Genomic DNA, 56,313 nt, shown 5'->3' with positions numbered 1-56,313 from the left:
AGGTCGAAGAACGCGCCGATGCGGGTGAAAAGGTGTCGCTTGGCCTGGTGCAGACCATTGCCGGACAGCGCGCGGCTGGGCCCATGCTGCTTCTTCCGGCCCTGATTGTGATCTCACCACTCAGCATCATTCCCGGCGTTCCGACACTGGTCGGGCTCAATACCATTCTGGTGGCAGGGCAGATCGTGCTGGGGCGCGAGGAGGTATGGCTGCCCAAATGGCTGACCGAGCGCTGCATCTCGGCCGATCATGCGCAAAAGCTGCTCAAGTTCCTTCGCCCGGTCAGCCGGGTCGCCGACGGTGTGGTCAAGCGGCGCGCCCGCTTTATGACAGGCGCGCTGATGCGACGGGTAGGGGCCATGGTCTGCGTCCTTGTCGGGTGCATCATGCCGCTGCTCGAGTTCATTCCCTTCACCTCCACTTGGGCGGCCAGCATCGTTGCGGTCTATGCCTTGTCGATCACGGCCCGCGATGGCCTGCTTGCCATCGCCTGGGCTGGTCTTGTGGGCGTTGTCTTCACGCTGGGGTGGATGATTTTGAAGATGTCCCTCCTCGGCTAGGCGGAAAGCGCCTGGGCGAGATAGGGCAGGGAAACGTCCATGCGGTAATCCACCCCGGAATGGGTGTCGGGAAATTCCTCGTAACGGTGGCTTATGCCACGCTGGTTGAGGGTTTTGTGGATGCGACGGGTGCCGTAGAGGATATTGTACTGATCCTCGGTGCCGCATTCGAGATAGAAGGCCTTGAGCTTTCCAATGGCGTCCGCCTTGGTTTGCACCATGCGGGCCGGGTCCCAGCGAAGCCAGTTTTGCCAGCGCTCCTCGATCAGCTCGCACGTATCCAGCGTCACCGGCAGACGCAGGCCCAAAAAGGCGTTCGGGTCGGGATCTGGATCGAAACTTGCGGCCTGCGCCAGGATCATCAGCACAAGCGTGTCCTTGCCATCGAGCTTGGGTTTGGCTTCGAAGCCGGTCAGCCATTTTTCGATCGAGTTGCCGGATTTGGCCAGGGCGCGGAGCGTGGCGGGAAATTCGGGCAGATAGAGATTTTCAAAGCCTGCATCACCTGAATGGCCGGCGGCGGCAGACCAGATATCGGGGTGGCGCATGGCATGGACCAGAGCGCCAAAACCACCCGACGACTTCCCGAAGACGCCGCGCTTTCCTGCTCCCCCGCAGCCGAAACGCGTTTCGACTTCGGGCAGCATTTCGGCGATGAGGAAATCCTCGTAATTGCCGATAATGGGTGAGTTTACATATTGATTGCCGCCCAGGCGCGAATAGCAATCGGGAAAGGCGACTGCGACCGGGGCCATCTTGCCGTCGCCGATCAGCCGGTCGAGGCGTTCTGGCACGTTTTCGGTGAAGCTCTTCCAGGCTGTATGGGCCGGGCCGCCGGCTGTGTAGCCGACTAGATCGACAAGCAGCGGCAAGTCTTTTCCGTCATGGCCATGGGGAACATAGACATCGACGATGCGGGTGGCGGGATCGCCCAGGCGATTGCCGACAAGCGCCTTGCTGTCGATGGACAGGCGATGGACAGTGCCGGCGGGATGAGTGGTCTTGCGCATGTCGGTCTCCTTGGTTCGAAGGTGTTTTAGAAGATGTTGCGGGAATAAATCCACTCACCCGACCTAGGTTTGCCCACCCAGCTGCTCGCCGTGATTGTGGGGTGATGCGCGAAAGAGGGGACTGAACCGGAGGTCTGCGATAAACGTTGATGATGCCATGAGCCAGCCCATTCTCACTCGCGATCTTTATGTGCCTGCCATCGATGCCTGGATCGATCCGGACACGCCCAAGCCGCGGGCGATCATCACCCATGGCCATGCCGACCACGCGCGAAGCGGCCATGGGGCCGTGCTGGCCACGCCCGAGACCATCGCCATCATGAAGACGCGATACGGCGAGGACTGCGCCGGGCAGTTCGATGCCCTGCGCTTCGGTGAACGGCTCAAGATCGATCAGGCGGTCGTCAGCCTGCATCCGGCGGGACACATTCTGGGCTCGGCGCAGGTCCTGGTGGAGGTCGAGGGCAAGCGAGCCGTGGTTACCGGCGATTACAAGCGCCTGCCCGACCGTACGGCCGAGGCCTTCGAGCCGGTGGAATGCGACCTGCTGGTGACCGAGGCCACATTCGGGCTGCCGGTTTTCCAGCATCCCAAGCCGCAGGCGGAGATTGCCCGTCTGCTGAAGTCGGTTGCCGACCAGCCGGATCGCTGCCATCTGGTGGGATCCTACGCCTTGGGCAAGGCGCAGCGGGTCATCGCGCTGCTGCGCGACGCCGGGTGGGACAGGCCAATCTATCTCCATGGTGCGATGATCCGGTTGTGCGCTCTCTATCAGGAGCTTGGCGTTGACCTAGGCGAACTCATCCCGGCAACCGGCATGCCCAAGGCGGCGATGGCCGGGCAGATCGTGATCGCACCGGCTTCAGCCATTCGCGACCGGTGGAGCCGTCGCTTTCCCGATCCGGTGGTCTGTCAGGCCTCCGGCTGGATGAGTATCAAGCAAAGGGCGCGGCAGGCGCTGGTGGAATTGCCGCTGGTGATCTCCGATCATTGCGACTGGGGCGAACTCAATACGTCCATTCTCGAAAGCGGCGCTTCGACCATCTGGGTGACGCATGGACGGGAGGACGCGCTCGTCTACTGGTGCCGCCAGCAAGGGCTCGAGGCAGAACCCCTGGCCCTGCCTGGCCTCGACGACGATGGCGGGGAGGGGGGAGAGTGAAACGGTTTGCCGACCTGCTTGAACTCTTGGCGCTCACTCCATCGCGGACCCGCAAGATCGCTGCACTGGCGCACTATTTCGCCGAGGTTCCCGATCCCGATCGTGGGCTGGCCCTGGCTGTTCTGACCGGCGAACTCGACATCCGCAACGTCAAGCCGGCTTTGCTCAAAGAGACGGTGTTAGCGGAAGTGGACCCGACGCTCTTTGCTCTCTCCTATGATTACGTGGGCGATCTTGGCGAGACCATCGCGCTGATCTGGCCGCATCATGGCGAAGGAGAATTGCCTCGGCTCAGCACGCTCGTCGATCTTCTCAACCGAACTCCCAAGGCGGAACTGCCAAAGGTAATCGGGGGGCTGTTGAGCCAGGCGGCCATCCACGAGCGCTGGGCGCTCATCAAACTGGCGACCGGGGCCTTGCGCATCGGGGTTTCGGCGCGTCTGGCCAAGACGGCGCTCGCCGAAATGAGCGGGGTCGAATTGCAGGCGATCGAGGAAGTCTGGCACGGGCTCAAGCCGCCCTACGAAGACCTGTTCGCCTGGCTCGAGGGCAGGACCGGACGGCCGGACATCGACCATAATGCGCGCTTTCATCCGTTGATGCTCTCGACGCCGATCGAAGAAAGCGACTTCGAAAAGCTCGATCCGCGAAATTTTTCGGCTGAATGGAAATGGGACGGCATCCGCGTGCAATTGGTCATGGGCAAAGATGGCGTCTCGCTGTTCTCGCGCACCGGTGACGATATTGCGCCCAGCTTTCCGGACGTGGTGGAGGCTGCCATGGGGCGGGCGGTCCTCGATGGCGAATTGCTGGTCGGAGCGGATTTCGACGCCAGGAGCTTCAATGACCTGCAGCAGCGGCTCAACCGCAAGCAGGCGCAGGGCAAACAGATGGCCGAGCTGCCTGCCTTCGTGCGGGTCTATGACATGCTGTTCGACGGCGACGAGGACATTCGCGCGCTGAGTTGGCAGGAACGACGGGCGCGGCTCGAAGCCTGGTTCGCGGCCAATCCGCAGACACGGCTCGATCTATCGGAAATCCTGCCCTATGCGGACTGGGACGATCTGGGGCGATTGCGTCGGCAGGGTGCGGATGAGCATGGCCATGAAGGGGTCATGATCAAGCTGCGCAGTTCGCCCTATGTGCCGGGTCGGCCCAAGGGCTTCTGGTTCAAGTGGAAACGCGATCCCAACGTCGTCGATGCCGTCCTGATGTATGCGCAGCGCGGCCACGGCAAGCGTTCGTCGTTCTATTCGGATTACACGTTCGGGGTGTGGAAGGGGAACGAGATCGTGCCGATCGGCAAAGCCTATTTCGGCTTTACCGACGAAGAACTCAAACAGCTCGATCGCTGGATCCGTGCCCATACCATTGCTGCCTTCGGACCGGTGCGGGAGGTCAAGAAGGAACTGGTTTTCGAAGTCGCGTTTGACAGTGCTCAGAAGAGCGGGCGGCACAAATCCGGCGTGGCCCTGCGTTTCCCGCGCATCAATCGCATCCGCTGGGACAAGCCCGCAAACGAGGCGGCCCGGCTTGAGGACATGGATGCCTTTGTCGGGTGACGCTATCTAGCTCAGCTGGACCGCCATCACGAGGTCTGCATCAACAGGAGAGAGCCAATGTCATCGCGAAGCAACCAAGCGCGACTGGTGGCGCTGGAAAAGCAGATGGACGAAGCGGCGGCAAATTTCGATTTCGAGAGGGCCGCTGCCCTGCGTGACGAAATCGCCCGCTGGAAGGGCGAGGATGCCGAAGCCACCACGATCTTGGACGATCAGGGTAATCCGGTCGAGGTGTCGGTGGGTCAGGCGCCCCCGGGTCAGATGGGGCTGGGCTCCAATGTGCCGGTGCGCCAGCCGCCGAAGGGATGGAAGAAGCCGAAAAAACCCGATTTCATGACCAAGCCCATCAGGGGGCGGGGCGAGACATAGGTGGCTAGGCGGTTTCAGCCAATTTGCGGATTTCGCGCAATTCTCCAATCGTCGTGTCGAGGTCATCCCGCTGGCGCTCGAGCAGCGCGATACGCTCGTCCACCTTTTCTGCCAGCAGGTTGACCTGCTGAGAGCGATCGGCATCGTAAAGGCTCAAATAATCGGAAATGTCGCGCAGCGAAAAACCGAGGCGCTTGCCGCGCAGGATCAGGATCAGACGGGCCCTGTCGCGGCGTCGGAAGATGCGCGTGGCGCCTACCCTTTCGGGCGAAAGCAGGCCTTTGGATTCATAGAAGCGGATGGCGCGGGTGGAGATGCCGAATTCCTTGGCAAGATCGGCAATGGCGAAAAGATCCCGGCTTTCGGCGTCTGCGGTCTTCACTTCTTTTGTGCTTTCCCTTGGGCATATTCCTCGCGCAGCTCCTTCTTGGAGAGCTTGCCGATCAGCGTCTTGGGCAAGGCGTCCTTGAAGATGATTTCGCGCGGCATCTCGATCTTGTTGAGCTTGTCGCGCAGGAATGCCTTGAGAGTGTCTTCGGTGGCAGTCTGGCCCGCCTTGAGCTTGATATAGGCCACAGGTGCCTCGCCACGATATTCGTCGGGCACGCCGATGACATTGACCTCCTCGACCGCCTCGTGGGTCATCAGTGCTTCCTCGATGGTGCGCGGATAGACGTTGAAGCCGGAACAGATGATGAGGTCCTTGATGCGATCGACCAGGAACACATAGCCATCCTCGTCCATGTGCCCGACATCGCCGGTGCGCAGCCAGCCATCCATGAAGGCGTCCTTGCTGGCTTCGGGATTTTCGAAATAGCCGGACATGACCTGTGGACCCTTGACCTGCAATTCCCCGTCCTGGCCGATGCCGACCACGGCTCCAGTGTCGACGTCGACGAAACGGATGTCGGTGCCGGGGAGCGGCAGGCCGATCGACATGGGCTTGCTGGGTTTGCGCAGGGCCGCGCAGCAGACGACGGGGGAGGCTTCGGTAAGGCCATAGCCTTCAGCGAGAATGGCCTTTGAGGATTTCTTGGCAAAGGCGTTGCGCACTTCGTCGGGAAGGGCTGCGCCGCCGGAAATCGCAACCTCCAGCGAGGCCAGCTGATCGGGGGTGACGCTGTCAGCGCGGGCAACGGCGTTGAGCAGGGTGGGCACGGAGGGCAGCACATTGGCCTTGGTGCGGGCAAAAATGCCCAGGAGCGCCTTGAGTTCAAAGCGGGGCAGCATGATGACGGGGATGCCATTGCCCAGCGGCACGTTCATGCACACGGTCATTGCAAAGATATGGAAGAAGGGCAGGACCGCGACGACCTTGGACGGTTCGTAGAAGAGCCCGTCGCCCCATTTGTCGATCTGGCTGACATTGGCGGCGATATTGGCGTGGCTGAGCAGCGCCCCCTTGGGAATGCCGGTAGTGCCGCCGGTATATTGCTGGACGGCGATATCACGTCGCGCGTCGATTTTCACGGGCCCGGGTTTGTCGCCGCGCGCTATCAGCTTTTCGAAGGAGACGATCGTGCTGGCATAGGTGGGTCGCGCCAAGTCCTTGCGCTTGGCCACAGAGAAGAGGATTTTCTTGACCAGTGGCAGGGCATTGGGGAAATGGGCGACGATCAGCGTCCTGACGTGGCCGGCCTTCTGCAGCGCCTCGCCCTTTTCGTAGATCTGCTGGAGGTCGAGCGTCACCATGATGTCGGCGCCGGCATTGGCCGTGATGTGGCTGAGCTCGGGGACCGTATAGAGCGGATTGCAATTCACGACGGTGCCGCCGGCCCGTAGCACGCCGTAATAGGCGACGGGGTAAAAGGGTGTGTTGGGCAGCATCAGCGCAACGCGACTGCCCTTGGTGACACCGAATTGCGATTGCAGCGCTCCGGCGAAGGCATTGATCTGCTCGCCCAACTCGCCGAAGGTCGTTGTGCCTCCGAGAAAATCCAGCGCCAGAGCGCCAGGGTTCCTGGCGCAGGCGGCCAGGACTTGTTCGTGCACGGGCGTTTCATCAACCGGGGCATCCCACAAAATGCCTTCGGGATAGCTGGCGATCCAGGGACGCAGGCTGTCTGGCGCGTTGGCAGTCGTGTCCATTTCGTTTCCTCCTCTGCGCTCGGCCTTTGCGAGCTCGTGGGATTTTCCCGTTGTTTCCGATGGGCCGGAACCCGCAAACTATTCCATGGGTTAACGTTAGCGTCAATTCGATGCCATTGCGGCTTCTACTGGCGCGGACAAGTGCGTCCGGCGATATGGACGTAAAGGGCTGGTAGTTGACGTATAGGTAAACTTGGGTAAAGTGCCGTTATGTGATGTCATGCGGCCGCGCTATGCTGCGCAGCGCGTGCGGACGATGTCAGCCAAGCCCAAAGGGTTCGGCAGCATTGAGAAATGGTGGGCAGCGGCCCCTTTCAGGAGCGGGCCCTGCCATCCGAGGAGGATGAGGGCATGACCCTATTGCTGGTTGCGATCAGTCTTATTGTCTTTGCAACGCTGGCCATGCGGGAAAGCCCGCTCTGGCAATGGGGCGCAGCTTTTGCCGCGATTGGCTTGCTCTCGGGCCTCGATTTCACCCAGGATGGCGCCGTCTATGCCCTGGGCGGGTTCGGCTGGTTCCTGATCGTCTTTGGCGTGATCCTGCTGGTATTGTCCGTCAAGCCCATCCGCATGGCGCTGCTGGTCCCGCCGATCTACGGGGCGGTGCGCTCCATCCTGCCGAAAGTCAGCCGCACCGAGCAGGAAGCGCTCGATGCGGGGACCGTTGGGTGGGATGCGGAGCTGTTTTCCGGGCGCCCCGACTGGGACAAGCTCACGACCATCCGTCCGCTGACGCTGACAGCGGAGGAACAGGCTTTTCTGGACGGTCCGACGGAAGTCGCCTGCAAGATGATCGATGACTGGGACATCCGGCACAACCGGGCCGATCTCAGCCCTGAACTCTGGCAGTTTCTCAAGGACAATGGCTTTCTGGGCATGCTCATCTCCAAGGAGCATGGCGGGCATGGTTTTTCCGCGCAGGCGCAATCGATGATCGTTTCCAAGATTGCCAGCCGCTCGGTTGCCGCGGGCATCACGGTCATGGTGCCCAATTCTCTTGGGCCCGGCGAATTGCTGGAAAAGTATGGCTTGCCGGAACAGAAGGAAAAGTATCTCCACCGGCTGGCCAAGGGCGAGGACGTCCCCTGTTTCGCGCTGACGGGCGTGCATTCGGGGTCCGATGCGGGTGGGATGCGCGATATCGGCATCGTCACCAAGGGCATGCATGAGGGCAGGGAAGTGCTTGGCGTTCGTCTCAGCTTCGACAAGCGCTACATTACCCTTGCGCCCATCGCCACGCTGGTCGGTCTCGCCTTTATCCTCAAGGATCCCGACAATCACCTGGGGCGCGGTGACAATATCGGCATCACCTTGGCGCTGATCCCGCACGATCATCCGGGGCTCGATATCGGCCGCCGGCATTTCCCGGCTCGCCAGGCGTTCATGAACGGCCCGGTGCGCGGCACAGACATGTTCATTCCCATGGATTTTCTCATCGGCGGCACCCAATATGCCGGCCAGGGATGGCGGATGCTGATGGAATGCCTGTCAACAGGGCGTGCCATTTCCCTACCGGCCATCGGCACGACCTCGATAAAAGCGACCTTGCGGGCGACGTCGGCCTATGCGCGGGTGCGTCGACAGTTCGGCATTCCCGTGGGCCTCATGGAAGGCGTGGCCGAACCGCTCGGAGAGATGGTCAAGCGCGCCTATATGTATGAGGCGGCCCGCCGCCTGACGGCCTCGATGGTGGACGAGGGCCAGCGCCCGGCCGTGATTGCGGGCCTGCTCAAATACACCACGACCGAAGCGATGCGCGACAGCATGGATGACGCGTTCGACATCCAGGGTGGTCGTGCCATCCAGGACGGACCGGGCAATTATCTGTTCGGCGCCTATCAGGCGCTGCCGGTGGCCATCACCGTGGAGGGGGCCAATATCCTCACCCGCACGCTCATGACCTTCGCCCAGGGCGTGTTGCGGGCGCATCCCTATCTGCTGCGCGAAGTGCAGGCAGCGCAGAACAAGGACAAGCGTGCAGGTATCGATGCTTTCGATTCCGCCTTTGGCGGGCATACCAAGTTCATGCTGCGCAATATCGTTGCGAGCTTTCTGCACGGCATGAGCAATGGCGCCTTTGCCTCCTCGCCCAATGAAGGGCCGATGGCGCGCTGGTATCGTCGGCTGCATCGCTATGCCCAGGATTTCGCGCTGGTTGCCGACTGGACGACTGTCGTCCTTGGTGGTGCTCTCAAGCGCAAGCAGAAGCTGTCCGGCCGCATGGCGGACCTTCTGGGTGAACTCTATCTGATGTCGGCCACGCTCAAGCGTTTCGACGAAGAGGGGCGCATCGGTGACGATCGCGATCTGGTCGATGCCATCATGGAGGACCGCGTCGCCAATATCGAACGCATCTTCGGGGAGGTGTTCGCCAATTTCCCCAATCCGGTCTTCGCCAATGCCATGCGCTTCCTGTGCTTTCCGCTCGGCCGGCACGCCAAGCGCGCCAGCGACCGGGTTAATTATCGTTTCGTGCGGTCCATCCTGCGTCCGGGCGCCTTCCGCGACCGCCTGACGACGGGCATCTTCGTGTCCATGGACCCCAATGACGTTACGGGCGTTCTGGAAGATGCGTTTATCAAGGTGACCGAAGCCGAGGAGATCGAGTCCCGCTTTACCAAGGCGGCGCGCAAGGGCGTGTTCGAACGCCGGCTGGATCGGGATGCGGTTGCCGATGCCGTGGCGGCCGGTGTCCTTAACGACAACGAGGCGGGAATCATGCGGGCCGCCGACGAGGCCACCAATCGGGCCGTGCATGTCGATGATTTCGAGATGGATGTGCTCAAGCCGACGACGCAGCAGGCTGCCGAGTAGGGGCAGGCACGAACGCGGAGGTATTCCGGCGAAAGCTGAATTCTCCGCCAGAATGTAAACAGGGGTTCCCGTTGTCGCGGGAATGACCCGGCGGTGGATAAGTGTTCACCGCGACGGACGAAGATCCGCATCGAGGAAAAACCATGATCGCCCCACAGGCAACCGAGACGAAACACTGGAGCTTTCACACCGATCTCGAAAAGATCGGCTGGCTGACCATTCACTCGCCCGAAGGATCGGTGAACGTACTCAGCCGTGAAGCGATCATGGAGCTCGAAACGCTGGTGGCACGGTTCGAGGACCTGGCCAGTTCGGACCAATTGGTCGGCGTCGTGCTGCTCTCGGGCAAGGAATCCGGCTTCATCGCCGGTGCCGATGTCAGTGAGTTCGACGCGATGAGCGATTTTTCCGTCCTGCCCGAGGCGCTGAAGCGTACGCATGCATTGTTTGCCCGCATCGAAGAGCTCAAAATTCCGGTTGTTGCCGGCATTCACGGGTTTTGCCTCGGCGGTGGACTGGAGCTTGCGCTGGCGTGCCATTACCGGATCGCGGTCAATGACGAAAAGACCCGCATCGGGTTCCCCGAGGTCAATCTGGGGATCTTCCCCGGCTTCGGCGGCACGGGACGCTCGGTCCGGCAGGCCGGCCCGGTCGATGCCATGCAGATCATGCTGACCGGCAAGATGCTGCGGGCCGGCGCGGCGCGGGGCCTCAACCTCGTCGACAAACTGGTGCGCCATCGCGACATGCTGCGCTGGGAGGGTCGCAAGGCCGTGTTGCAGCGCCGCAAGTCCCAGCCGGCGTCCCTCGCCAAGCGCGCCATGGCCTGGCCATTGCTACGCGACTACCTCGCCAACAAAATGCGCGCCGAAGTGGGCAAGAAAGCCAATCGCGTCAATTATCCGGCGCCCTATGCGCTCATCGAATTGTTCGAGCAGCATGGCCATGACTGGCAGGCCATGATCCGGCATGAGATCGACGCCTTTGTGCCGCTGATGGGATCGCTGACCGCCACCAATCTGCGGCGCGTCTTCTTCTTGTCCGAGAGCCTCAAGAAGCAGGGGCTCAAGGGGGCGAAGTTCTCGCGCGTCCATGTCATCGGGGCGGGCGTGATGGGGGGCGATATTGCGGCGTGGTGCGCCTATCGCGGCATGATCGTGACCCTTCAGGACCTCGACATGGCACGAATCCAGCCCGCGCTCGACCGCGCCAAGAAGCTGTTCCAGAAGCGCTACAAGAAAAAGCGCGAGGTCGATGCCGCCATGCTGCGGCTCACCGCCGATCCGCAGGGCAAGGGTGCCAGCCGTGCCGATGTCATCATCGAGGCGGTGGTGGAAAAACTCGAGGTCAAGCAATCCATTTTCAAGGGGGTGGAAGGCCAGCTCAAGCCCGGTGCAATCCTGGCCACCAACACGTCCTCGATCGAACTCGAGCGGATCGCGGAGGCATTGCAGGATCCTGCACGCCTGATCGGTTTGCATTTCTTCAATCCGGTTGCGCAACTGCCGCTGGTGGAAGTCATTCGCTCCCGGTTCAATTCCGACGAGGCCATCGGCAAGGGCGCCAGCTTTGCCCAGGCCATTGGCAAATCACCGGTCGTGGTCAAGTCGGCGCCCGGCTTTCTCGTCAATCGTGTGCTCATGCCCTATATGCTGGGCGCAGTGGAGCGGGTCGAGCGTGGCGAAAGCAAGGAATTGCTGGATGCGGCTGCGGTGGCTTTCGGCATGCCGATGGGCCCCATCGAGCTGATGGACACAGTCGGGCTCGACGTGGGTAAGTCCGTGGCGACGGAACTGGGCCATGCCGTTCCCGAAAACAGCCGCTTTGCCCAACTGATTGCCGAAGGCAAGCTCGGCCGCAAGACCGGCGAAGGTTTCTACAAGTGGGAGAAAGGCAAGGCCATCAAAGGCGAGGCACCTGCTCATGCCGATCTGGCCGGGTTGGGCCGGGAATTGGTGCGGCCGCTGGTCGACATGACGGAGATCGTCGTTTCCGAAGGCGTGGTGTCGTCTCCCGAGATGGCCGATATCGGCGTCATAATGGGCACCGGATTTGCCCCGTTCCTGGGCGGTCCGATGAAGGCCCGCGCCGATGGCCGCGCGTAAGAGGAGATAAGCAAAATGACCGAACTCAAGCGCGTCGCCATTGTCGGCTCGGCTCGTATTCCCTTCGCCCGCGGCGGCACCGCCTATACGGATGAAACCAATCTCTCCATGCTGGGCGCCACTATTGCGGGATTGGCGGACAAGTATGGTCTCAAGGGCCAAAAGGTCGACGAAGTGATTGCGGGCGCCGTAATCAACCATTCGCGCGACTTCAACATAGCCCGCGAGGCGCTGCTCGATGCCGGGCTTGACCCGCGCACGCCAGGCACGACCATGCAGATCGCTTGCGGCACGAGCCTGCAAGCCGCGCTTGTGCTGGCGGGCAAGATTGCCTCCGGACAGATCGAAAGCGGCATCGCTGCGGGCTCCGATACAGTATCGGACAGCCCCATCGTCTTCGGCTCCAAGTTCCAGCACAGGCTTCTGGCCGCCAATGCGGCCAAGACCACCGGGCAAAAGGCCAAGGCCTTTACCAAAGGCTTTTCCTTTGGTGAGCTGACGCCGGTCGCGCCGTCTGTCAACGAGCCGCGCACGGGCTTGTCCATGGGTCAGCATTGCGAATTGATGGCACAGGAATGGCGCATTTCCCGGCAGGAGCAGGATGCACTGGCGGTAGCCAGCCATCGCAATGCCGCCAAAGCCTATGAAGAGGGCTTTCACGACGATCTGCTGGTGCAATGTGCTGGCCTCGTGCGCGACAATAATGTGCGCGCCGACGCCAATCTCGACAAGATGGCGACCCTGAAACCTGCCTTTGACAAGAAGAGTGGCAATGGCACGTTGACGGCGGGTAATTCCACCCCGCTGACCGATGGCGCTGCCGCAGTGCTCTTGGCTTCCGAAGAATGGGCGCGGGCCCGCGGCCTGCCCATTCTGGCCTATCTCACCACGGGTCGCGTTGCGGGAAATGATTTCGCCCACGGCGAAGGCCTGCTGATGGCGCCGACAATCGCTGTATCCGAAATGCTTTCCCGGGCGGGCCTGGGCTTTGACGACATCGACTATTTTGAGCTTCATGAGGCCTTTGCGGCCCAGGTGCTGTGTACGCTCAAGGCGTGGAAGGACCCGACTTATTGCCGCGATGTGCTGGGACGCGACACGGTATTGGGTGACATCGACCCCGCCAAGATCAACGTCAAGGGCTCAAGCCTTGCCTATGGGCATCCTTTTGCCGCGACAGGCGCGCGCATTCTTGGCCTCACCGCCAAGCTCCTGGCCGGGCAAACGGGCAAACGCGCCCTGATCTCGGTTTGCACGGCCGGTGGCATGGGTGTCGCCGCTCTGGTGGAAAGCGCGGCATGAGCGACAATGTCCTGAAATTCCGGCGGCCCGAAAAGCAGCCCGAGCCGCCGGTGAAGAAACCGCGCGGCCCGCTGCCGGCCTGGTTGCCCTTTGCCGTTCTGCTCGCTGTCGCGCTGGTCATCTATCTCGTCCAGCACAGCGGCGGCCTGACGCTTTAACAATCGGCTCAACCTGCATTTTCCCCGGCCTTATCAAAGGACAGTGAGGGCATGATTTTGCCTAAAATACGCAATTGCCGCAAAGCTGTGCGTTAGCAAACGATGCACAAGACGTGTTCACAATCGGCGCGAGGCTGACGCTTAGGTCAATCTTTTGCTTGTCAGTGGACGGAAATGCGGGATACCGTCCAGCCCGTCGCAAGGGGCCAGTACTGGCTCTTCACCGATTTTGCCCGCGCCCAGGAATGCGCGGCGACATAAAATATTCAAGGAATTCCACAAGGAGATGGGACGATAATGAAGCTCACCACAACCTTTAAGGCGGTAACGGCCGCGGGCGTATTTGCCCTGATGATGAGCACGGCGGCCTCTGCCGTGACGCTGCAGCTGCATAATGGTGGCGATCCGCGTACCCTTGACCCGCACAAGGCATCGGGCAATTGGGAAGATCGCCCGATCAGCGACTACATCGAAGGCCTGATGACGCTTGACGCGGCTGGTGAGCCGATCCTGGGCCAAGCTGCCTCCTACGAGGTTTCCGAAGACGGCCTCGTCTATACTTTCACCCTGCGCGACGATGCCGTGTGGTCCGATGGGACGCCCGTCACTGCACAGGATTTCGTGCTCGGCGCGCAGCGCCTGCAGGACCCGGCAACAGCTTCGAGCTATGCCTACCTCAACCATTTCATCCTCAACGCCGAAGCCATCAACTCGAGCGAAATCACCGATTTCGACGAGCTCGGCGTCAAGGCGCTCGACGACAAGACCGTCGAGATCACTCTCAATGCGCCTACGCCGTATCTGCTGGCGGCGCTGACCCATTATACCGCCTATCCGGTTCCGTCCCATGTCGTGGAGGAGGTTGGTGAAGAGTGGAGCCAGGTCGGCAATCTCGTCGCCAATGGCCCTTATATTCCGGTCGAGTGGGTCCCCGGCTCGTTCATCCGTTCTGAAAAGAACGAAAGCTATTACGACGCCGCCAATGTCGCGATCGATGAAGTGGTCTACCACATCACCGAAGACGACAATGCCGCGCTCAACCGCTACCGTGCGGGTGAATTCGATATCCTGTCGAGCTTCCCTGCCGACCAGTATCAGCTGCTGCAGGACCAGTATCCAGGCGAAGCCCACGTGGCCCCGTTCCTGGGCGTCTATTACTACGTGATGAACCAGTCGCTGCCTGAACTTCAGGACGTCAATGTCCGCAAGGCGCTCTCGATCGCGATCAACCGCGAAGTGATCGGTCCGGACGTGCTGGGCACCGGCGAACTGCCGGCCTATGGCTGGGTCCCGCCGGGCACTGCAAACTTTCCTTCCGAAGCCTACATGCCCGAATGGGCCAGCGAGGACTACGGCGCACGCGTCGAGGAAGCCACTGCGCTGATGGAAGCAGCGGGCTATTCTGCGGACAATCCGCTCAGCCTGCAGCTGCGCTATAACACCAACGAAAACCACCGCCGTATCGCCGTGGCGATCGCCTCCATGTGGGAGCCGATCCATGTCCGCGTCGAGCTGTTCAACGCCGAAGTGGGTCCCCATTACGATGCCCTGCAGGAAGGTGACTTCCAGATCGGCCGCGCCGGCTGGCTGATGGACTATAACGATGCGTCCAATATGCTTGACCTGCTCAAGTCCGGCACCGAACAGGCCGGCGGCACCGTGGCATGGGGCAACAATTATGGCCGCTATTCCAATGCGGAATACGACGACCTGCTGACCCAGGCCATGAGCGAACTGGATCTGGAAGCCCGCGGCGAGCTGCTGGCCCAGGCCGAAAAGATCGCCATGGATGAGTTCGGCGTGCTGCCGATCTACTACTACGTTTCCAAGTGGGTGGTTTCGCCCCGGATTTCCGGCTTCGAGGACAATCCGGTCGACCGTCACCTGACCCGTTATCTCTCCAAGTCCGAGTAACGTGATCCCCGGGATCGCCGCCCACCGGCGGCGGTCCCTCTTTTGATTTTTTCCGTTCTGCCCGAGCGCCAGAGGCCCCTTTGAGCCCGCGCCGGTTCTGCGGACGAGGAACGCCAAAATGCTCGCATATGCGTTGCGACGGGTGCTTTCAGCCATCCCGGTCGCCCTGATCGCCGTTACGGCGTGTTTCTTCATTCTCCGGCTTGCCCCCGGCGGCCCGTTCGACGCCGAACGCGCCTTGCCGGCCAATATCCTGCGCAATCTGCGGGCAGCCTATGACCTCGATCAGCCTCTGATCGTGCAATATTTCCTGTATCTGGGGCGGTTGCTTCAGGGCGATCTGGGCCCGTCCATGGTGGTGCAGGACTTCACCGTGTCGCAATTGCTGGCGCTGGGCCTGCCCTTTTCGATCATGCTGGGGCTTACCGCCTTCGTTATTGCCACTGCCATTGGCCTTTTGGCCGGCATGGTGGCGGCCGTGACGCAGAACAAGTGGCCCGATTATGTGCTCGTCCTCGTGGTGATGATCGGCGTTATCGTGCCGAACTTCCTCATGGGCAGCCTGTTGCAGCTGGTGTTCGGCGTCTATCTCAAATGGTTGCCGGCCGGTGGCTGGCGAGCCGGCTCGATCGCTCATCTCATCCTGCCGATCACGGTTCTGGCCTGGCCGCATGCGGCGCGCATCTCGCGCCTGATGCGCGGCTCGATGATCGAAGTTCTGGGCAGCAATTACGTGCGCACGGCACGGGCCAAAGGCCTTGGCCAGCGGCTGGTCCTGGCCCGGCATGCCATCAAGCCGGCGCTCATCCCCGTCGTGTCCTATCTCGGGCCGGGCCTGTCATACCTGCTCACCGGATCGCTGATCGTTGAACAGATCTTCGGCCTTCCCGGTATCGGCAAGTACTTCATCAACGCCGCGCTCAACCGGGATTACGGTCTCGTTCTGGGCACGGTGGTGCTCTACATGGCGCTCATTCTCGTTCTCAATCTGCTCGTCGATCTCGCCTATGCCTGGCTCGATCCCAAGGTGAGGTACCGCTGATGCCCGGCATTACACGCAAGGACGAAACGCTGACGGCTTATGCCGAAAAGCTGGCAAAGCTGGATGCGCCCAAGGGCCGTTCGCTCACCGACGACGCGATCCGGCGCCTCCTGGCCAACAAGGCAGCGATGGTATCGCTGTTCGTGCTGGCAGCCATCGTGCTGATTGCCATCATCGGCCCCTATTTCCTGCCCTGGGGCTATTCACAAGTGGATTGGTCTTCGATCCGCAAGCCGCCCAATTTCGAGGCCGGACATTTCCTGGGCACGGACCAGAACGGCCGGGATCTGCTGGCGCGCCTGCTTCAGGGTACCCAGATGAGCCTGATCGTCGCGCTCGTCGCCACCCTCGTCTCGGTGGTGATCGGGATCATCTATGGCGCGGTATCGGGCTATTTCGGCGGTCGGGTCGACGCGGTCATGATGCGCTTCGTCGATATCATGTATGCGCTGCCCTATATCCTGTTCGTCATCATTCTCGTGGTGATCTTCGGGCGCAGCCCCATCCTTCTCTTCATCGGCATCGGGGCGCTGGAATGGCTGACCATGGCGCGTATCGTGCGCGGTCAGACGCTCTCGCTCAAGGAACGCGAATTCATCGAGGCGGCACGAGCCGGCGGCGCCAAGCCCTGGACCATAATTACCCGCCATATTGTGCCTAATCTCACCGGACCGGTCGTGATCTACGCGACCCTGACCATTCCCGAAATCATCATCGTGGAAAGCTTCCTGTCCTATCTCGGGCTCGGTATCCAGGAGCCGCAGACCTCTCTGGGGACCCTGATCTCGGAGGGTGCACAGGTCACCGAAGTCATGCCTTGGCTGCTGATCGGCCCGGCTGCCGTGCTGGTTACCCTGTTGTTGTGCCTCACCTATGTGGGCGACGGGTTGCGCGACGCGCTCGATCCCAAGGACCGCTGAGGAAATCGTCATGAGTAAAGTACTGGACGTACAGGACCTCGGTGTCACTTTCGCACTGCATGAAAGCGAAGTGCGGGCGGTCAACAATTTGAGCTTCTCGCTCGAGGCCGGCGAAACACTGGCTGTGGTTGGCGAGAGCGGATCGGGCAAAAGCCAGGCCTTCCTGTCGATCATGGGCCTTCTGGCCAAGAATGGTCGCACCTCGGGCAAGGCCATGATGGGCGACATCAATCTCGTGGGCATGCGCACCGGGCAGCTGGATCATATCCGGGGCAAGGACATCGCCATGATCTTCCAGGATCCGATGACCTCGCTCAATCCCAGCCTCAAGGTGAAAACGCAGCTCTCCGAAGTGCTGGTCAAGCACAGGGGTTTTGACAAGACCAAAGCCACCAAAGCTGCGGTGGAAATGCTGGAGCGCGTGGGTATTCCCGAGCCGGCCAAGCGCGCCAACGCCTATCCCCATGAAATGAGCGGTGGCATGCGGCAGCGCGTGATGATCGCCATGGCGCTGTTGTGCCAGCCCAAGATCCTGATTGCCGACGAGCCGACGACGGCGCTGGACGTCACCGTTCAGGCGCAGATGCTGGATCTCTTCAAGTCGCTGACCGAAGATTTCGGCACCTCGCTCGTGCTGATCACGCACGATCTGGGCGTCGTGGCCGGCGTGGCGGACCGCATGATGGTGATGTATGGCGGCCGTGCAGTGGAAAAGGGCACCGTGAACGACCTGTTCTATGACCCGCGCCATCCCTATACGCTGGGTTTGCTGCACTCCACACCGCATATCGCGCACCGATCGGCCCGATTGGAGCCGATCAAGGGCCTGCCGCCAAGCCTAGAACATCTGCCCAAGGGTTGTTCGTTCAATCCGCGGTGCGATTTCTGTTTCGACAGGTGCCTTGAGGAGCGGCCGCCGCTGATGCCGACCGAAGGTGGGCGGGAAAAGGCCTGTTTCTATGAAGGGCCGCTCAAGGACAGGAAGGTCGCGTGATGATCGGGACACAAGAAAACCTGCTGGAAATCCGCGATCTGAAGAAGACTTTCTCGATCGCCACCGGCCTTTTTTCCAAGAAATTGACGCTGACCGCGTTGTCGGACATCAACTTCAATGTCCGCAAAGGCGAAACGCTGGGCATCGTGGGGGAGAGCGGCTGCGGAAAGTCGACCCTGGGGCGCTGCATCCTGCAATTGATCAGCCCCGACGAGGGGCAGGTGCTCTGGCTGGGCCAGGACCTGACGCGCGTTCCGGCCGAGGAGATGCGCAAGCGCCGGGCCGACCTGCAGATCATTTTCCAGGACCCCCTGGCCTCGCTCAATCCCCGCATGACTGTGGGGGAGATCATCGAAGATCCTCTGCGGGCGCTCAAGCCTGATCTCAGCAAGACCGAGCGGCGGGCTCGCGTGGTGCGGGTTATGGAGGCCGTTGGCCTGTTGCCGGAAATGATCAATCGCTATCCGCACGAATTCTCGGGCGGGCAGGCGCAACGCATCGGCATTGCCCGGGCGCTGATCACGGAGCCCAAGCTTATCGTCTGCGACGAGCCTGTTTCGGCCCTCGACGTGTCGATCCAGGCGCAGATTCTGAACCTGCTGGCTGAGCTCAAGGACGAGTTCGGGCTGACGCTGATCTTCATCTCGCACAACCTCTCGGTGGTGCGGCACGTATCCGACCGCATCCTCGTGCTCTATCTGGGCCGCATCGTGGAACTGGCGAGCGGGGACCAGATCTATGACGATCCGCTGCATCCCTATACACGCGCGCTGCTGACCGCCGTGCCCATACCCGACCCGAAGCTTGCCCGGCAGCGCAATATCGACGCGCTAAGAGGGGAAATTCCGTCGCCGATCAATCCGCCCTCGGGATGCGCCTTCCGCACCCGGTGCCGGTTTGCCAAGCCGGAATGTGCCCAGACCCGCCCACCGCTTGAAACGGTGGAGGGGGAACGGCTCGTGGCCTGCATTCGCTGGCAGGAAATTCAGGGCGAGCGGGTCATCGAGGGCACGGCAAGCCTTTAGGGCCTAGTCGCCGGTGCGACGATCCTGGTCGCCGACGTCCACCTGACGCCGGCGACGGTCGGGGCCGGTATAGGTTTCGGCTTCAATGAAGGCGCGCGGCTTGCTGGCAATGGTTTCGAGCCTGGACTGCAGGTGCGCTACGGCAAAGGGCTTGCGCAGGAACTCGGTGACCCCGGCGTCACGGGCAGCGGTGATGCTTGCCGCGTCCGGCGCTGCCGACATCATGATGACAGGCGCCAGCCTGTTGATGCCGGTTGGGTTGGCGCGCAGGCGTCGCACCAGGTCGACGGCGTCGGGCTCGGCGACGGCATCGTCGATGACGATGACATCATAGGCACGCCGATCGAGCTCGGTCAGGGCCTGGCTGGACGTATTGACCTCGCGGATGTCCCGCCTTCCCAGCGTGCGAAACATGCTGGCCACGAGGGATGCCATATGGGGTTGAGGATCGATGATCAGGACGCCGTGCTTGGTGATGGTTTCTTTGGCCATGGTCGTTGCTTTGGCTGGTTTTGCGCGATCATACGTATTGGCCGTCACTTGGCCGTTAACATGTGGCAAAACAATAAAAAGGGTGAGCGTCGCGCGTTGACAGGGCGCGGCATATCCCCTAAGACGAGGCCAGTTTTCGGGCGCCTTGGCGCCCCTTTTGTTTGACCGAGGATTAAGAAGATGAAGATCCGCAACTCGCTGAAGGCGTTGATGACTCGCCACCGCGCGAACAAGCTCGTCCGCCGTCGCGGCCGCGTTTACATCATCAATAAGGTGGACAAGCGCTTCAAGGCCCGTCAGGGCTAATCAAGGCGTTCTGCATTCGAAGGGCCCGTACCAGATTGGTGCGGGCCCTTCGCTTTTGTGACCTCGCTTGTGTCGTTAACCACACAACAAGCTTAGCGATTTCAACGCGTTGCCCGATGCTACCAAGCTGCTAAGACTGCTCCGCCGGTCGAAGCCGGCTGCGTCATCTCTGCCAAAGGGCCAGGATAGTCCGACGGCACCTGCCTGCGATATTTCCATGTTTCCCAGCCGGACGATCAGCCTGGTCATCGAAAGACCATGTGCGGAAGTCTATGCCTTCCTGGCCGATCCGCGAACGCTCGCCCAGTGGACCGAAGGGCTGCTGCACGAGCCGCTGATCGCGCTGGATACCTGGACATGGACCACCGCTCATGACGGCCAGCCGGTAGTCATCCATTTCACGCCACCCAATCAGCATGGCGTGCTCGATATCCGGCTCGACCTCGTCGACCTGATCGAGCGGCACTATCGCGTGCGGGTGTTTACCAATGGCACGGCGACCGAATTGTGCTGCACAGTCTTGCAAAGTGCAGGTGAGGACGACGCCCATTTCGCCTCCGAGTGCGAATGGCTGCGCACCGATCTCAAGCTGCTCAAGACCTTTCTCGAAGCGCGTTCGGTATAATGAAAAACGCCACCCTTGCGGGTGGCGTTGTGATTTCTCCATATGGGCGTCGGCTGCGCGATCAGCTCGAGCCGGCGCCGTCCTGGCGGACAAAGGCGATGCGCAACATGTTAGTGGCACCGGGTGTGCCCAGCGGCACACCGGCCGTAATGGCAATGCGGTCGCCCGGCCGGGCGAAGCCCTCCTGGTAGGCGATGACGCAGGCGCGATCCACCATATCTTCCAGGTTTACCGCGTCTTCCGTCTGCACGCAGTGGATACCCCACACGACCGACAGGCGGCGAATGGTGCGCAGATTGGGGGACAGGGCAATAATGGGCTTGGAGGGCCGCTCACGGGCCGCACGGATACCCGTGGAGCCCGAGGCCGTATAGGTGACGATGGCGGCCAGGTCGAGCGTTTCGGCGACCTGTCGGGTGGCCGCCGAAATGGCGTCGGCAGCAGTAGCCTCCGGCTCGGTCTGGGCAGCCCGAATAATGCCGCGATAATTGGCGTCGCTCTCGACGGCGATGGCAACCTTGGCCATCGTGCTCACCGCTTCGATCGGATACTGGCCCGAGGCGCTTTCGGCCGACAGCATTACGGCATCGGCACCTTCAAACACGGCGATCGAGACGTCCGACACTTCGGCGCGGGTCGGGACCGGTGCGGTGATCATGGATTCGAGCATCTGGGTCGCGACCACGACAGGCTTGCCGTAGCGGCGACACATGCGGATCATGCGCTTTTGCAGGCCCGGCACGGTTTCAAGCGGCAGTTCGACGCCCAGATCGCCGCGGGCGACCATGATGGCGTCCGAGAGCTTGACGATCTCCTCGAGCCGCTCGATGGCCTGCGGCTTTTCGATCTTGGCCATGACGCCGGCGCGACCCTGGACGATCTTGCGCACGTCGATGATGTCTTCGGGGCGCTGCACGAAGGACAGCGCGATCCAGTCGACTTCCGCCTTGAGCGCTTCGAGCAGGTCCGCATGGTCCTTTTCGGTCAGGGCGCCGGTGGGCAGGAGCGTATCAGGGAGGGAAACGCCCTTTTTATCCGAGAGCTTGCCGCCGTAGACCACTTCGGTCTCGATCGCGCCATTACCAACTTTAGTCGCCTTGAGCTGCAGCTTGCCATCATCGAGAAGCAGACGGTCGCCGACGGATACCGATTCGATGATTTCCGGATGCGGCAGGTAGACGCGCTCGGCATTGCCCTGGTCGTCCTGATGGCTGTCGAGCGTAAAGGTCTGCCCGGCAACCAGGTTCACGGCGCCTTCGGCGAATTTCCAGACGCGGAGCTTGGGGCCCTGCAGATCGGCGAGAATACCGATGGGATGCTTGAGGCGCTCCTCGACGCGACGAATGCGGGCCACGGTCTGGTGGAGCAGCTCATGGCTGGCATGGCTCATATTGATGCGGAACACGTCCGCGCCGGCTTTTGCCAGTTCCTCGATCATGTTTTCCTCGTGGCTGGCGGGCCCGAGGGTTGCGAGGATCTTCGCGCGTCTGATCCGTCTCATTGCGTATCCATATCGTCTGGCGTTGGGATGGCGTCTGGGTCGACCAGGAATGCCGGGTCTTCAAGATCTTCTTCCAGATCCGGTCCGACTACGCTCGGCACGCCCGCATTTTCGGTCAGCTGGAGCGTCCAGTCAGTCCGGTTCTGTGTATCGATTTCAAAGAACCCAGTGCGCTCATAGCCCCGGGCGAGGCAATCCTCAACCCCGAATATCGTGAAGGTCTCGTCCCGGGTGCACATGAAGATTTCGCCGGTCCAGGCGCCGCCGCCGATGTCGTCGACCGCGTGCAGGTAATAGAAGCGGCTTTGCAGGTCGCCCTGGTAGAGAACACGGCAATCGCCGGGCGGGGTCTGCCACCATCCCTCACTCATCCATCCGCGTTCGGCGCGGTAGCCGAGCGCCACCGAGATCAGGTTCGCCGTCTGGTTGCAGATGCGCAATTCGGCATGTGCTGGAATGGTCGTGGCCAGAAGCCCGGAAAGGGCGGAGACCAGCAGGGTCGGAACAAGACGGATGCTGCGCACGAACAATCCGGAAATCATTGCGGGAAGTGCCCCTGTTTGAGCCGATGGACGAGACGAGGTCAATGGCTAATGGGGTTTCGTGACGGAAATGGGAACATCGGAGCCTCCGGCATACGCCAGCATGTGGATTGACCCATAAAGGGGTTGAACCGGGCAGGGGCTTGAGGTTCATGGGGCCCGAGGGTTTCCAGGTCCAGACCACTTACGGTGCGGACCCGAGCGTTATGAGGTTTGCCATGGCCGTTGAGGACAGCGTCGCGCAGGATCAGCTCCGCGCTTTCATCGAGCGCATCGAGCGGATGGAAGAAGAAAAGGCTGCGATTGCCGCCGATATCAAGGAGATCTATGCCGAGGCAAAGGGCACGGGCTTCGACACCAAGGTGTTGCGCAAGATCGTGTCTATCCGCAAGCAGGATGCCAACGAGCGCATGGAGCAGGAAGCGCTGCTCGAGCTCTACATGTCGGCGCTGGGCATGGTCGAGGCGCCGCCCGAACGTTAAGGCTTTGGGATCCAGAATGCTGAAGCTCCCGCCTATGCGGGAGCTTTTTTACGTCTAGGCAAGAATGTCGAGGAGAGCCTTCGACATATCTCGTGACGCCTCGATCGCCTTGGCATTGGCCTTGAAGTCAGTCCGTGCGTTGAGCACGTTGACCATTTCGCTGGATACGTCCACGTCCTGGGCGCCGACACGCGCGATGCGGCCGGCGCTGACTTCAAGCTGGTGACTGGCGCGCTGCACGCCGCCCGCCGCGATGGAAATGCTGGAAATGGCCATCTTCGGCTCTCCGTGACGCTGCCCAAAAGCAAACGCCCGTTTTCTCAACAAAGCATGAAGACGTTCCAGCAGAAACGCTTAAACCTTGGCCAAGGCGGCCTTCATGGCGGCCTGGTCATATCCAAGCGCCGTCAACGCTGCCTGCACAATGCCCACACGATCAAGACCGGCGCGTTCATACATGTCGGCCTGGCTGGAATGTTCCACGAAAGTGTCGGGGATCATCAGTGGCCGGAAGCGCAACTTGCCATCCAGCAGGCCATTGCTGGCGAGGAAAGTGGCGACGTGGCTGCCAAATCCGCCCAAACCGCCTTCTTCGGTGGAGATCATCACATCGTGGCTCTGGGCCAGGCGCGCGATCAGTTCCTCATCGAGCGGCTTGAGGAAGCGGGCGTCGACGACGGTGGGATTGAGCCCCAGCGCCGCCAGTTTGTCGGCAGCGGCCAGCACCTCGCCAAGCCTTGCCCCATAGGACAACAGCGCGATCGTTGCGCCCTCGCGCAGGATACGGCCCTTGCCGATGGTGAGGATTTCGCCTCGCGCCGGCATGTCGACGCCCATGCCGTCGCCGCGCGGGTAGCGCAATGAGATCGGTCCTTCATCATAGGCCGCGGCCGTGGCCACCATATGGCGCAGCTCTGCCTCGTCGGCGGCGGCCATCTGGACGATCCCGGGCACGGCGCCGAGATAGGCATTGTCGTAATTGCCCGCATGGGTGGGGCCATCGGCGCCGACATAGCCTGCCCTGTCGATGGCGAAGCGCACCGGCAGGCCCTGGATGGCGACGTCGTGGATGACCTGGTCGTAGGCGCGTTGCAGGAAGGTGGAATAGATGGCGCAGAACGGCCTCATGCCCTCGCTGGCCATGCCGGCCGCGAAGGTTACCGCATGCTGCTCGGCAATGCCGACATCGTAGATGCGGGTAGGAAAGAGTTCGGCGAACTTATCAAGGCCCGTGCCCGATGGCATGGCGGCGGTAATCGCGACAATGCGCGGATCGGCCTCGGCTTCCTGAATCAGGGACGAGGCGAAGACCGAGGTATAAGACGGCGCATTGGACGGGGCCTTGGACTGGGCGCCGGTGATGACGTTGAACTTGGAGACGCCGTGATACTTGTCGGCGGAATTCTCGGCGGGCGCATAGCCCTTGCCCTTCTTGGTCACCGCATGAACCAGGATGGGGCCGTTGCCGAAATCGCGGACATTTTCCAGAATGGAGATCAGGTCGTCTAGGTTATGCCCATCGATAGGGCCCACATAATAGAAGCCCAGCTCCTCAAACAGCGTGCCGCCGGTAAAGAACGAGCGGGCAAATTCCTCGGTCTTGCGGGCCGGCTCGTGCAGGAAGGGGGGCAATTTATGCACGAGGTTCTTGGCGGCCTCGCGGGTGCCCCGATAGACCGGACCAGATACCAATTGCGCCAGATAGGTCCGCAATGCTCCGGTGGGCGGGGCAATGGACATATCATTGTCGTTGAGAATGACGATCAGCCGCGCATCCATGGCGCCGGCATTGTTCATCGCTTCATAAGCCATGCCGGCGGACATCGAGCCGTCCCCGATCACGGCAATCACATTGCGGGGCGTATCCAGGTGCTGGCTGGCGACAGCCATGCCCAGACCCGCGGAAATCGAGGTCGAGGAATGGCCCGCACCGAACGGGTCGTATTCGCTCTCGGCGCGCCGGGTAAAGCCTGAAAGGCCATCCTTCTGGCGCAAGGTGCGAATGCGATCACGGCGACCGGTGAGGATCTTGTGCGGATAGGCCTGGTGTCCGACGTCCCAGATGATGCGGTCATGCGGGGTATCGAAGACCGCATGCAGTGCGACGGTCAATTCCACGACGCCCAGACCTGCGCCCAGATGCCCGCCCGTCACGGACACGGCATCGATCATTTCGGTGCGCAATTCATCGGCGATCTGCGGCAGGTCCTCGCGCGGCAGGGCGCGCAGGTCGGCCGGACTGGCAATGGTATCGAGCAGCGGCGTATGCGGTCTTTCGGCCAAGTCGGCCCTCATCATCATGGGTCTGCGCCCTGTTTAGGCTTCGGGTCCCTGCTTGGCAATGGCTACGAACTCCGCAGTCAGGCTGCGGAGTTCAAGCGCACCATTCTGGCTTTTGCGCGGCGACCGGACGTCGCTGGCTCAGTTCGCGGAAAGGGGGAAGGGGGACATCATGAGGCCCGGACCGCCATTGTCGCGGTTCTTGACCAAGACAAACCGGCCCATTTCCGGAGTCGGATCAAAGTCAGCTTCGTCATGGTCGAACAATACGGCGAAGTGGCTCGAATTCATCGATGCAGGGGCGGTGAAAATGTCCGCCACGTGGTCGAGGTCCGGGGCGATCAGGTTGGGCTGACGCCCATCACCGGCTTGGCTACGGCCAGCAACATGCTGGGCCAGGGCGGCGGCCAGATCGTCCGCATCACCCTGTCCTGCAGCGCCAAAGGTCTGGGCGAACAGGGCAGAGACGGGCGCTCCAGACGTGCCGCCGATCGAGGCGGTCTGCACGGAGTCCTCGCTGCGCGGGGTCGGCAGGATCGGCATGCGCAGCCCGGCCGTGACCGGTGTGCCGATCGCACCGGCGACGTCGGCCTGCTGCGCGGTCTGTGTATTCGGCACATTGGCCGGAAGATAGGCTGTCATTACCTCGGCCGGCGGTTCGGTCATGATGACGCGCGGCGTGGGCATGGTGGGCGCGGTAAGCGCTGCAAGAGCGGTGACGGCGTCGCCGGAAGGCAGGGCGGCAGCACGCTGGCTGCGCAGGTCATCGGGAAGCGGCACGGGGAACGACACGACCGCTACCTGCGTGCGACCCAGCTCGTCCTCGGTCAGCGGGGCGCTGCCGGTGGTGGAGAAAGGCAAGACGGGTTCGATTGGCAGAGACGCTGCAGTTGCCACCGGGGAAGCACCACCAAGGTCTGCCGGACGGGCGACGGGTAGAACGGGTGCCACGCCTTGTGCCTGGGGCGTCAGGGCTGCGGTCTGGACCTGGGGCGCAGGTGCCGGGGCTGGCGCAGCTGCGACGGCCGGTGCCGGGGCAGGCGCGGCAGCATTGTTGCTGCTGTTACCGCCGAACAGCACATCCATCAGGGTGCGGCCCGATCCACCCGAATTGGCGACCTGGGTTCCAGAACTGGAGCCGTTGCAGGGATAGGCATGGCAGCGTTTCCACTCGGCCATGGCGATCTGGTAGCCTTCCTGCGACAGCGGCTTGCCGTCGTTGGGCAGGTGCATCGTGCGCCCGTCCGGAAAGAGTTCCTTGAGCTGGGCGCGGGTCATGCGAGGCCAAGCGCGGACGGAGCCGGTGTCCAAGTGGACGAAGGGGCTGCCGGACGTGGGGTAATAACCGACGCCACCCACCTGCTTCTTCATGGCTGCAGCGCGCAGGCGATTGAGCGGAACGCCAGGAATGAAGAAATCCATCGCGGTGCCGCGCATGTGCTGGGAATTGTCGGCAACGCCGGAAGAATTCTTGGCCAGCATGGCATTGGTCTGGGGCGAGCGATAGGCCGAAACGACATTGATGGGCTGGCTGGCGCCCACTTCCTGGTAGACTTCCCAGACCAGGTCGAACAGGCGCGGATCCATATTGGCCGGCTCATTGCGACGCCAGTCGCGCAGAAATACGTTGAGCTCGTTCAGGCCCGACTGGACATATTGCCCATTGCGCTTGAAGACAATCCGGGCCGTTTCCTTGGTGTGGGTGTAGTAGAGATAAAGCGCACGCTCGTTGGCAGCGCTTGCAGGAGCAGAGACGAGCAAGGTGGATAGCACCACAAGCCCGGCGACCAACAGCCGCGCCACGTTCCGCCGAATTTCATATGCCAATACCGTCACGCCAAACTCTGCCCGGTTTACTTGCAAGATATGGTCGGACGTTAGCGCTAAAATCGATCGATTTTCTTAACGCTAACCAGTCGTGAACGAGGCAATTCCCCGCTCACGGCTTCGTGTTTAAGCGCAAAAACCGGCACAACCAAGGCGAAAGTGTGAACGCGGGGTTAACTGCGATCAGGGGGAAAGGTCATCCGCGACGGGGTTGGCGTCAGCGATAATTTCCGGAACCGGGCTTGCGGACAGGCCCATCGCGGCGATCAGCGCTTCATTGTGACCGTAGACGTCACCGTAATTGCGGATCGTACCGTCGGCATCTACGCGAAGCGTGAAATAGGCCAGGTGCACGGGAATTTGCGTCTTCGGGTTCACCCATTTTTCATTGGGACCGAACATGGCCTCAAGCGAGGTGCGCGAAATGTTGGGCTCGTTGGCCATCAGTGCGTCGGCGAAGGCAAATGGGTCCTCGACACGGATACAGCCATGGCTGAACGCGCGATATGAGCGAGCAAAGAGCGATTTGGACGGCGTATCGTGCAGATAGACGTCATGCTTGTTGGGAAAGAGAAATTTGATCTGCCCCAGGGAATTGCCCGGTCCGGGGCGCTGGCGGACGCGGAAAGGGAAATTGTTGGCGGAAACCTGGTTCCAGTCCACCTGCCAAGGGCTGACCGGCGTGCCGTTATAAAGCAGATCCATGTTCTTGGCGTCGGTATAGCCGGGATTGCGCATCACGGCCGGTGCGATCTCGCCCCGGATGATCGAACTGGGGACGTTCCAATACGGGTTCACCACCAGGTGCCGGATATTGTCCGAGAAGATCGGGGTCTGGTTCTTGGTGGTGCCGACCACGACGCGCGTAGAATATTCCGGCTGGCCGGCACGATTGATCGTCAGGCGGAATTCGGGAATGTTGACGAAGACGTTGAACTGGCCGAGGTCGGACGGCATCCAGCGCCAGCGTTCCATATTGGCAATGATGTCTTCGCGGCGTGTGGCAGCACCGCCATTGAGCGCAGCAATGGTGGCCGGGCCGATGATTCCGTCCACTTCCAGGCCTTGGCTTTGCTGGAAATCCTTGACGGCACTGACGGTCAGATCGTCATAGGCGGGCGAGGTGGAACCGGTCAGCTTGAGGCGGGCGCGAATGGCTGGAACGCGCGGGTCCGAGCCACCCGGACGCAAGACCGGTCCCTCGGAAATAGGCGTCGGGCGGTCGGCCTGGCTGGTTTTGAATGTCGCAAGCGTGGCCTTGAGCGCCAGGAATTCGGGATGGCGCGGCTCGAGCTCGGCAAGAATGGCTGCCGGGTCGCTGCTCGATGCCAATCGCTCCAAAAGAGCGGCTTCATCGATCGGCTTGGCCGCGATGTCGAAGTTCTCGCTCACCGATTGGGGGCGGATGCGGCCATTGTGAATGTGGTAGGCGTAGCGCATGACCGCGCCGGAAAAAGCGGTCTCGAGGCCCGCCAGAGCAGCCTCATCGCCATTGACCCGCTGGAGGTCGATGGCGGCGGTCAAATAGTCTTCGGGACGCAAACCCTCTTCGGCTGCGTTCTTGAACAATGCGATGATGCTGTCGGCAGCAGGAGAAAAACGCACCCTGCCACTGGCGTCTTCTTGAAGCCAGATCGGCTCGAAATGGCGCTCGCCGTAGAGAAAATAGAGCCTTTGGGCATCGCTTTCGGACGCACTGCCGGAACGGGCACCGTAATAATCGCTCGAAAGGCCCGCCTTGATGACGCGGGCGATCTCCGTCCGGGGCGGTGCGATGACCACACGACTGGCTTCGAGGCTGGCCACGGCCTGTTGCGCCAAACTGGGCTGCACCAGAAGGGTGGACGCGAGAAGGGCGATCGCCACGAGCTTGTTCATTGCTGCTCCTTGTTGCACGGAGACCTAGGCGACTGGCTTTCGGGCCCTTCTGCTGGCCGCGCAACATCTGTGCTCAATAAACTGCAAACCTTAACGGGAGCAATTGCTCGCAGTTTTGTGAAACCGGTGTGTGGCGCGGCTGCAACGCCGCGCCACACCTCAACTAGAACTTGTAGTTCACGCCAGCGCGGATGACGCCGAAGCGCTGGCCGACTTCGCGGGCGCCGCTGGGCAGCAGATTGTAGTTCTGGTTGCCCAGGTCGACATAGAGATATTCGGCCTTGAGCGAGAGATTGGCCGTTGCCTGTGCCTCAAGGCCTACGCCAGCGGTCCAGCCGAAATGGTTGGCGACCTGAGTGGAGGAAATACCGGTATCTTCGGTGACCGACCCGCGGCCATAGGCGACGCCGACGGTGCCGTAAGGCATGACCTGACCGATCGGGACACCGGCGCGGGCGCGCAATGTGCCGAACATGTCGGTGCGGGCCGTGAAGGTGCCGCCGGCCAGGGGCTCGGAATAGCCGATATTGGCCCATTGCAGGTCGGCTTCACCGCCCAGGACGAAACCGCCCATATCCATGTTGTAGCCGGCCTGGGCGCCCAAGCTCCAGCCGTTGGAATTGTTCGAATTGCTCACAATGGCCGGGCTGGTCGTCGTGGTGCCCCAGCCGTGCCCGCCCGAGACACCGGCGTAAAAGCCTGTCCACTGCGCCGCGGCCACCGGCGAATAGAGATTGGACGAGTTGTTGCCGGCGTTCCAGTTGAGATCGGCAGCTTGGGCGAAGGAAGTGAAGGTGAGTGCGGCTAGGAGCGCAATGCCTGTACGCAGCATGATGGCCTCGCGGTTAATAATCTCGCTCAAAATCGAAGCAAGAGATTAAGACTGCGGTAACGAACAAGGTTAACGGCGCATATGCCGATCACAATTGCGCTTACGCCGCGTCGTTAATCAGTCCTTCGGCCAGTCCATATTCGTGCAGCTTGCGGTAAAGCGTCGACCGGCCGATGCCAAGCGCCCGGGCTACCCGCGACATGCGTCCGCCATGATGGGCGATGGCGAACTCGATGGCCGCCCGTTCGATCGCTGCAAGCGCCTGCAATTGTCCGCTATCGTCGAGAAAGCGGTCGGGCCGACCGGGGACAACGGGCTCCAGACGCGTGCGGGGCGGGGATGCGTCGATATGGATCGGTGCCGGAGGAACGGGCAGTTCCTCGATGCTGCGCAAGACTTCCTCGCGGCCGGCAGCCTGAGCTGCGATCTGGGGGAAGTCCTGCACTTCAAGGAAGGCGCCATCGGTGAGAACAATTGCACGATAGACAGCGTTCTCGAGCTGACGCACATTGCCCGGCCAGTCATAGGCCTGCAGCAGGTCCATGGCGGCCATCGATATTCCAAGTACGCGCTTGCCGGCCTCGGCCGAGAAGCGGGCAACGAAATGGTCGGTCAGCGCCTTGAGGTCCTCCTTGCGCTCGCGCAGGGGCGGCACATAGATGGGAAAGACGTTGAGCCGATAGAACAGGTCCTCTCGAAACTCGCCACTCTTGGCCAGGTTCAACAGGCGGCGATTGGTCGCCGAAACGACCCGCACATTGACCTTCTCCGGACGCGCGGCGCCGACCGGCTCGATTTCTCCATCCTGAAGCGCCCGCAGGAGTTTCACCTGCACCTCGGGGGGCAATTCGCCCACTTCATCGAGAAAAAGCGTGCCGCCATGAGCCTCGGTAAACTTGCCGGCCTGGTCGGCATGCGCACCGGTAAATGCCCCCTTCTTGTGACCGAACAGTACAGATTCCACGAGGTTGGGCGGGATGGCGCCGCAATTGACGGCGACAAAAGGCTTTCCAGCGCGGTCGCCGGTGCCCTGGATGATCCGGGCGACCAATTCCTTGCCGGTGCCGGTTTCGCCTTCGATCAGTACCGGGATCGTGCTGCGCGCCGCCTTGGTGCATAGTGTCAGGACACGGGCCATGGCCGGCGCTGCAGCGATCATGTCGGCGCGGGTAAAGGTGCCCGAGCGCCGCGCATGCTCAGCACGAATGGCGGTTTCCAGCGCCTCGAGCTTCATGGCATTGCGCAGGGAAATGATCAGACGTTCGGGTGCAACCGGTTTGACGAAGTAATCCGCGGCGCCCTGGCGCATGGCTGAGATTACCGTCTCGAGCGAGGCATTGGCCGTCTGGATGATGACCGGTGTGGTCAGCCCCTCCTTGCGCATCACCTCCATAACGCCCATCCCGTCGAGATCGGGCATTACGAGATCGAGGATCATCGCGCCGATGGTGGGGTCGTCGCGCAGGATCGAGAGGGCCTGTTCCCCGCCGGTGGCCGTCAGCGGCTTGAAGCCTGCGCGGTTAGCGACTTCGGCAGTGAGCCGCAATTGCACCGGATCGTCATCCACCACCAGAACGCGCGTCATAAATACCCCAAGTCCCACTAGGCCGGCCACGAATCGTGTGTGCCGTTTTGGGAAGACGATGCCGGGAGCGCCTTAAGAGGGTGTTAATATTGATGAATTGTTCGCGGCGGTGCCGGGCCCGGCCTGCAGGCAAACCTTAACGCCAGGCATGAAAAAAGGGTCGCGGCTCGCGCCGTGACCCTCCAGAACGTGGATGAATTGTTGTCGCGGCGTCTATTGCCGCGTCTCGCTCTGGAGCTTGTAGAGTTCGTCCTTCACTTCGAGTTTCCGGCGCTTGAGCGCGGAAACCATCAGGTCGTCGGCGAGGCGATTCTGGGTTTCTGCCTGAATCTGCCGGTCCAGTTCCATATGGCGCCGTTCGAGCGCTGCGATGTGGCCTTCAGTCGTCATTAAAAACTCCTTTCAGGGTGTTGGACGGGGGTATCGTCACAAATCTTTCACGCTTTGTCGACGGCGTTCGGATGGCGATTGAAAATCAGATGCAAAACAGTCCGTGATCGGTTAACCAAGGGTATGATTGTCACGTGACCATCCCCGGTACCCGATGCTGCCGCTCGACAAGGAACAGGAAGCCCAATTGGGCCTGGAACTGGCCACAAAACGCCAGGAACACGCGGATCTCGACGCGGCAATCCATACTTTGGGTCAGTCGCAATTGGCGGACCGGATGCTTATCCAGCGGCTCAAGAAGCGCAAGCTGACGCTCAAGGACCGCATCGTCCAGCTGGAAAATATTCTGCTGCCGGACATCATCGCCTAGCTGCCTTGCGCCTTGTTTTGTGGCCGGAATTAGGCTAGTTGCGCGCTTTGCGGAGCGCGACGGGGGAATCGCCATGCTCAAGCCAGCTGTTGCCATCGTCATGGGCAGTCAATCGGACTGGCCGACCATGCGATTGGCCGCCGAAACCCTGGAAAGCCTGGAAATCGAATACGAAGCGCGCATTGTCTCGGCGCATCGGACGCCCGAGCGCATGGTCGATTTTGCCACCAATGCCAAGACCGAAGGCGTCCAGGTGATCATCGCCGGAGCGGGCGGTGCCGCCCACTTGCCGGGCATGATCGCTGCCATGACCACCCTTCCGGTGTTTGGCGTGCCGGTGCGCTCGAAGGCTCTCAATGGGATGGATAGCCTTTATTCCATCGTGCAGATGCCTGGGGGCATTCCCGTCGGCACGCTGGCTATCGGCGAGCCGGGGGCCATCAACGCGGCCCTTCTGGCTGCGGCCGTGCTGGCGCTCAGCGATGAGGATCTCGCCGACCGCCTCGAGGCCCATCGCGCGCGCCAGACCCAATCCGTACCCCAGTTTCCGTCCGATCTCGAGTAGTCCCTTGACCGAACCAACCGCACCCCTTGCTCCCGGCTCCACCATCGGCATCCTGGGCGGGGGGCAGCTTGGGCGCATGTTGGCGCTTGCCGCAGCCAGGCTCGGCCTCAAAAGCCATATCTATTGCCCGGATGCGCAAAGCCCGGCCTTCGACGTCACCCCGCTCAAGACCATTGCGGCCTATGACGATGCCGAGGCATTGAGAGTCTTTGCCGGCCAAGTGGACGTCGTCACCTACGAATTCGAGAATGTCCCCGCCGCCACGGCTGAAATCCTGGCGGGCCTCAAGCCGCTGCGTCCGGGCGCCAATGCGCTCGCCATCTCGCAGGACAGGCTGGCCGAGAAGACCTTCCTGGCCTCCAAGAACATTCCCGTAGCGCCTTATCGGGCCGTGCAGAGCCTTGAGGACCTGCATGCGGCCGTCGCCGCGCTTGGCCTGCCTGCGGTGCTCAAGACCACGCGGCTCGGCTATGACGGAAAGGGGCAGCGGGTGCTGCGCGCGCCGGAGGACGTCGAAGCAGCCTTCGCTCAATTGCAGCCTCATCCGTTGGTTCTTGAAGGTTTCGTGCCCTTCGAAAAGGAAATCTCGGTGGTGGTGGCGCGGGGACTGGACGGTACCGTGCGTGCCTTCGACGCCGCCGAGAACGTCCACCGGTACCACATCCTGCATACCAGCACAGTGCCCGCGGCGATCCCCCCCGGCGTCGAAAAGCACGCCGCCATGCTGGCCAAGGTCATTGTGGTGGCGCTCGATTATGTCGGCGTTTTGGGCGTGGAATTCTTCGTCCTGGGCGGGGACCGGCCGACGCTGATGGTCAATGAGATCGCGCCGCGCGTGCACAATTCAGGGCACTGGACCGAGGCCGTGTGCCTCACCGACCAGTTCGAGCAGCATATCCGCGCCATTGCAGGCTGGCCGCTAGGCGATCCGCAGCGCATGGCCGATGTGGTGATGCAAAACCTGATCGGCGATGACGTCGACGTTGTGCCCGGCGGCATCGATGGCGATACCCAGCCGCACCTCTATGGCAAGGCGGAGGCACGACCCGGCCGCAAGATGGGCCATATCAACCGCATCGTGCGAAGCTAGCAGCGTTCAGCGCGCCAGCCAGTCGCGCATCGCGGCGATCACCGGAGCCGGATTTTCCATCGTCGGGAGATGCGCCGCATCCGGGAAGGTGACCAGCTCCGCCTGCGGGATGAGGCGCGCCATTTCCTCGGCCAGCTCGGGGGGCGTCATCTTGTCGAGCGCGCCTACCCCCACCAAGGTCGGCACAGCAATGTCCTCGAGATAGGGAAGGGAATCGATCCTGCCAATAATCGCCCTCTGCTGGCGGATATAGACATTGCCGCCGACGCGTTCGGACATGGCCTGCACCTCTTCGGCAAGGGCTGTGCCCAGATGGTGGGAGGCCACAAGGCTGCCCAGAAGGCCGCGCGACACGCCGATGAACTTGCCCTGTCCGATCATCTCGATGCCCTTGCGCCGGGTTTCCCGCCGCTCTTCGGTGTCGGCCCGAGCCGAGGTGTCGAGCAAGGCAAGGTGGGTGACCCGCTCGGGCGCCTGCCGCATGATTTCGAGCGCCACATAGCCGCCCATGGAAAGTCCTGCCAGTGCGAAGCGTGGAGGCGCAGCGGCAAGGGTCCGTGCGGCCATCTCGGCGATGGTCTCGTCGAGCCTGAGGTCTGCGACCATTGGGGCAATCGTGTCAGCCAACCCGTCGATAACATCGCGCCAGAGGCGGGCGTCGCAGATGAGACCGGGAAGAAAGACGAGGGGCGTATGCATGGCCAACTCCGCTTGGGCTTGCAGAACTGGTAAAACGACACGGCCAAACCGGCAAGACAGGCACTTTTCCACCGGGCAAGTGTGGACAGGCAGGGATTCTTGGGCTATAGACCCCGCCACGGTGACCGGCTCGGCTGGTCGGCGGAGTGGCTTTTTTGGTTGCTTCGCTTTCATCCAAACAATTTGCCAAGCTTTGAAAGGGCGGTTGACCTTTGCAAGTAGTCGTTCGCGATAACAATGTTGACCAGGCGCTGCGCGCACTGAAGAAGAAGCTGCAGCGCGAAGGCGTCTTCCGCGAGATGAAGCTGCGCAATTATTACGAGAAGCCTTCTGAGAAGAAGGCTCGCCAGAAGGCCGAGGCCGTTCGTCGCGCCCGCAAGCTGGCTCGCAAGCGCGCACAGCGCGAAGGCGGCATCGCTGCTGCACCGAGCCGTCCGGCTCCGGGTCGCGCCGCTGCAGGCGCCCGCAGCTAAGGCTGTCGATTGCTATTTTGAAGAACGCCGTCCTTCGGGGCGGCGTTTTTTATTGCCTGCTCTTGCGCCAGCGATCCAGCATCGCCACGGCAATCGTCAGCATGGCGACGAAGGGTAATTGCAGCACAAGGGCCGTACGGGCATCGGCAAAGAGCGTTCCGGCGGCCAGCGAGCCCAGAAAGCCCCCACCGACCTGGAAGAAGCCGCTCATTGCCCCCGCCGCCCCGGCAATGGCGCCGAAGCCAGCCATGGCTGCCGTCGTGGCGCTGGGGCTGATGAAGGCCAGGCCCAGCATCCAGATGCCGACCGGCGCCATGATGGCAAGAATGGAGAGCGGATACAGGCGCGGCAGGATGCCGAAGGCCAGCCCGCTGAGGGCCAGAAGGACGAGTGCGATAGTGACCAGTCTGTCGCCAGCTATACGGGTCGAGAGATAGCCCGTGACCAGATTGCCCAGAATAAACGCAGCGGTCTGTACCAGCATGGCCATGGCGAACTGAAATGGTGTGAGGCCCAGTTCGTCGATGAGAATGAATGGCAGTAGTGCGGTAAAGCCGTGAAAGCCCGAAAAGGTCAGACAGAGCAGCAGAGCTGGAAAGACGAAGTCGGGCGCCATCAGCAGGCGTCGGTAATTGCCCAGAATGACGCGCAGATTGATGGGCTGTCGGTTTTCCGGGGGAAGCGTCTCGCGCGCGCTGGTGCCGAGAAGCGCAAGGATGGCGAGGCCGAACCCGGCCATGACCACGAACATCAGATGCCATGACCCGAACAACAGGATGACGCTGCCCAGGGTCGGCGCCACGGCTGGCGTCACGGTCAGGATCAGATTGACCATTGTCAGAATGCGAATGGCCTGGCTGCCAACGAACTGGTCGCGAACCATCGCCCGCGACAGCGCGACCCCTGCCGACACACCGAAGCCCTGCACGAACCGGCCGAGGAACAGAACTTCGAGGCTGGGTGCGATGGCAGCGATAAGGCTGCCCAGCACATAGATGGCGAAAAACGCCATGCCCACGCCGCGCCGCCCGAACCGATCGGACAGGGGGCCGCAAATCAACTGGGCCAGCGCGAAAGCGGCGAAATAAACGGTGAGGCTCAGCTTGCCGGCGGCATCGTTGGTGGCAAAGTCAGCAACGATCGTGGGCAAGGCGGGGGTGTAAAGCGTCAGGCTCAGCGGCCCCGTGGCCACCATGAGCCCGCCGATCAGCGCCGTGCGGCGCGCCGACATGCCGACCGGTGCGGAAGATGTCACCGGGACAGGGCCCTCTCGAAAAAGGGCTTGGCTTGATCCCATATGCCGGCGGCCCAGAGATCGGAATGCCCGGCGCCAGGCACGATCCACACTGTGTCCGGATTGGGAGCGAGCGCATAGAGGCGTTCGCCATTGGTCACTTCGATCGTCGTGTCGGCGGTGCCATGCGCTACCAATACCGGCTCTTCGACGCTGCGGATCCAGTCATTGTTGGGAAACTGATCCTGCATCACCAGCGTCACAGGCAGGTAGGGATAGCGTTCGCCGGCCACAGTCACGGCCGAAAGGAACGGCGTTTCCAACAGCAGCGCCTGCGCATCGCGCTGGCTACCAACGAAGGTCGCCGGGCCCGATCCGAGCGAGCGCCCCCAGATGAGCAGCGGAGCACCCTGTTCGGCGGCCCAGTCGAATGCGGTCAAGGAATCGGTGAGGATGTTGTCCTGGCTGATCGTTCCGGGCGAAGCCGGAAAGCCGCGATAGTCGAAGGCGAGGAAGCCATAGCCTTCGGCTACGAAGGTCTCGTAGCGTTCGTGCTCCTCGCTGAAGCTCTTCGAATTGCCCTTGTAGTAGATGATGACGGGCATGCCGGAGCGCGGCTCCTGATACCAGCCATTGATGGTGCCATCGCCAGACGGCAAGGCGATATCTTTCGCCGCGGTCAGCCGGGTTTCTGCCAGCGGAATAACAGGGCCGGTGGCCGCATATTGGAGCGCGCGCTGGTTGAAATACATGTAGCCGACGACCCCGCCATAACCCAGCGCGACAAGGACCAGAACGGCAATCAGGATACGGCGCAGCAACGTCACGGCAAACCTCGAAATTCGTCGCGCCGACCATATACGCTCGTCAGAGTTCGGAAAGGGTCTTTTCCAGCGCCTGCCTGAACACCTCGTCAGGCTGCGCGCCCGAAAGCGCGTATTTTTCTGCGAACACGAAGAATGGTACGCCGCGGATGCCTTGTTCAGCAGCGCTGGTCGCCAGTTGCGCAGTAATGGCCAATTCGGTTTCGTCGTTTATGGCGTCGAGGGCATCGCCGCGGTCCCAGCCGAAGGCGACGGCAATGTCGGCCAGGACATTGTCGTCATTGATCTGGCGATGATCGAGGAAGTAGGCGTCGGCGATGGCATTGGCCAGCTCATGCTGGTTGCCATTGGGCTTGGACAGCCGGGTGATCGTATGCGCCTTTGCGGTGTTGAACATGCGTGGCTGCTTGCTGAGATCGAGCACGATGCCAGATTTCTGCGCCTCACCCTCGACCCGCGCCCACATTTCGGCTGGATCGCGCCCATATTTCTGGCGCAGCATTTCGTCCACATCGACGCCTTCGGTGGGAACAGAGGGGTCAAGATAAAACGGATGGTTTTCGATAACCACCTCGACATCGTCAGGAAGAGCGGCGATCGCCTGATCCAGCCGCGCAGATCCGACAAGACACCATGGACAAACCACATCGGTGAACACATCGATCTTGAGCATCTTGGTCATGGCGGGCTCTCACAAAAAACACGTCCCGCCCAGATGGCGCTCCGGGCGGGACGTGGCAAGAGGGCACGTTCAGGTAACTGCCTTAAGCTGAAGCGGGGGCCGGTGTCTGCCCCTGTACCAAGGCAAAAGGCGGAGTGTAGGCAGCGGTCAACACCAGGCCCATGGCAGCGCTGAAGCCGACAATGGCCAGCATCGGCGTCATTAGCCAACCGGCCAGCGGCGATACCGAACCGACACGATAGGCGGTAGCGAGGCCAAGGAGAAACAACCCAGTACATACAAGGCTCAATTGCAGAGAATCGAGCGGCGGGGTGACGAAGGGAAGGGCGATATAGGCTAAGATCGACACGGCCAGCCAGATCGTTGCACGGGTAGCGCCGGCGAGCATCATCAGGCCAAATGCGGCGCCCAGGAAACTCAGTTGCACCAGGTGCATCGCACCGCCGGCCCAGCCTGGCAAGCCAAAGGGGGCAAAGAAAAACGGAAACAGGTCAACTGCTTCAGCGCCAATATTCACCACTCCGAACAAGCCTGGCACGAAGGCGGCCGCGCCCAGAACGGTGAATATGGACGACGCGCTGGCACGGATGCCCGAACGGGTCTCGGCGGCGGTATGAAACAGTGCTGTGGTGGCCATTTTACGGCTTCCCCTTGGCGATTCGTACAAGGGGAATGGCCGTCGCACGCACAAAGTTCCGTAAGCGTCAACACGGCTGCGTTAACAGATTGGCTTGAGCGGGCCCGGTTTGCGGCCTATCTGAGCGACAAATCTTTACGAATTGAAAGGTCGGCGCCTTGGAACACAGCGAACGGATCGAAGCGCTGGAGACGCGCATTGCCTATCAGGATCAGACGATCGAGGACCTCAATGCGGCGATTACCGAGCAATGGAAGGTCATCGACCTGCTGACCAAAAAAGTGGTGACGCTGGAGGAGCAGGTGCGCTCGGGCGCCTATATCGCCGATCCGGCAAACGACAAGCCGCCACCCCATTATTGAAAAAGCGCGGCACTGAAGGCCGCGCTTCACATTAGGGTTTGGTGCCAGCCTCAGTGTCCCAAGGCCTTGACGATGTCTTCGGTCACCTTCTTGGCATCGCCGAACAGCATCATGGTATTGTCGCGGAAGAACAATTCGTTCTGGACGCCCGCATAGCCGGCGGCCATGCCGCGCTTGATGAAGAGCACCGTGCCGGCATCCTCGACGTTGAGCACGGGCATGCCGTAGATGGGCGAGGTCTTGTCAGTCTTGGCGGCAGGATTGGTCACGTCATTGGCGCCGATGACGAAGGCAACATCCGATTGGGCGAATTCGGAATTGATGTCTTCGAGCTCGAAGACTTCGTCATAGGGCACATTGGCTTCGGCCAGAAGCACGTTCATATGCCCCGGCATGCGGCCTGCCACAGGGTGAATGGCATATTTCACCTCGACCCCTGACGCCTTGAGCATATCGGCCATCTCGCGCAGCGCATGCTGGGCCTGAGCCACAGCCATGCCGTATCCTGGCACCATGATGACCTTGCCGGCATTCTTCATGAGGAAGGCCGCGTCGTCCGCTGCCCCCTGCTTGACCGGGCGATCATCCTCGCCGGCTGCCGCTGCCGAAGCGGTATCGCCACCAAAGCCACCCAGGATCACCGAGATGAAGCTGCGATTCATCGCCTTGCACATGATGTAGGACAGGATCGCGCCCGACGATCCCACCAGTGCCCCGGTGATGATGAGCGCGGTATTGCCCAGGGTAAAGCCGATGCCTGCCGCCGCCCAGCCGGAATAGGAATTGAGCATGGAAACCACCACCGGCATGTCGGCGCCGCCGATCGGGATGATCATCAGGCCGCCCAGGATCAGGGCGAGCAGCGTGATCACCCAGAAGAGCCAGGGGTCTCCGGCGATCGTAAAGGCCCAGACCAGGGCGATGATGGCGGCACCGATGCCGATATGGATGAGGTGCCGTGCCGGCAGGATGATGGGGCGGCCGCTCATATTGCCGTTGAGCTTGGCGAAAGCGATGACCGAACCGGTAAAGGTAAAGGCACCGATGGCCGTGCCGATGGACATTTCGATCAGCGCCTGGGCATGGATATGGCCCATTTCGCCAATGTTGAAGGCCTCCGGCGCATAAAGCGCGGCGGCAGCCACGAAGACGGCCGCGAGGCCGACCAGCGAGTGGAAAGCCGCGACCAGCTGGGGCATGTCGGTCATCTTCACCGAGCGGGCGATATAAGCGCCGATGCCGCCACCCAGGCCGAGCCCGCCGATGATCAGGAGCCAGCTGAGAATGTCGGAAGGCGCCGCCACAGCAAGAGTGGTGAGGATGGCGATGCCCATGCCCACCATGCCAAACGTATTGCCCTGGCGGGCGGAGCGCGGGCTGGACAGGCCCCGCAGCGCAAGGATGAAGAGCACGCCGGCGACCAGATAGAGCAGGGCGGCGATATTTGCGTCGATCATGACGATCAGCCCTTCTTCTTGTACATGGCCAGCATGCGCTGGGTCACGAGGAAGCCGCCGAAGATATTTACCGAAGCAAAGACAAGGGCGATGAAGCCGAAGAGCTTGCTGACCCAGCTGGCGTCATGAACCATGTTGACGCCGACCGCGAGAAGGGCCCCGACCACGATGACCGAGGAAATCGCATTGGTGACACTCATCAGAGGGGTATGGAGTGCCGGGGTCACGCTCCAGACCACGAAATAGCCCACAAAGATCGCCAGCACAAAAATGGCGAGGCGGAAGGTGAACGGGTCGATTGCAGACATATCCATTCTATTTGCCTTCCTTCGGTGTGGTGGCCTTTCGGGCAGTCGACTTCTTAGGTGTTGCCGCAGCCGCTTTTACGACATCGGCCGGTTTCGTCTTCGCGCCGACTTTCCTGGGAGCGGGCGACTTGCCGGTTGCGCCCGTCTTGGCCGGGGAATCCTTGGCTTCGAGGACGGCAGCTGGTTTACGAGGCGCAGCCTTGGGGACCGGGAGCGGCGTCACCGGGTCTGCGGCTACCGCACCGGCAAAGGCGGGGTGAACCACGGCGCCATCCCGGGTGAGCACGGTGGCCTTGACCAGCTCGTCGTCCCAGTCGATAGCGAGCTTTTTTTCCTGTCTGTCGATCAGCGTCTCGACGAAGGCCAGCAGGTTGCGCGCGTAGAGCTGGCTGGCCGTGGTCGGGATATGTCCCGCCAGGTTGGAATGGCCCAGTATGGTCACACCGTTATGGCTGACGACCTGGTCCTTCTGCGTCAATTCCACATTGCCGCCCCGCTCTGCCGCGAGATCAACGATGACCGAACCGGGAGCCATGCTTTCCACCATCGCCCGGGTCACGAGTTTGGGCGCTGGTCGCCCCGGGATGAGGGCGGTGGTGATGACGATGTCCTGCTTGGATATATGGCCGGCGACGAGCTCGGCCTGGGCGTCCTGCTCGTCCACAGTCAGTTCGCGGGCATAGCCCCCCGCGCCGGAGGCATCCTTGAGGGCCTCGGTCATGATGAACTTGGCACCAAGCGATTCCACCTGTTCGCCGGCGGCGGCACGCACGTCGGTGGCCGAAACCACCGCGCCCAGTCGCTTGGCCGTGGCGATGGCCTGCAGGCCCGCCACGCCGGCGCCCATCACGAAAGCCTTGGCGGGCCTGACGGTGCCCGCTGCCGTCATCATCATCGGCATGGCCCGCTCGAAGATCGCGGCAGCCTCGATCACTGCCTGGTAGCCGGCAAGATTGGCCTGGGAGGAAAGGATATCCATGACCTGGGCGCGGGTGATGCGCGGCATGAATTCCATGGAGATCGCGACAATGCCGGCCTGGGCCAAGCCAGCAATCTCGCGCTCGTTGCCGTAAGGATCGAGCGCGCCAATCAGCAGGGCGCCTGGACTGGCCCCCTTGATGGCAAGGGCGCTGGGGCGGCGAACGGAGAGGATGATGTCGGCCTCGCCGACCGTTTCGGCGACGGAGCCAATGATATTGGCGCCGGCCGCCCGGTATTGGTCATCGGCTATGCGGGAGCCGATGCCGGCACCTTGTTCAATGCTGACCTGGGCGCCCAGGCCAATGAGTTTGGCGACAATCTCGGGGGTCGCCGCTACGCGGCTTTCCCCCTCGAAACGTTCGCGCAAGACGGCAATCTTCACGGAAACCTCCTCCCGCCTGCCGGCGGGCAGGCTGTTTCTAAAAGGCCTGCTTGCTGGATGTCAGATCAATGGATGATCAGGAAGTAGAGGACGATCAGTAGGGCCGCCGTGCCGTAGATCGACCACTTCACCGCCTGCACGAAGCCGAAATAGGTCTTTTCATGCTCGGCGTAGTCCATGCCGGATTCCAGTACTGGAGCGGGGTGGGGTTCGGCAGTCTTTTTGGCCATCAGGTCCTCGAATGTGTCTGGTCTAAAGGTGGTCGTCCAAAAGCGAGGCTCAGGGCGAGGTCGCTTCGAGCTCGTCGATCAGTCCCTCGATCATCGAGAGGCCAAGCGACCAGAACTGGGGGTCCTTCGCGTCAAGCCCGAAAGGCGCGAGCAGTTCGGAATGATGCTTGCTTCCCCCGGCCTTGAGCAGCTCGAAATAGCGCTCGGCAAAGCCTTCATTGGCTTTCTCATACTGCGCATAAAGCGAGTTCACAAGGCAGTCGCCGAAAGCGTAGGCATAGACGTAGAAGGGCGAATGGATGAAGTGCGGGATATAGGTCCAGAAGACTTCATAGCCTTCATTTGGAATGATGGCGTCACCCAGCGATTCCGCCTGGACCTCAAGCCACATGGCGTTGATTTCCTCGGCCCGCAATTCGCCGTTGCGCCGGGCGGTGTGGACCTTGCGCTCGAAGGTGTAAAAGGCGATCTGCCGCACCACGGTGTTCAGCATGTCCTCGACCTTTGACGACAGCAGGGCAAAGCGCTGCTTTGGGTCGGTGGTCTTGTCGAGCAGCGCCCGGAAGGTCAGCATCTCCCCGAAGACGGAGGCGGTTTCCGCCAGGGTCAAGGGCGTGTTCGAGAGGATGGGCCCCTGATCGGCGGCGAGACGCTGGTGCACACCATGGCCCAGCTCATGGGCCAGGGTCATGATGTCCCGGGTGCGTCCCAGGTAGTTGAGCATCAGATAGGGATGGGCGCTGGGCACGGTGGGATGCGCGAAGGCGCCGGAACGCTTGCCCTTGCCAGCAGGCGCATCGATCCAGCCCGAATTGAAGAAGGGGCGGGCCACTTCCGCCAGTTCGGGTGAAAAGCGGCCATAGGCGTCCATCACGGTCGAGACGGCGCTGTCCCAGTCCCAGACGCGCTCGTCACTGGTGGGCAGGGGCGCATTGCGGTCCCAGGCATTGAGCTTATCCTTGCCGAACCAGCGGGCCTTGAGCTTGTAGTAGCGATGGCTGAGCCGCGGATAGGCGGCCTGCACCGCACTCTGCAGCGCATCGACGACCTCGCGCTCGATCGCATTGGCCATGTGGCGGCTGTCTGCGATATCCTCGTAGCCACGCCAGCGGTCGGAGATTTCCTTGTCCTTGGCCAGCACATTGGTGATGTGCGTAAAGAGCCGGACATTGTCCTTGAAGGTCTTCGCCAGTGCGTGAAAGGCTGCCTCGCGCTTGGCCTCATCCTTCTCTGACAAAAGGTGCAGCGTCGCCTCGATGTCGAGGTCTTCGCCGGCGACATCGAACTTGAGGCTGGAAAGGGTCTCGTCATAAAGCCGGTTCCAGGCCGAATAGGCCGTCACCGACTTGTCCTGGAACAATTCCTCAAGCTTGTCGTCGAGCTGGTGCGGCTTGGCCTTGCGCAGGTCGGCGAACCAAACGCGGTAGCGCGCCAGTTCCGGATCGGCGGCGAAGGCGGCTTCGAGATCGGCATCCTCGATGCGGTTGAGCTCGAGCGTAAAGAACAGGGTGCGGGTCGAGAGTGCCGTCATGGCCTCATTGATATCGCCCATGAACTTTGTCCGATCCGGATCGGTGGTGTTCTGGGCATATTGCAGGAAGGCGTAGGAACCAATGCGGCCGGCAATGTCGTCGAGCTGTTCGCTGTCGCGAATGGCTTCGATCAGCTTGCCTGACTGGGTGAGGGCGACCAGCTTGCCTTTGTAGTCGGCTTCCAGCTTGGCGGCGCGGGCCTTGGCGTCCTCGAGCGCAGCCTTGAACTGGGGGCTGTCCTTGCCGGGAAAGAGGTCGTCGAGATCCCAGACCGGCAGATTTCCGAACTGGTTGTGACCCGGTTGAGCGGCTGCAGACATGGAACGCGACTCCGAAAATGGTTTCGGGCAGGACCTTACCCAGCCGGAGTCGTGCTGTGAAGGCGGTGCGGTGACGCGGTGTGACCAAACATGCGCCGGCTCCCGCCAGGCCTTACCCGGCCAGCAAGCGGCTCGATCCGTCCCAGATCAGCTGCAGCGCCAGCAGGAAGACCAGCCAGTAGGCGATGCGATAAAAGAGCCGGGCGTCGATGCGGCGCACCAGATAGACGCCAAGAAAGACGCCGGCGACCCCGACCGGCGCCAGCGCTGCGGACAGGGTCAGGTTCTGCACATTGAGCTGGCCCAGGAAGTAATAGGGAACGAGCTTGGCCGTATTGACGATGGCAAAGAAGAAGGCGGTCGTGCCCGCATAGACTGCCGGCGGCAGGCGGCGCGGCAGCACGTAAATCTGGAAGGGTGGGCCACCGGTATGCGAGATGAAGCTGGTAAAGCCGGCGATGCTGCCCCAGAAGCTTCCCCAAGGCTTCGAGGGCGGCAGACCCTCGAGTTTCTTGCGCAACGGGAATACCGCGTCGAGCACGAACAGCAGGGTGACGATCCCCACCATCAATAGCACGACCGCGTCGCTGACCACGGCCCAGAGCGCCCAGCCGACCAAAGTGCCGATCGCAGCGCCGGGAAGCATGATCTTGATCAAGCTCCAGTCGCATTCCTTGCGGTACATCCAGATGGCAACTGCATCCATGCAGAGCAGCACGGGCAGCATCATGCCGGCGGCATCCCGGGGCGCCATCACCAGGGCCAGGAGGGGCACCCCGACCACGCCAAGGCCCCCGAGCAGACCGGCCTTGCTAAGGCCGACGATCAGCACCGCGGCAACAGCCACGCTTATGAAGACTGGATCGAACATGAAGAGGCGGGTCCGGAAGGAAGATGGGTTAGATCGACGTTGTGGGGTCGGGTTTGTCAACCGGTCGCAGGGCGTTGGTCAGCCGAAGACCGCTCGCTTGCTGGCAGGACATCTACAAAAATCCCCGCTGACGCGGGGATTTTCAAAGTCATAGGCGCAGACCGAAAGGCTCTTATTCCTCGTCGGCATTATCCGACTTGAGCGACTTGAGCTTGGCAAAGACCGAATCGGCATCGATGTCGTCGTTGGACTGCTGGGACGCGCCACGATCCTCGCCCTCGAAACCGTCCTCGGTTTCGTAGGATGCGCGGCCACCGGCACGGGCAAGCGCTTCTTCGGCGGTGAGCAGGGTCGTGCCTTCGCTGAGCTCGTTTTGGGCCGGGGCGTCCTTGCTGGCGCGCTTGACCTCGAGATCGAGATCGATCTGACTGCACAGGCCCAGGGTGACCGGGTCCATCGCCGTCAGGTTGGCCGCATTCCAGTGGGTGTTTTCGCGCACCGATTCAATGGTCGACTTGGTGGTGCCGACGAGACGCATGATCTGCGCGTCCTTGAGCTCGGGATGGTTGCGCACCAGCCATTTTATGGCATTGGGACGCTCGTTACGGCGCGAAATCGGGGTGTAGCGTGGGCCCTTGCGCTTGACGGCGGCGACCCGAACCTTGGGCTCGCTGACCTTCATGCGATAATTGGGATCGCCCTCGGCCTTCTCGATTTCCTCGCGGGTCAATTGCCCGTTCTGGATCGGGTTGACGCCCATGATGCCGCCGGCCACGTCGCCATCGGCAATGCCCTGTACTTCCAACGGATGCAGCGTGCAGAAGGCGGCGATCTGCTCGAAGGACAGCGCGGTGTTGTCCACCAGCCAGACGGCGGTCGCCTTGGGCATCAGAAGGGACTGGGACATGGTTAAATTTCTCCTGCTGGCGCGGCCGGTTTTCCTCCGGACCGCTCCGCCTCTTGGCCAAATGCTGAGGGGGAACTGACCTGCAATATAGGCAAAATGCCGCCTTTCCGCAACGATTAAGTGGGCTTGTCCCCGGCCCCGAATGCGGTCGTCAGGATCAGTTTGCCGTAATGGCTGCGCCCTTCCATCAGGGCATGGGCCTTTGCTGCGTCCTCGAGCGAAAAGGTGGTGATGGCGGGCCGGGGCCAGTCCCTGGCGGCAAGGGCGGGCAACAGGTTATCCTGCATATGCCGGGCGATCGCCGCCTTGGTTTGCGCGTCCTGCGGACGAAGGGTCGAGCCGGACAGGGTGAGCCCCTTGGCCATCATCTGGCGCAGCGGCAGTTCGGCCGTGCCGCCGCCCAGCGTCGAGACCTGCACGATATGGCCGTTGCGCGCCGCTGCCTCGACGTTGAGCCGGGCAATGTCACCGCCAATGAGATCGACGATCCGGTCGGCGCCATGACCATCGGTTATGGACATGACGCGATCAACGATCTGTTCCCGGGTGCGATCGATGATCGCTTCGGCACCGAGCGACAGGCAATAGGCGCCCTTGGCCGTGTCGGAGACGACGGCGATGGCCCTTGCCCCCAGAATGCCAGCGATCTGGATGGCCGCGCCGCCAATCCCGCCCGAGGCGCCGTGCACGAGGACGAACATGCCCTTGCGCAGCCCCGCCCGCATGACCAGGGTCTGCGTGATGGTGAACCAGGTTTCGGGCAACGCCGCCGCTTCCACCAGGCTCCACCCCACTGGGACAGGCAGGACCTGGCCGGCCGGAACGGCAGCGTATTCGGCATATCCGCCGCCATTGGTCAGCGCCATCACCTTCTGGCCTGGTTTGAGATCAGCGACATCACCGCCCAAGGCGGCAATCTCGCCGGCCACTTCCAGCCCAGGCAGGGGCGACGCGCCGGGCGGTGGGTCATATAACCCGCGACGCTGGGCGAGGTCAGGGCCGTTCACGCCGGCCGCCGCGACGCGGATCAGCACGTCGTTCGCACCATAATTAGGCAGGGCCATGCGATGGGGCACCAGCATGTCGGGTCCGCCCGGCGCATCAATGGCGATGGCGAGCATGTCTGGGGGAAGGCTTTGCGGCAAAGTCATGCACGGATGCTGGCGCAAGCCGGCTTGCCCCGCAAGGGCATACCGCTACACTTGGATTGCAAAGGAAACAACGGAGAATGAAATGGACGAGATCGAGCGCAAGCGACCGACAAGCCATGATATCGGCATGGTGCTCGACAGCCTGTCAGTGGAAGAGTTGCAGGAGAGAATTGCGCTTCTCGATACGGAAATCGTCCGACTGCGCGCCGCCATCGATGCAAAGGGCAATTCACGAAAAGCTGCAGAAGCTGCGTTCAAGTTCTAAGGCTGCTCTCGGTTCCGTGAAGAGACAGAGTTAAGAAATCGAGTCCTGTTAAGGCGCAATTAATCATTGGGCGGTAATCTCTTCTTATTCAGATTGTTCTGGATTTTTCAGAGTGGTTTCTCCCTCTGTTTGACGCCTCCCTGTTAACTTCGAGAGCTGCACGTTGCGGCTCTTTTTCTTTTTTGACGCAGGGTTTGGTCGCCACCTTTAAACCGGATTTTTAGGATAGGCGGAACCGAAGGGTGACGCTGGGCACTTGTATGCCTAGCATAGGCCAACTGGAGGACTGCCCGTGGCCGAAACCGGCGAAACCAATTCTGCGATAGCCATCGGTCCCCGTATCGTTGCCTCGGGCGGTTTTGACGTGCTGTATCGCGAGGGTATGGGCCTGATCGAGACCGTCGCCGCCTATCTCGATGATCAGGGACGACTTGAAAGCCGTGTCCTGCCACGGGAAGCAGGCTTCCTCTATGCAACCGAGTCCATGCGCCTGACCACCAGGCTCATGCAGCTGGCCTCCTGGCTCTTGCTGCAGCGGGCGGTCAACGAGGGTGAGATTTCGCGGGAAAATGCCCGGGCTGAAAAGGAGAAGGTCAAGTTCTCCGCTACTCCTTCAGAACGCGGCGGACCCGGATATGACCAATTGCCGCCCCGCCTGCGCGATTTTATCGACAAGGGCGATCGCCTGTTCGAGCGGGTCATGCAGCTCGACAGCCTCGAAAAGGGCAATTTGCCGTCCCTTGATGGTATCGATGCCCGGGTAAATGGCGTTGCCGATCAGCTTTCCCGTCTCAAGGCGGCCTTTGCCCGCATCGACTGAGGCCATGCCGTCAGTCTGCGCACGCTGAATTGTGTGGCTGACAAAAAGCCCGGCGCGATGGCCGGGCTTTTGAGAATTCATGCAGGATGAGCTTAGATGCCCAGGCCCTTGAAGCGCTCCTTGAAGCGCGAGACGCGGCCGCCGCGATCCATCAGCTGACCCGTGCCGCCGGTCCAGGCCGGATGAGTCTTGGGGTCGATGTCGAGCTGCAGCGTGTCACCTTCCTTGCCCCAGGTCGACTTGGTCTGGTAGGTGGTGCCGTCGGTCATGACCACATTGATGACGTGGTAATCGGGGTGAATATCGGTCTTCATGGCGTCGCCTCAAATCAAACGGGCGCCGCAGCGCCCGGAGAGCAAATCTGGTGTTGGGCGGCTTCCTACATGAGATGCACCGGCTTCGCAAGGGTGCGGGGGTGGCAATTTTGCCCAATCTCGCACGGTTGCGGGGAGCGGGGGGCAGGGCCTATATGAGGACATCGCCCCGCGCGGTACGTCCTCCAACCGACACGGCATGATCCAGCAATGACAGACCAGGCCGTTTCGGCTGAAACCGATCCCGACGCGATCGTGGCGGAAGTGCAGGCCGCTCCGCGCCGCCTCCAGCCGCTTCGCAGACTCGTTCCCTTCATTCTCGCCTATCCGGTGCGCCTGTCGCTGACAGTCCTGTTCCTTTTGACCTCGGCGATTACCTCGCTGGCCATTCCGGCGGCCTTGGGCGGCGCCATCGATGAGGGTTTCGTGGCGCAGAACCTCGACAATGTCGGGCGTTACGGCTGGATCATCGTCTCTATTGCGGCCCTCATGGCGATTGCCAGTGGTGCACGCTTCTATTTCATCTCCGTCATCGGAGAACGTGTGCTGGCCGATCTGCGTCAGGCCGTGTTCGGTCATCTTCTGGCGCTGGATGCCCGCTATTTCGACACCAATCGCATCGGGGAGCTGACCAGCCGGCTCAACGGCGACGTCGCCGTGATCCGCGGCGCGGTCGGGTCGAGCTTTTCGCTCGCCCTGCGCTCCATGGTCACCATCATCGGGGCGCTGGTGATGATGATCCTCACCAGCCCGGTCCTGACCCTCGCCGTGGTGATCGCGCTGCCCACGGTACTCGTGCCGGTCATCGCCTTTTCCCGCCGGCTGCGCGGCATGTCGCGCAAGACCCAGGATGCTCTGGCCGACCTTTCGGCCATGGCGACGGAAATGCTGGGGGCGAACCGAACCGTCAAGGCCTTTACCCAGGAAGCGGTGCAGTCCGCACTTTACGACGAGCGCAGCGAAGCCAGTTTCCGTGCGGAAACGCGCCGACTGGGCGCGCGCTCGGTCATGGTCGCGATGGTCATATTCCTCGGCACGGCGGCGCTGGTCGGGCTGGTCTGGTGGGGCGCCCGCTCGGTCTTCGAAGGCTCGGTTTCCGCCGGGCAATTGGCGCAGTTTCTCGTCTATGCATTGATGGCTGCCGGCGCGCTCACCAATGTCTCCGAAGTGCTGGGCACCTTGCAGATGGTTGCGGGTTCCACCGAACGGCTCACCGAAATTCTCGATACCGAACCGGCCATCAAGGATCCGGCAGTGCCGGTAGCATTGCCTCAGCCGCCACTGGGCACGGTGGAATTCGATCAGGTTCGCTTTGCCTATGACGGCAACGAGCCGGTTCTGTCCGACATCAGTTTCTCGGTGGCAAAGGGACAGACCGTAGCGCTTGTCGGCCCCTCGGGGTCGGGCAAGTCCACCGCCTTGTCCTTGCTGCAGCGCTTCTACGATATCGACCACGGCGCCATCCGCGTCGATGGCATCGATATTCGTCAGGTTGCCCTGCATGACCTGCGCTCGCGTTTTGCTTATGTCGAGCAGGAGCCGATTATTTTCGCCGGCACGATCGAGGAGAACATCCTCTTCGGCAAACCGGGCGCCAGTCGCGCCGATGTCATTGCCGCTTCCAAGGCCGCTCTGGTGGATGACTTCGTCTCCGACCTGCCCAATGGATATGACACGGTGGTGGGCGAGCGCGGCGTGATGCTTTCAGGTGGGCAGAAGCAGCGCCTCGCCATCGCGCGGGCTATTCTTAAGAATGCGCCAATCCTTTTGCTGGACGAAGCCACCTCGGCGCTGGACGCGCAAAGCGAACGGCTGGTGCAGGTGGCGCTCGAACACCTCATGGAAGGCCGTACGACGCTGGTCATCGCGCATCGGCTGGCCACGATCCGCGATGCCGACACCATCCTCGTGCTCGAGGCCGGTCGCATCATCGATCAGGGCAATCATGACCAGTTGGTAGCCAAGGGCGGGCGGTATGCCGAGCTTGCCAAGCTGCAGTTCCGCGACGCCTAAAGGCGTAGCCGTGCTCCGGCAGAGGCTTTATCACAAAGCCTGGGCGCCACCATCGGCGGCTGGGCACAACTGTTCGACCAGGTCCCAGAGACGTTCCCGCCCCAGGATCAGCAGCCAGGGCGTTGCGTCCCGTGGCACGATTTCCACCGTTCCGCCTGTGCCTTCATTGGACGTGCCGAGTCGGCCGGCGGGGTCGAGCAGCAGATTGATCATCGGGTAGAACAGTCCCTCGGTGCGTTCGAAAACGATGGGGACCAGCGGGTGGACGGAGATGCGTTCCCGTGGTGCTGCCTCGAACGAGAAGGACCCCGAAACCGCCAGCGCCACGTCCACCTCGTCGATCAGGATCACCCGACGCCTTGCGGCTACTTCGTGTAGGGCGCTTAGCGCAGCCAGGGTATGGTCGAGCCGTTTGCCGGTCATGCCCAGGGCCAGTGTCACCGGTGCGCTGGTGGAATAGAGCGCTTTCTGGAAGTCGGTGGTGATCTGCTCGGGGATATGGATGACGCGGGTTCGGAGTGCCCAGCCCTCCCGGTCCGTAAGCGAATCGAGATCACCCAGAATGGCGTCCGGAACGAGCCCAGCCGCGCCCAGGGCATCGGCCCCACCGTCTGCGGCGACCAGGCCCACATTGCGAGCCGCAAGATCGCGCAGCAGCGCCGGCTCGACGTTGCCGCCGCCCACAATGGCGAGCGGGCGGTCATAAGTCAGCAGGACCGGCTTGCTGATGTCTTTGGGGAAGGGGGATTGCACTGGGGGAAGTCTCTTAATATGGTCCGCATCGTCTCGCTGGGGTGTTCCGGTTACTGCCGGAGCTGAGAGTTACCCATAGAACCTGAACCAGGTCATGCTGGCGGAGGAAGTTCGAGATGGCAAGGTCGCTCTCGGGCGTCCACACCATTGACACATCCCTTCACCCATGGCCGCAATTGAATGAAGGGATGACCCATATGGTCAAGTTCTCCTCCATCGCGCTTGCGGTCCTTCTTGCCGGAACGTCCGGCATTGCGCTCGCGCAGGACAAGCCGAACCTTACCATCTACACCTATGACGGTTTTGCCTCCGACTGGGGCCCCGGCGTGCCGCTCAAGCAGGGCTTCGAGGCGACCTGCGCATGCACGGTCACTTTTGTGGGTGCGGACAGCTCGATCGGTACGCTGCGTCGCGTGCAACTCGAAGGCGATACGACCGAAGCCGATATCCTGCTCGGGCTCGATACTGCGATTGCGGGCGAAGCAAGGGCGACTGGGTTGTTTGCCGATCATGGGCTGAGCCTGGACAATCTTGTCCTGCCCGAGGCCTGGACGGATGCGCAATTCGTGCCGTTCGACTATTCCCACTTCGCCTTCATGCACGACATTGATACCATGCCCGAGGCGCCGGCCAGTTTCGAAGAGCTGATCGCCTTGCCCGACACGATCAAGATCGCCATCCAGGACCCGCGCTCCGCTACGCCTGGCCTGGGCCTGCTGCTCTGGGTCAAGGCTGCCTATGGCGATCGGGCCCCGGAAATCTGGGCGGGGCTGAAGCCCAAGATTCTCACCATTACGCGCGAATGGAGCGAGAGCTATAATCTCTTCTTGGAAGGCGAGGCGGACATGGTGCTCTCCTATACGACGTCGCCGGCCTATCACATCCATGACGAGGACGATCACTCGATAAAAGCGGCGCTGTTCAGCGAGGGACATTTCCCGCAGATCGAGGTCGCGGGTATCCTAAAATCCTCCGACCAGCAGGACCTGGCACGCGACTTCCTTGCCTATCTCGCCTCGCCCGAGGGGCAGCAATTCATTCCCACCACCAATTGGATGTTCCCGGTGGTGGACTTGGGCGACAGGCTCGATCCGTCCTTTGCCGGCTTGCCGCAGCCGGAAAAGACGCTGACCATCCCAGAAGAAGACATCACGGCCAATTCTGCGGCCTGGATCGACGAGATGCTGGCGGCGGTGCAATAGGGATTGGGGCCGTCTGGCCAAGATGCAGCTCCTCCTCCTCTGGACAAGGGGAGGAGGCTCTATGGTGCCTGAGACAAATCTCATGCTGACACTGCCCAAACGCCCCATCCGCATCGCCATGGCGACCGCCCTTTCGTTCGCCATCGCCGCCCTGATCGCCGCCGTGCTCTGGGCGATCCTTGCGGCTGCCACGGATGCAAGCGGTCATTCCCGGGTCGACATCGCCCATCTGTTGCGCATGACCTCGCTGCAGGCGGGCCTCACCACGATCCTGTCGCTCCTGGTGGGCATGGCCTTGGCCTGGTCGCTCAACCGGCTGCGGTTTCCGGGAAGAGACGTCGTGGTCAGCCTTTTCGCCTCCGCCATCGTCACGCCCGGCATGGTGGTGGCCTTCGGGCTGCTCTCCATCTGGGGTCGCAATGGCTGGATCAACCAGCTCAGCCAGACCCTGTTCGGCATCGGCTTCGACAGTCCAGCCTATGGACTATCGGGCATCCTCCTCGCCCATGTGATCCTTGATGGCGCCTTTGCCGCCCGCATCCTGCTGGCCCGGCTCGACTCCATTCCCGCCACACGGCTCAAGGTCGGCCAGTCCCTGGCGCTTGGCCCGCTGCAGCGGTTCCGCCTCATCGACTGGCCCGCCATGGCCTTGTCTTTGCCAGGACTGGGTGCCGTCATCTTCCTCCTCGCCTTCACAAGTTTTCCCATCGTCCTGCTTCTGGGCGGCGGCCCGGCCAACCAGACGTTGGAAGTGGCCATCTTTTCCGCCGTTCGCCTCGATTTTGACCTGGCGGGCGCGGTGCGGCTTGCGGTTACCCAGATCGGCGTTTGCGCTTTGGTCATCGTGCTGGCTTCGGCCTTTTCTCCGGTTCCTGCCGCCTTGGGGCGGTCGGCGCAGCCGCGCTGGCGCGATGGCCCCACTACACGCTTGCTCCAATGGGGGGTGCTGATTGTTTCGGTGCTTGCTTTCGCGCTGCCGCTCTTGTCAGTGCTCTATGACGGCATTGTGGGAGGGTTCGGCCGCATCATCGCCCAGCCGGCCTTCTGGCGCGCAACGGCAACGTCCATCCTCATCGGCACCGCGTCTGCCGCCCTCACGCTGGGTCTGGCGCTGATCCTGGCTCTTGGCCGCAGCGCCGCCCGCCATCCCCTGGCACGGACAAGCCTCGGCATGCCGGCCTATGCCTATCTCGCCGTTCCCGCAGTGGTGCTGTCGCTGGGATTCTTTCTTTTGGTGCGCGGCCTTGGCGTGCCCACGGGGCTGGCCGCGCCTTTCGTGGTCGTCGGCGCCAATAGTCTTCTGGCCCTGCCTTTCGCCATGGCAACGCTCGGACCGCCGCTCGACGCCATCGTGCGCACGCGCGGCAAGCTGATCCGCTCATTGGGGCTGACCGGCTGGATGCAGTTCACGCGCATAGAATATCCGCTGCTGGGTCGGGATATCGGCTTGATGCTGGCGCTGAGCTTCTGCTTTTCGCTGGGTGACCTGGGCGTGATCGCGCTTTTCGGAACGCAGGATTTCCAGACCCTGCCACTGATGATGTACCGGGCGCTCGGCTCCTATCGCAACAACGATGCAGCGGCGATCGCCGCTCTGCTGCTGATCGGCACCATCGCCGCCTTCGTTCTTTTGCCGCGTCTCATCGAAAGGCTTGCCCATGCTGGTCGCCGATAAGCTCCAATTCGCCTATCCGGGCGCGTCGCCCTACAGCTTTTCGCTTCTCGCGCATCCCGGCACGGTGACGGCAATCTCGGGGGCCAGCGGGTCAGGCAAATCGACCTTGCTCGACCTGCTTGCGGGGTTTCTTGCCCCTGGCGCCGGCCGATTGGCGCTCGATGACGTCAATCTCCTGCCCCTGCCGCCCGAGCGCCGTCCTGTCTCGCTTCTCTTGCAGTCCGACAATCTCTTCGAGCATCTAAGCGCAGCAGACAATGCCGAACTGGGGCTAGCCCGGGACCTGCCTCGGCAGGAGCGCCGCGCAAAGGTTGCCGAAGCCTTGGCACAGGTGGGCCTTGCCGGCTTCGAGGCCAAACCGGCGTCGATGCTTTCGGGCGGACAGAAGCAGAGAGTTGCGCTGGCCAGAACGCTCCTGCGCGACCGGGCCGTGCTTTTGCTCGATGAACCGTTTTCTGCGCTGGACGACGAGACCCGCGGCACGATCCGCAATCTGGTCGCCGACCTCACCGCGCAGCAGCGCTGGCATACGATCCTGGTCAGCCATCATGGTGACGATATCGCGGCCTTGGCGACGAGCCATTACAGGCTCGAAGCCGGACGGCTACAGCGCGCCTGAGAAAGGCGCGCCCTGCTATTCGGCCCAGGCGGCCAGCGCGCGGTCGAAGAGAACCTGGGCGTCCTCATCCTTTTCGAGCGTCAGGATCGCGTTGCGGCCCGTTCCATAGATTACCGCCAGATCCATCCAGCGGCGGCTGCGCAGCAGATCGGAATTGGTAGCGACGTCATTGGGCGATGCGCTGAGCGCGAAGAGGAATGAATTGCCCACCACGCGGGCAGCGGCGCCGCTAAGCGCGGTTCCGGGCACCAGTTCCTCGTTCTTGAGAAGCACGCCCGCCAGGGTGGCGATGGAGCCACCCATGAACGTGTCGGGCACATCGAAGGTAATTTCCATCAAATGGCTGGCCGGCAGGATCGGGTCGCTGTTCTTGCGGATCGTCAGCGTGACGTCGAGATTGCGGGCAGGGATGGAGGCGCGTGCCTGAAGGGTCGGCAGCCCGATATCGTCCACGCCTTCCGTCCAGTCCACCGTGCCCGAGAACGGCACCGCTCCGCTCTGTCCGTCATTGGAGGCTTCGAGCAGCAGCGACTGGTTTCCGGCAAGGTTCACCGGATCGACGCTGGCAGCCGGATCGTCGGCAGCCGCAATCGAGGTGTCGGCGCCCGAAAGGCGCTCCTCGGTCTTGTTCTCGCCGGTGCCGATGGACGGCAGCACGGTTTCGGTCCCGTTGGGTGTTACCGCTTCAGGTGTGGGCTCAAGCCGGTCACCGGCGTCGAGCCCTTCCAGCGCGCTCGTGGGCTCGCTGGTGGTCGTGGTCGCCGTATTGCCGGGGCCGGCTGCGCCTTCGCCGTCAACGCTCGGATTGGCCTGGGTGGTGTCCAGTGTCGGGACAGTGGCCTGCTCCGGTGCCTGGGCGGTCTCAGTCACGACGGGCTGTGCACGGCCGAACATCTGGTCGAGGTCGATATAGTCTTCGCGCCATGCCCAGAAGCCGGCGCCGCCGACGCCCACCAGAAGCAGGGCGAAAACGACGAGGAAAATGGTGAGGCCTGCGCCTGAACGAGTCTGGGCCTCGGCGGCAGCAAAGCTGGATTCATCGGAGCGCTCGGCGCCTTCCACCATGCCTTGGGGCAGCTCGGGGGCTGCGGGCGCCTGCGAAAAGTCGCCCCGGGCTTCGCGGTCCAGGGTTTCGATGGCGCGCTCGATGGCGCCCTCGGCTTCTCGGGCTCCATTGCCCTCGACATCGACTTCCCGCACGGCTGACAGGGCGGGCTCGACCGGCAACGGCGGATCGATGATCACGGGCGCGTTGGCGGGCGCTGGAGCGGTGGACAACGCCATGGCAGCTGGCTCGACGCGCGGTGCTGCGGCGAAGGGGCCGAAGGAGCGAGATGTCGACGCCGGTGTGTCGCGCCGCGGCGCGAAGAAGGACGGGCGTTCCGGCGCGCTGGAAGGCGCCGGCACGGCGACAGGCTGCAGCGTCGGGGCGGGCTCGGCCGCCGGACTGTCGGTTTCGTCAGAAACGGCCGAGATCGTTGCGCCGGACGCCTGGGCTGCCTCGGCAATGATGTCTTCTATCGATTTGGCTACCGGCGGCGCGACAGCGGCGGGAGCGGGCTTCGGCGCCACTTCAGCTTCGGGCGCCGGCGGCATCAAATCCTGCTCGGGTTCGGGTTCCCTCTCGAGCTGGGGCGCGGAGGGTTCCTCCACGACAGGGTCCGGCTCGCTGACGGGCGCCGGCGGGACCACGACTGGCGGTGGCGCCACGGGTTCCGGCCGGGCTTGTGTCGGGCGCGGCGCGGCAAAGCTGGGCCGGTTTGCCACCCGGCTCTCGCGGCCCAGATTGATGATGGCTTCGCTGGCTTCCTG

The 56,313-nt window shown here is 62.1% G+C and carries 55 protein-coding genes, 1 pseudogene and 1 riboswitch (2 of these 57 only partly in view); of the genes and pseudogenes, 27 read left to right on the top strand and 29 right to left on the bottom strand.

Annotated features, from left to right (window positions below; genetic code table 11):
- Positions 1–560, top strand: the 3' portion of a protein-coding gene (locus VE26_RS12270) for an exopolysaccharide biosynthesis protein (protein WP_046105546.1). 43 nt of this gene lie to the left of the window's left edge; only the last 560 of its 603 coding nucleotides appear in the window; its start codon lies beyond the left edge, outside the window; it ends in the stop codon at positions 558–560.
- Here VE26_RS12270 and VE26_RS12265 read toward each other — a convergent pair.
- Positions 557–1,570, bottom strand: a complete 1,014-nt coding sequence (locus tag VE26_RS12265; protein ID WP_046105545.1) for an alpha/beta hydrolase — start codon at positions 1,568–1,570, stop codon at positions 557–559. The two genes, VE26_RS12270 and VE26_RS12265, sit on opposite strands and share 4 nt — an antisense overlap.
- Positions 1,571–1,727: 157 nt before the next feature.
- Between VE26_RS12265 and VE26_RS12260 the strand changes: the two genes are divergently transcribed.
- The 3 genes and pseudogenes from VE26_RS12260 to VE26_RS19000 form a co-directional block, all read left to right on the top strand.
- Entirely contained in the window at positions 1,728–2,732 is a 1,005-nt protein-coding gene (locus VE26_RS12260; protein WP_046105544.1) for a ligase-associated DNA damage response exonuclease, read from the top strand.
- Complete coding sequence (locus VE26_RS12255) at positions 2,729–4,294, top strand: cisplatin damage response ATP-dependent DNA ligase (protein ID WP_046105543.1); 1,566 nt, start codon at positions 2,729–2,731, stop codon at positions 4,292–4,294. Before VE26_RS12260 ends, VE26_RS12255 begins: the two co-directional genes overlap by 4 nt.
- A 75-nt stretch (positions 4,295–4,369) precedes the next feature.
- Positions 4,370–4,507: pseudogene (locus tag VE26_RS19000) on the top strand (UvrB/UvrC motif-containing protein); the annotation flags it as partial.
- Between the two features lie 160 nt (positions 4,508–4,667).
- Here VE26_RS19000 and VE26_RS12245 read toward each other — a convergent pair.
- Together VE26_RS12245 and VE26_RS12240 are read right to left on the bottom strand one after the other, a co-directional pair.
- Positions 4,668–5,045, bottom strand: a complete 378-nt coding sequence (locus VE26_RS12245) for a MerR family DNA-binding protein (RefSeq protein ID WP_052715882.1) — start codon at positions 5,043–5,045, stop codon at positions 4,668–4,670.
- Positions 5,042–6,751, bottom strand: a complete 1,710-nt coding sequence (locus VE26_RS12240; RefSeq protein ID WP_046105540.1) for a long-chain-fatty-acid--CoA ligase — start codon at positions 6,749–6,751, stop codon at positions 5,042–5,044. Before VE26_RS12240 ends, VE26_RS12245 begins: the two co-directional genes overlap by 4 nt.
- 351 nt (positions 6,752–7,102) lie before the next feature.
- Between VE26_RS12240 and VE26_RS12235 the strand changes: the two genes are divergently transcribed.
- From VE26_RS12235 to VE26_RS12200, 9 genes are all read left to right on the top strand, one after another.
- Positions 7,103–9,565 carry an acyl-CoA dehydrogenase gene (locus tag VE26_RS12235; RefSeq protein ID WP_046106297.1) on the top strand — a complete coding sequence of 821 codons (2,463 nt, stop codon included), beginning with the start codon at positions 7,103–7,105 and terminating at the stop codon, positions 9,563–9,565.
- Between the two features lie 143 nt (positions 9,566–9,708).
- Positions 9,709–11,670 (top strand): 3-hydroxyacyl-CoA dehydrogenase NAD-binding domain-containing protein, encoded by a 1,962-nt coding sequence (locus tag VE26_RS12230; protein ID WP_046105539.1) that lies wholly within the window; start codon positions 9,709–9,711, stop codon positions 11,668–11,670.
- A 15-nt stretch (positions 11,671–11,685) separates the two neighbouring features.
- Entirely contained in the window at positions 11,686–12,972 is a 1,287-nt protein-coding gene (locus tag VE26_RS12225) for an acetyl-CoA C-acetyltransferase (protein ID WP_046105538.1), read from the top strand.
- Positions 12,969–13,130 carry a hypothetical protein gene (locus VE26_RS18105; protein WP_160297845.1) on the top strand — a complete coding sequence of 54 codons (162 nt, stop codon included), beginning with the start codon at positions 12,969–12,971 and terminating at the stop codon, positions 13,128–13,130. Before VE26_RS12225 ends, VE26_RS18105 begins: the two co-directional genes overlap by 4 nt.
- Positions 13,131–13,427: 297 nt before the next feature.
- Positions 13,428–15,044, top strand: coding sequence for a peptide ABC transporter substrate-binding protein (locus VE26_RS12220; protein ID WP_046105537.1), 1,617 nt, complete (start codon positions 13,428–13,430; stop codon positions 15,042–15,044).
- Between the two features lie 118 nt (positions 15,045–15,162).
- Positions 15,163–16,086 carry an ABC transporter permease subunit gene (locus VE26_RS12215; protein ID WP_046105536.1) on the top strand — a complete coding sequence of 308 codons (924 nt, stop codon included), beginning with the start codon at positions 15,163–15,165 and terminating at the stop codon, positions 16,084–16,086.
- The gene (locus VE26_RS12210; protein ID WP_046105535.1) at positions 16,086–17,006 is read left to right on the top strand and encodes an ABC transporter permease; all 921 of its coding nucleotides are present in this window, start codon (positions 16,086–16,088) and stop codon (positions 17,004–17,006) included. Before VE26_RS12215 ends, VE26_RS12210 begins: the two co-directional genes overlap by 1 nt.
- A gap of 10 nt (positions 17,007–17,016) precedes the next feature.
- Complete coding sequence (locus tag VE26_RS12205) at positions 17,017–18,000, top strand: ABC transporter ATP-binding protein (protein ID WP_046105534.1); 984 nt, start codon at positions 17,017–17,019, stop codon at positions 17,998–18,000.
- Positions 18,000–19,025: an ABC transporter ATP-binding protein gene (locus VE26_RS12200; RefSeq protein WP_046105533.1), complete on the top strand. Its 1,026-nt coding sequence runs from the start codon at positions 18,000–18,002 to the stop codon at positions 19,023–19,025. The genes VE26_RS12205 and VE26_RS12200 overlap by 1 nt, the downstream gene beginning before the upstream one ends.
- A gap of 3 nt (positions 19,026–19,028) precedes the next feature.
- Here VE26_RS12200 and VE26_RS17190 read toward each other — a convergent pair whose 3' ends face one another.
- The gene (locus VE26_RS17190) at positions 19,029–19,517 is read right to left on the bottom strand and encodes a response regulator (RefSeq protein WP_152658836.1); all 489 of its coding nucleotides are present in this window, start codon (positions 19,515–19,517) and stop codon (positions 19,029–19,031) included.
- Between the two features lie 180 nt (positions 19,518–19,697).
- Between VE26_RS17190 and ykgO the strand changes: the two genes are divergently transcribed.
- Together ykgO and VE26_RS12185 are read left to right on the top strand one after the other, a co-directional pair.
- Positions 19,698–19,823: a type B 50S ribosomal protein L36 gene (gene ykgO / locus VE26_RS12190; RefSeq protein ID WP_046105532.1), complete on the top strand. Its 126-nt coding sequence runs from the start codon at positions 19,698–19,700 to the stop codon at positions 19,821–19,823.
- Positions 19,824–20,040: 217 nt separating this feature from the next.
- Positions 20,041–20,448 (top strand): hypothetical protein, encoded by a 408-nt coding sequence (locus VE26_RS12185; protein ID WP_046105531.1) that lies wholly within the window; start codon positions 20,041–20,043, stop codon positions 20,446–20,448.
- A 61-nt stretch (positions 20,449–20,509) separates the two neighbouring features.
- Here VE26_RS12185 and pyk read toward each other — a convergent pair whose 3' ends face one another.
- Together pyk and VE26_RS12175 are read right to left on the bottom strand one after the other, a co-directional pair.
- Complete coding sequence (pyk, locus tag VE26_RS12180; protein WP_046105530.1) at positions 20,510–21,949, bottom strand: pyruvate kinase; 1,440 nt, start codon at positions 21,947–21,949, stop codon at positions 20,510–20,512.
- Positions 21,946–22,491 (bottom strand): DUF1036 domain-containing protein, encoded by a 546-nt coding sequence (locus tag VE26_RS12175; RefSeq protein ID WP_046105529.1) that lies wholly within the window; start codon positions 22,489–22,491, stop codon positions 21,946–21,948. The genes pyk and VE26_RS12175 overlap by 4 nt, the downstream gene beginning before the upstream one ends.
- A gap of 218 nt (positions 22,492–22,709) precedes the next feature.
- On the opposite strand from VE26_RS12175, the gene VE26_RS12170 reads away from it, so the two are divergent.
- Positions 22,710–22,973: a DUF2312 domain-containing protein gene (locus VE26_RS12170; RefSeq protein ID WP_046106295.1), complete on the top strand. Its 264-nt coding sequence runs from the start codon at positions 22,710–22,712 to the stop codon at positions 22,971–22,973.
- 54 nt (positions 22,974–23,027) lie between these two features.
- On the opposite strand, the gene VE26_RS12165 is transcribed toward VE26_RS12170, so the two are convergent.
- The 7 genes from VE26_RS12165 to VE26_RS17505 all read right to left on the bottom strand — a co-directional run bounded on the left by VE26_RS12165 (position 23,028) and on the right by VE26_RS17505 (position 31,765).
- A complete protein-coding gene (locus VE26_RS12165; protein WP_046105528.1) occupies positions 23,028–23,249 on the bottom strand; it encodes a flagellar basal body rod C-terminal domain-containing protein in 222 nt (73 codons plus the stop codon).
- Positions 23,250–23,327: 78 nt separating this feature from the next.
- Entirely contained in the window at positions 23,328–25,256 is a 1,929-nt protein-coding gene (dxs, locus tag VE26_RS12160; protein ID WP_244465691.1) for a 1-deoxy-D-xylulose-5-phosphate synthase, read from the bottom strand.
- Between the two features lie 138 nt (positions 25,257–25,394).
- On the bottom strand, positions 25,395–27,089 hold the full coding sequence (gene mepK, locus VE26_RS17185) for a peptidoglycan L,D-endopeptidase MepK (protein WP_200897246.1): 1,695 nt from the start codon (positions 27,087–27,089) through the stop codon (positions 25,395–25,397).
- Positions 27,090–27,263: 174 nt separating this feature from the next.
- Positions 27,264–28,958 carry a L,D-transpeptidase family protein gene (locus tag VE26_RS12150; RefSeq protein ID WP_052715879.1) on the bottom strand — a complete coding sequence of 565 codons (1,695 nt, stop codon included), beginning with the start codon at positions 28,956–28,958 and terminating at the stop codon, positions 27,264–27,266.
- 163 nt (positions 28,959–29,121) lie between these two features.
- Positions 29,122–29,790 carry an outer membrane protein gene (locus VE26_RS12145; RefSeq protein ID WP_152658835.1) on the bottom strand — a complete coding sequence of 223 codons (669 nt, stop codon included), beginning with the start codon at positions 29,788–29,790 and terminating at the stop codon, positions 29,122–29,124.
- A 100-nt stretch (positions 29,791–29,890) separates the two neighbouring features.
- Positions 29,891–31,375 carry a sigma-54-dependent transcriptional regulator gene (locus VE26_RS12140; RefSeq protein ID WP_046105527.1) on the bottom strand — a complete coding sequence of 495 codons (1,485 nt, stop codon included), beginning with the start codon at positions 31,373–31,375 and terminating at the stop codon, positions 29,891–29,893.
- Positions 31,376–31,588: 213 nt separating this feature from the next.
- The gene (locus VE26_RS17505; RefSeq protein ID WP_084620409.1) at positions 31,589–31,765 is read right to left on the bottom strand and encodes a YdcH family protein; all 177 of its coding nucleotides are present in this window, start codon (positions 31,763–31,765) and stop codon (positions 31,589–31,591) included.
- 154 nt (positions 31,766–31,919) lie between these two features.
- On the opposite strand from VE26_RS17505, the gene VE26_RS12135 reads away from it, so the two are divergent.
- The 3 genes from VE26_RS12135 to VE26_RS12125 all read left to right on the top strand — a co-directional run bounded on the left by VE26_RS12135 (position 31,920) and on the right by VE26_RS12125 (position 33,790).
- On the top strand, positions 31,920–32,135 hold the full coding sequence (locus VE26_RS12135) for a YdcH family protein (protein ID WP_046105526.1): 216 nt from the start codon (positions 31,920–31,922) through the stop codon (positions 32,133–32,135).
- 73 nt (positions 32,136–32,208) lie between these two features.
- The gene (gene purE / locus VE26_RS12130; RefSeq protein ID WP_046105525.1) at positions 32,209–32,700 is read left to right on the top strand and encodes a 5-(carboxyamino)imidazole ribonucleotide mutase; all 492 of its coding nucleotides are present in this window, start codon (positions 32,209–32,211) and stop codon (positions 32,698–32,700) included.
- A 4-nt stretch (positions 32,701–32,704) separates the two neighbouring features.
- On the top strand, positions 32,705–33,790 hold the full coding sequence (locus VE26_RS12125; protein ID WP_046105524.1) for a 5-(carboxyamino)imidazole ribonucleotide synthase: 1,086 nt from the start codon (positions 32,705–32,707) through the stop codon (positions 33,788–33,790).
- A 6-nt stretch (positions 33,791–33,796) separates the two neighbouring features.
- Here VE26_RS12125 and VE26_RS12120 read toward each other — a convergent pair whose 3' ends face one another.
- A complete protein-coding gene (locus tag VE26_RS12120) occupies positions 33,797–34,489 on the bottom strand; it encodes an alpha/beta fold hydrolase (RefSeq protein ID WP_046105523.1) in 693 nt (230 codons plus the stop codon).
- Between the two features lie 212 nt (positions 34,490–34,701).
- On the opposite strand from VE26_RS12120, the gene rpsU reads away from it, so the two are divergent.
- Entirely contained in the window at positions 34,702–34,962 is a 261-nt protein-coding gene (rpsU, locus tag VE26_RS12115; protein WP_046105522.1) for a 30S ribosomal protein S21, read from the top strand.
- Positions 34,963–35,011: 49 nt separating this feature from the next.
- Here the strand turns inward: rpsU and VE26_RS12110 are convergent, their stop codons facing one another.
- The 4 genes from VE26_RS12110 to VE26_RS12095 form a co-directional block, all read right to left on the bottom strand.
- Positions 35,012–36,217: a multidrug effflux MFS transporter gene (locus VE26_RS12110; protein WP_160297844.1), complete on the bottom strand. Its 1,206-nt coding sequence runs from the start codon at positions 36,215–36,217 to the stop codon at positions 35,012–35,014.
- Positions 36,214–37,023: an alpha/beta hydrolase gene (locus tag VE26_RS12105; RefSeq protein WP_152658834.1), complete on the bottom strand. Its 810-nt coding sequence runs from the start codon at positions 37,021–37,023 to the stop codon at positions 36,214–36,216. Before VE26_RS12105 ends, VE26_RS12110 begins: the two co-directional genes overlap by 4 nt.
- Before the next feature lie 40 nt (positions 37,024–37,063).
- Positions 37,064–37,702, bottom strand: a complete 639-nt coding sequence (locus tag VE26_RS12100; RefSeq protein WP_046105519.1) for a DsbA family oxidoreductase — start codon at positions 37,700–37,702, stop codon at positions 37,064–37,066.
- A gap of 82 nt (positions 37,703–37,784) precedes the next feature.
- The gene (locus VE26_RS12095) at positions 37,785–38,339 is read right to left on the bottom strand and encodes a hypothetical protein (RefSeq protein WP_046105518.1); all 555 of its coding nucleotides are present in this window, start codon (positions 38,337–38,339) and stop codon (positions 37,785–37,787) included.
- Between the two features lie 158 nt (positions 38,340–38,497).
- Between VE26_RS12095 and VE26_RS12090 the strand changes: the two genes are divergently transcribed.
- The gene (locus tag VE26_RS12090; RefSeq protein ID WP_046105517.1) at positions 38,498–38,701 is read left to right on the top strand and encodes a SlyX family protein; all 204 of its coding nucleotides are present in this window, start codon (positions 38,498–38,500) and stop codon (positions 38,699–38,701) included.
- A gap of 50 nt (positions 38,702–38,751) precedes the next feature.
- On the opposite strand, the gene VE26_RS12085 is transcribed toward VE26_RS12090, so the two are convergent.
- From VE26_RS12085 to VE26_RS12055, 8 genes are all read right to left on the bottom strand, one after another.
- Positions 38,752–40,155, bottom strand: coding sequence for an NAD(P)(+) transhydrogenase (Re/Si-specific) subunit beta (locus VE26_RS12085; RefSeq protein WP_046106290.1), 1,404 nt, complete (start codon positions 40,153–40,155; stop codon positions 38,752–38,754).
- Positions 40,156–40,163: 8 nt separating this feature from the next.
- Complete coding sequence (locus VE26_RS12080; RefSeq protein ID WP_046105516.1) at positions 40,164–40,472, bottom strand: proton-translocating transhydrogenase family protein; 309 nt, start codon at positions 40,470–40,472, stop codon at positions 40,164–40,166.
- Between the two features lies 1 nt (position 40,473).
- Positions 40,474–41,829, bottom strand: a complete 1,356-nt coding sequence (locus VE26_RS12075) for a Re/Si-specific NAD(P)(+) transhydrogenase subunit alpha (RefSeq protein ID WP_046105515.1) — start codon at positions 41,827–41,829, stop codon at positions 40,474–40,476.
- A gap of 65 nt (positions 41,830–41,894) precedes the next feature.
- A complete protein-coding gene (locus tag VE26_RS17500) occupies positions 41,895–42,059 on the bottom strand; it encodes an aa3-type cytochrome c oxidase subunit IV (protein WP_084620403.1) in 165 nt (54 codons plus the stop codon).
- A 49-nt stretch (positions 42,060–42,108) separates the two neighbouring features.
- The gene (locus VE26_RS12070) at positions 42,109–43,911 is read right to left on the bottom strand and encodes a M3 family oligoendopeptidase (protein WP_046105514.1); all 1,803 of its coding nucleotides are present in this window, start codon (positions 43,909–43,911) and stop codon (positions 42,109–42,111) included.
- 112 nt (positions 43,912–44,023) lie between these two features.
- Complete coding sequence (locus VE26_RS12065) at positions 44,024–44,782, bottom strand: sulfite exporter TauE/SafE family protein (RefSeq protein ID WP_046105513.1); 759 nt, start codon at positions 44,780–44,782, stop codon at positions 44,024–44,026.
- A 172-nt stretch (positions 44,783–44,954) separates the two neighbouring features.
- Positions 44,955–45,689 (bottom strand): DUF1013 domain-containing protein, encoded by a 735-nt coding sequence (locus VE26_RS12060; protein WP_046105512.1) that lies wholly within the window; start codon positions 45,687–45,689, stop codon positions 44,955–44,957.
- A gap of 116 nt (positions 45,690–45,805) precedes the next feature.
- On the bottom strand, positions 45,806–46,840 hold the full coding sequence (locus VE26_RS12055; protein WP_046105511.1) for an NAD(P)H-quinone oxidoreductase: 1,035 nt from the start codon (positions 46,838–46,840) through the stop codon (positions 45,806–45,808).
- An 82-nt stretch (positions 46,841–46,922) separates the two neighbouring features.
- On the opposite strand from VE26_RS12055, the gene VE26_RS12050 reads away from it, so the two are divergent.
- Together VE26_RS12050 and rcdA are read left to right on the top strand one after the other, a co-directional pair.
- Positions 46,923–47,105, top strand: coding sequence for a DUF1192 domain-containing protein (locus VE26_RS12050; RefSeq protein ID WP_046105510.1), 183 nt, complete (start codon positions 46,923–46,925; stop codon positions 47,103–47,105).
- Positions 47,106–47,397: 292 nt separating this feature from the next.
- On the top strand, positions 47,398–47,925 hold the full coding sequence (gene rcdA, locus VE26_RS12045) for a protease adaptor protein RcdA (RefSeq protein ID WP_046105509.1): 528 nt from the start codon (positions 47,398–47,400) through the stop codon (positions 47,923–47,925).
- A 92-nt stretch (positions 47,926–48,017) separates the two neighbouring features.
- On the opposite strand, the gene rpmE is transcribed toward rcdA, so the two are convergent.
- Positions 48,018–48,239 (bottom strand): 50S ribosomal protein L31, encoded by a 222-nt coding sequence (rpmE, locus tag VE26_RS12040; protein WP_046105508.1) that lies wholly within the window; start codon positions 48,237–48,239, stop codon positions 48,018–48,020.
- 210 nt (positions 48,240–48,449) lie between these two features.
- On the opposite strand from rpmE, the gene VE26_RS12035 reads away from it, so the two are divergent.
- Positions 48,450–50,252 (top strand): ABC transporter ATP-binding protein, encoded by a 1,803-nt coding sequence (locus tag VE26_RS12035; protein ID WP_084620400.1) that lies wholly within the window; start codon positions 48,450–48,452, stop codon positions 50,250–50,252.
- 30 nt (positions 50,253–50,282) lie between these two features.
- Here the strand turns inward: VE26_RS12035 and VE26_RS12030 are convergent, their stop codons facing one another.
- Positions 50,283–51,005: a thiamine diphosphokinase gene (locus tag VE26_RS12030; protein ID WP_052715873.1), complete on the bottom strand. Its 723-nt coding sequence runs from the start codon at positions 51,003–51,005 to the stop codon at positions 50,283–50,285.
- Positions 51,006–51,032: 27 nt separating this feature from the next.
- Positions 51,033–51,131, top strand: a riboswitch (TPP riboswitch).
- 62 nt (positions 51,132–51,193) lie between these two features.
- On the opposite strand from VE26_RS12030, the gene VE26_RS12025 reads away from it, so the two are divergent.
- The 3 genes from VE26_RS12025 (at position 51,194) to VE26_RS12015 (ending at position 54,501) form a co-directional block, all read left to right on the top strand.
- Positions 51,194–52,207 (top strand): thiamine ABC transporter substrate-binding protein, encoded by a 1,014-nt coding sequence (locus VE26_RS12025; RefSeq protein WP_052715872.1) that lies wholly within the window; start codon positions 51,194–51,196, stop codon positions 52,205–52,207.
- Positions 52,208–52,271: 64 nt separating this feature from the next.
- On the top strand, positions 52,272–53,882 hold the full coding sequence (locus tag VE26_RS12020; RefSeq protein WP_152658833.1) for an ABC transporter permease family protein: 1,611 nt from the start codon (positions 52,272–52,274) through the stop codon (positions 53,880–53,882).
- The gene (locus tag VE26_RS12015; RefSeq protein WP_046105506.1) at positions 53,866–54,501 is read left to right on the top strand and encodes an ATP-binding cassette domain-containing protein; all 636 of its coding nucleotides are present in this window, start codon (positions 53,866–53,868) and stop codon (positions 54,499–54,501) included. Before VE26_RS12020 ends, VE26_RS12015 begins: the two co-directional genes overlap by 17 nt.
- A gap of 15 nt (positions 54,502–54,516) precedes the next feature.
- Here VE26_RS12015 and VE26_RS12010 read toward each other — a convergent pair whose 3' ends face one another.
- Positions 54,517–56,313, bottom strand: partial view of a hypothetical protein gene (locus VE26_RS12010; RefSeq protein ID WP_046105505.1) — the 3' portion only. It continues 195 nt past the right edge of the window; 1,797 of the gene's 1,992 nt are visible here — the last part of the coding sequence; its start codon lies off the right edge, out of view — the gene reads right to left on this strand; the stop codon is at positions 54,517–54,519.

The organism is Devosia chinhatensis (assembly GCF_000969445.1).
Classification (GTDB): domain Bacteria; phylum Pseudomonadota; class Alphaproteobacteria; order Rhizobiales; family Devosiaceae; genus Devosia; species Devosia chinhatensis.
This window is presented reverse-complemented; position numbering and strand designations above follow the sequence as displayed.

Coding starts and splice junctions, on each gene's coding strand:
- VE26_RS12265 (WP_046105545.1), bottom strand. CDS start 1,570: ATGCGCAAGACCACTCATCCCGCCGGCACTGTCCATCGCCTGTCCATC.
- VE26_RS12165 (WP_046105528.1), bottom strand. CDS start 23,249: ATGGCCATTTCCAGCATTTCCATCGCGGCGGGCGGCGTGCAGCGCGCC.
- VE26_RS12260 (WP_046105544.1), top strand. CDS start 1,728: ATGAGCCAGCCCATTCTCACTCGCGATCTTTATGTGCCTGCCATCGAT.
- VE26_RS12200 (WP_046105533.1), top strand. CDS start 18,000: ATGATCGGGACACAAGAAAACCTGCTGGAAATCCGCGATCTGAAGAAG.
- VE26_RS12235 (WP_046106297.1), top strand. CDS start 7,103: ATGACCCTATTGCTGGTTGCGATCAGTCTTATTGTCTTTGCAACGCTG.
- VE26_RS17190 (WP_152658836.1), bottom strand. CDS start 19,517: ATGGCCAAAGAAACCATCACCAAGCACGGCGTCCTGATCATCGATCCT.
- VE26_RS12035 (WP_084620400.1), top strand. CDS start 48,450: ATGACAGACCAGGCCGTTTCGGCTGAAACCGATCCCGACGCGATCGTG.
- purE (WP_046105525.1), top strand. CDS start 32,209: ATGCTCAAGCCAGCTGTTGCCATCGTCATGGGCAGTCAATCGGACTGG.
- VE26_RS12060 (WP_046105512.1), bottom strand. CDS start 45,689: ATGTCCCAGTCCCTTCTGATGCCCAAGGCGACCGCCGTCTGGCTGGTG.
- pyk (WP_046105530.1), bottom strand. CDS start 21,949: ATGAGACGGATCAGACGCGCGAAGATCCTCGCAACCCTCGGGCCCGCC.
- VE26_RS12145 (WP_152658835.1), bottom strand. CDS start 29,790: ATGCTGCGTACAGGCATTGCGCTCCTAGCCGCACTCACCTTCACTTCC.
- VE26_RS12070 (WP_046105514.1), bottom strand. CDS start 43,911: ATGTCTGCAGCCGCTCAACCGGGTCACAACCAGTTCGGAAATCTGCCG.
- VE26_RS12230 (WP_046105539.1), top strand. CDS start 9,709: ATGATCGCCCCACAGGCAACCGAGACGAAACACTGGAGCTTTCACACC.
- VE26_RS12140 (WP_046105527.1), bottom strand. CDS start 31,375: ATGACGCGCGTTCTGGTGGTGGATGACGATCCGGTGCAATTGCGGCTC.
- VE26_RS12220 (WP_046105537.1), top strand. CDS start 13,428: ATGAAGCTCACCACAACCTTTAAGGCGGTAACGGCCGCGGGCGTATTT.
- ykgO (WP_046105532.1), top strand. CDS start 19,698: ATGAAGATCCGCAACTCGCTGAAGGCGTTGATGACTCGCCACCGCGCG.
- VE26_RS12215 (WP_046105536.1), top strand. CDS start 15,163: ATGCTCGCATATGCGTTGCGACGGGTGCTTTCAGCCATCCCGGTCGCC.
- VE26_RS12100 (WP_046105519.1), bottom strand. CDS start 37,702: ATGACCAAGATGCTCAAGATCGATGTGTTCACCGATGTGGTTTGTCCA.
- VE26_RS17500 (WP_084620403.1), bottom strand. CDS start 42,059: ATGGCCAAAAAGACTGCCGAACCCCACCCCGCTCCAGTACTGGAATCC.
- VE26_RS12135 (WP_046105526.1), top strand. CDS start 31,920: ATGCTGCCGCTCGACAAGGAACAGGAAGCCCAATTGGGCCTGGAACTG.
- VE26_RS12080 (WP_046105516.1), bottom strand. CDS start 40,472: ATGGATATGTCTGCAATCGACCCGTTCACCTTCCGCCTCGCCATTTTT.
- VE26_RS12015 (WP_046105506.1), top strand. CDS start 53,866: ATGCTGGTCGCCGATAAGCTCCAATTCGCCTATCCGGGCGCGTCGCCC.
- VE26_RS12225 (WP_046105538.1), top strand. CDS start 11,686: ATGACCGAACTCAAGCGCGTCGCCATTGTCGGCTCGGCTCGTATTCCC.
- VE26_RS12120 (WP_046105523.1), bottom strand. CDS start 34,489: ATGCATACGCCCCTCGTCTTTCTTCCCGGTCTCATCTGCGACGCCCGC.
- rpmE (WP_046105508.1), bottom strand. CDS start 48,239: ATGAAGACCGATATTCACCCCGATTACCACGTCATCAATGTGGTCATG.
- VE26_RS12065 (WP_046105513.1), bottom strand. CDS start 44,782: ATGTTCGATCCAGTCTTCATAAGCGTGGCTGTTGCCGCGGTGCTGATC.
- VE26_RS12150 (WP_052715879.1), bottom strand. CDS start 28,958: ATGAACAAGCTCGTGGCGATCGCCCTTCTCGCGTCCACCCTTCTGGTG.
- VE26_RS18105 (WP_160297845.1), top strand. CDS start 12,969: ATGAGCGACAATGTCCTGAAATTCCGGCGGCCCGAAAAGCAGCCCGAG.
- VE26_RS12025 (WP_052715872.1), top strand. CDS start 51,194: ATGACCCATATGGTCAAGTTCTCCTCCATCGCGCTTGCGGTCCTTCTT.
- VE26_RS12210 (WP_046105535.1), top strand. CDS start 16,086: ATGCCCGGCATTACACGCAAGGACGAAACGCTGACGGCTTATGCCGAA.
- VE26_RS12170 (WP_046106295.1), top strand. CDS start 22,710: ATGGCCGTTGAGGACAGCGTCGCGCAGGATCAGCTCCGCGCTTTCATC.
- VE26_RS12175 (WP_046105529.1), bottom strand. CDS start 22,491: ATGATTTCCGGATTGTTCGTGCGCAGCATCCGTCTTGTTCCGACCCTG.
- VE26_RS12240 (WP_046105540.1), bottom strand. CDS start 6,751: ATGGACACGACTGCCAACGCGCCAGACAGCCTGCGTCCCTGGATCGCC.
- VE26_RS12095 (WP_046105518.1), bottom strand. CDS start 38,339: ATGGCCACCACAGCACTGTTTCATACCGCCGCCGAGACCCGTTCGGGC.
- VE26_RS12205 (WP_046105534.1), top strand. CDS start 17,017: ATGAGTAAAGTACTGGACGTACAGGACCTCGGTGTCACTTTCGCACTG.
- VE26_RS12185 (WP_046105531.1), top strand. CDS start 20,041: ATGTTTCCCAGCCGGACGATCAGCCTGGTCATCGAAAGACCATGTGCG.
- VE26_RS17505 (WP_084620409.1), bottom strand. CDS start 31,765: ATGACGACTGAAGGCCACATCGCAGCGCTCGAACGGCGCCATATGGAA.
- VE26_RS12055 (WP_046105511.1), bottom strand. CDS start 46,840: ATGACTTTGCCGCAAAGCCTTCCCCCAGACATGCTCGCCATCGCCATT.
- VE26_RS12050 (WP_046105510.1), top strand. CDS start 46,923: ATGGACGAGATCGAGCGCAAGCGACCGACAAGCCATGATATCGGCATG.